Origin of the sequence: Nonomuraea sp. NPDC049028 (genome assembly GCF_043197735.1) — a bacterium.
GTDB lineage: Bacteria > Actinomycetota > Actinomycetes > Streptosporangiales > Streptosporangiaceae > Nonomuraea.
In genome coordinates this window covers 507881-564243 of the sequence record NZ_JBICTR010000006.1, presented here as the reverse complement: position 1 = coordinate 564243, position 56363 = coordinate 507881, and the positions used below count along the sequence as shown (strand labels likewise).

53 protein-coding genes and 1 tRNA gene (3 of these 54 only partly in view) are annotated in these 56363 nt (G+C 69.5%); 18 read left to right on the top strand and 36 right to left on the bottom strand.

Going from position 1 to position 56363, the window contains the following annotated elements; translation table 11 throughout:
* Window positions 1–66, bottom strand: partial view of a DNA polymerase I gene (polA, locus tag ACGFJ2_RS25965; protein WP_357945592.1) — the 5' end (the start) only. The gene continues 2625 nt to the left of window position 1, outside the view; the window shows 66 of its 2691 coding nt (coding positions 1–66); it begins with the start codon at window positions 64–66; its stop codon lies beyond the left edge, outside the window.
* A gap of 131 nt (window positions 67–197) precedes the next feature.
* Between polA and ACGFJ2_RS25960 the strand changes: the two genes are divergently transcribed.
* From ACGFJ2_RS25960 to ACGFJ2_RS25935, 6 genes are all read left to right on the top strand, one after another.
* Window positions 198–542 (top strand): PaaI family thioesterase, encoded by a 345-nt coding sequence (locus ACGFJ2_RS25960; protein WP_225291836.1) that lies wholly within the window; start codon window positions 198–200, stop codon window positions 540–542.
* A gap of 491 nt (window positions 543–1033) precedes the next feature.
* Window positions 1034–2323, top strand: a complete 1290-nt coding sequence (locus ACGFJ2_RS25955) for a branched-chain amino acid ABC transporter permease (RefSeq protein ID WP_358180975.1) — start codon at window positions 1034–1036, stop codon at window positions 2321–2323.
* A 13-nt stretch (window positions 2324–2336) separates the two neighbouring features.
* Entirely contained in the window at window positions 2337–3323 is a 987-nt protein-coding gene (locus ACGFJ2_RS25950; RefSeq protein ID WP_357945587.1) for a branched-chain amino acid ABC transporter permease, read from the top strand.
* The gene (locus ACGFJ2_RS25945; RefSeq protein WP_358180978.1) at window positions 3313–4275 is read left to right on the top strand and encodes an ABC transporter ATP-binding protein; all 963 of its coding nucleotides are present in this window, start codon (window positions 3313–3315) and stop codon (window positions 4273–4275) included. The genes ACGFJ2_RS25950 and ACGFJ2_RS25945 overlap by 11 nt, the downstream gene beginning before the upstream one ends.
* Window positions 4272–5081 (top strand): ABC transporter ATP-binding protein, encoded by an 810-nt coding sequence (locus ACGFJ2_RS25940; protein ID WP_357945581.1) that lies wholly within the window; start codon window positions 4272–4274, stop codon window positions 5079–5081. Before ACGFJ2_RS25945 ends, ACGFJ2_RS25940 begins: the two co-directional genes overlap by 4 nt.
* Window positions 5082–5141: 60 nt before the next feature.
* On the top strand, window positions 5142–5543 hold the full coding sequence (locus ACGFJ2_RS25935; RefSeq protein WP_357945579.1) for a hypothetical protein: 402 nt from the start codon (window positions 5142–5144) through the stop codon (window positions 5541–5543).
* A 120-nt stretch (window positions 5544–5663) separates the two neighbouring features.
* Here ACGFJ2_RS25935 and ACGFJ2_RS25930 read toward each other — a convergent pair whose 3' ends face one another.
* Window positions 5664–6959: an ABC transporter substrate-binding protein gene (locus ACGFJ2_RS25930; protein WP_393472283.1), complete on the bottom strand. Its 1296-nt coding sequence runs from the start codon at window positions 6957–6959 to the stop codon at window positions 5664–5666.
* 188 nt (window positions 6960–7147) lie between these two features.
* Here ACGFJ2_RS25930 and ACGFJ2_RS25925 point away from each other — a divergent pair, with 188 nt between their 5' ends.
* Window positions 7148–8008 carry a hypothetical protein gene (locus tag ACGFJ2_RS25925; RefSeq protein ID WP_393472280.1) on the top strand — a complete coding sequence of 287 codons (861 nt, stop codon included), beginning with the start codon at window positions 7148–7150 and terminating at the stop codon, window positions 8006–8008.
* A gap of 3 nt (window positions 8009–8011) precedes the next feature.
* Here the strand turns inward: ACGFJ2_RS25925 and ACGFJ2_RS25920 are convergent, their stop codons facing one another.
* The 3 genes from ACGFJ2_RS25920 to ACGFJ2_RS25910 form a co-directional block, all read right to left on the bottom strand.
* Window positions 8012–9295: an ABC transporter substrate-binding protein gene (locus ACGFJ2_RS25920; protein ID WP_357945572.1), complete on the bottom strand. Its 1284-nt coding sequence runs from the start codon at window positions 9293–9295 to the stop codon at window positions 8012–8014.
* Between the two features lie 298 nt (window positions 9296–9593).
* Window positions 9594–10898, bottom strand: a complete 1305-nt coding sequence (locus tag ACGFJ2_RS25915) for an ABC transporter substrate-binding protein (protein WP_393472276.1) — start codon at window positions 10896–10898, stop codon at window positions 9594–9596.
* A 149-nt stretch (window positions 10899–11047) separates the two neighbouring features.
* The gene (locus tag ACGFJ2_RS25910; RefSeq protein WP_357945566.1) at window positions 11048–11632 is read right to left on the bottom strand and encodes a response regulator; all 585 of its coding nucleotides are present in this window, start codon (window positions 11630–11632) and stop codon (window positions 11048–11050) included.
* Between the two features lie 116 nt (window positions 11633–11748).
* Here ACGFJ2_RS25910 and ACGFJ2_RS25905 point away from each other — a divergent pair.
* Window positions 11749–11822: transfer RNA gene (locus ACGFJ2_RS25905), tRNA-Leu, on the top strand.
* 466 nt (window positions 11823–12288) lie between these two features.
* Here ACGFJ2_RS25905 and ACGFJ2_RS25900 read toward each other — a convergent pair.
* Complete coding sequence (locus tag ACGFJ2_RS25900; protein WP_393472273.1) at window positions 12289–12885, bottom strand: TIGR03086 family metal-binding protein; 597 nt, start codon at window positions 12883–12885, stop codon at window positions 12289–12291.
* Complete coding sequence (locus ACGFJ2_RS25895) at window positions 12879–13766, bottom strand: SDR family NAD(P)-dependent oxidoreductase (protein WP_358180987.1); 888 nt, start codon at window positions 13764–13766, stop codon at window positions 12879–12881. Before ACGFJ2_RS25895 ends, ACGFJ2_RS25900 begins: the two co-directional genes overlap by 7 nt.
* Window positions 13767–13836: 70 nt before the next feature.
* Here ACGFJ2_RS25895 and ACGFJ2_RS25890 point away from each other — a divergent pair, with 70 nt between their 5' ends.
* From ACGFJ2_RS25890 to ACGFJ2_RS25875, 4 genes are all read left to right on the top strand, one after another.
* Window positions 13837–14913: a LysR family transcriptional regulator gene (locus ACGFJ2_RS25890; protein ID WP_393472269.1), complete on the top strand. Its 1077-nt coding sequence runs from the start codon at window positions 13837–13839 to the stop codon at window positions 14911–14913.
* A gap of 216 nt (window positions 14914–15129) precedes the next feature.
* Complete coding sequence (gene dapD, locus ACGFJ2_RS25885) at window positions 15130–16092, top strand: 2,3,4,5-tetrahydropyridine-2,6-dicarboxylate N-succinyltransferase (protein ID WP_393472266.1); 963 nt, start codon at window positions 15130–15132, stop codon at window positions 16090–16092.
* 546 nt (window positions 16093–16638) lie between these two features.
* Entirely contained in the window at window positions 16639–17217 is a 579-nt protein-coding gene (locus tag ACGFJ2_RS25880; RefSeq protein ID WP_393472262.1) for an RNA polymerase sigma factor, read from the top strand.
* Entirely contained in the window at window positions 17214–18317 is a 1104-nt protein-coding gene (locus ACGFJ2_RS25875) for a CU044_5270 family protein (protein ID WP_393472259.1), read from the top strand. The genes ACGFJ2_RS25880 and ACGFJ2_RS25875 overlap by 4 nt, the downstream gene beginning before the upstream one ends.
* A gap of 285 nt (window positions 18318–18602) precedes the next feature.
* Here ACGFJ2_RS25875 and pyk read toward each other — a convergent pair whose 3' ends face one another.
* The 5 genes from pyk to gltB all read right to left on the bottom strand — a co-directional run bounded on the left by pyk (window position 18603) and on the right by gltB (window position 28599).
* Window positions 18603–20030, bottom strand: a complete 1428-nt coding sequence (pyk, locus tag ACGFJ2_RS25870) for a pyruvate kinase (RefSeq protein WP_357945547.1) — start codon at window positions 20028–20030, stop codon at window positions 18603–18605.
* A 35-nt stretch (window positions 20031–20065) separates the two neighbouring features.
* On the bottom strand, window positions 20066–20416 hold the full coding sequence (locus ACGFJ2_RS25865; protein WP_393472256.1) for a DUF2784 domain-containing protein: 351 nt from the start codon (window positions 20414–20416) through the stop codon (window positions 20066–20068).
* Window positions 20417–20479: 63 nt separating this feature from the next.
* Window positions 20480–22204: a S8 family serine peptidase gene (locus tag ACGFJ2_RS25860; RefSeq protein WP_393472253.1), complete on the bottom strand. Its 1725-nt coding sequence runs from the start codon at window positions 22202–22204 to the stop codon at window positions 20480–20482.
* Between the two features lie 393 nt (window positions 22205–22597).
* Window positions 22598–24076, bottom strand: a complete 1479-nt coding sequence (locus ACGFJ2_RS25855) for a glutamate synthase subunit beta (RefSeq protein WP_357945540.1) — start codon at window positions 24074–24076, stop codon at window positions 22598–22600.
* 14 nt (window positions 24077–24090) lie between these two features.
* A complete protein-coding gene (gltB, locus tag ACGFJ2_RS25850; RefSeq protein WP_393472250.1) occupies window positions 24091–28599 on the bottom strand; it encodes a glutamate synthase large subunit in 4509 nt (1502 codons plus the stop codon).
* Window positions 28600–28810: 211 nt separating this feature from the next.
* Between gltB and ACGFJ2_RS25845 the strand changes: the two genes are divergently transcribed.
* Window positions 28811–30346 carry a bis-aminopropyl spermidine synthase family protein gene (locus ACGFJ2_RS25845; protein WP_393472247.1) on the top strand — a complete coding sequence of 512 codons (1536 nt, stop codon included), beginning with the start codon at window positions 28811–28813 and terminating at the stop codon, window positions 30344–30346.
* A gap of 21 nt (window positions 30347–30367) precedes the next feature.
* Here ACGFJ2_RS25845 and ACGFJ2_RS25840 read toward each other — a convergent pair whose 3' ends face one another.
* The 16 genes from ACGFJ2_RS25840 to ACGFJ2_RS25765 all read right to left on the bottom strand — a co-directional run bounded on the left by ACGFJ2_RS25840 (window position 30368) and on the right by ACGFJ2_RS25765 (window position 45961).
* Window positions 30368–30946 carry a hypothetical protein gene (locus ACGFJ2_RS25840; RefSeq protein WP_393472244.1) on the bottom strand — a complete coding sequence of 193 codons (579 nt, stop codon included), beginning with the start codon at window positions 30944–30946 and terminating at the stop codon, window positions 30368–30370.
* A gap of 14 nt (window positions 30947–30960) precedes the next feature.
* The gene (locus ACGFJ2_RS25835) at window positions 30961–31776 is read right to left on the bottom strand and encodes a hypothetical protein (protein ID WP_393472241.1); all 816 of its coding nucleotides are present in this window, start codon (window positions 31774–31776) and stop codon (window positions 30961–30963) included.
* Window positions 31776–32480, bottom strand: a complete 705-nt coding sequence (locus tag ACGFJ2_RS25830) for a VIT1/CCC1 transporter family protein (RefSeq protein WP_357945529.1) — start codon at window positions 32478–32480, stop codon at window positions 31776–31778. Before ACGFJ2_RS25830 ends, ACGFJ2_RS25835 begins: the two co-directional genes overlap by 1 nt.
* A complete protein-coding gene (lgt, locus tag ACGFJ2_RS25825) occupies window positions 32477–33655 on the bottom strand; it encodes a prolipoprotein diacylglyceryl transferase (protein ID WP_393472238.1) in 1179 nt (392 codons plus the stop codon). Before lgt ends, ACGFJ2_RS25830 begins: the two co-directional genes overlap by 4 nt.
* A gap of 26 nt (window positions 33656–33681) precedes the next feature.
* On the bottom strand, window positions 33682–34434 hold the full coding sequence (locus ACGFJ2_RS25820) for a thioredoxin domain-containing protein (RefSeq protein ID WP_357945525.1): 753 nt from the start codon (window positions 34432–34434) through the stop codon (window positions 33682–33684).
* The gene (locus ACGFJ2_RS25815; protein WP_357945522.1) at window positions 34431–34916 is read right to left on the bottom strand and encodes a DoxX family protein; all 486 of its coding nucleotides are present in this window, start codon (window positions 34914–34916) and stop codon (window positions 34431–34433) included. Before ACGFJ2_RS25815 ends, ACGFJ2_RS25820 begins: the two co-directional genes overlap by 4 nt.
* Window positions 34917–35236: 320 nt before the next feature.
* Window positions 35237–39124, bottom strand: coding sequence for an endo-alpha-N-acetylgalactosaminidase family protein (locus ACGFJ2_RS25810; RefSeq protein ID WP_393472233.1), 3888 nt, complete (start codon window positions 39122–39124; stop codon window positions 35237–35239).
* A 139-nt stretch (window positions 39125–39263) separates the two neighbouring features.
* Window positions 39264–40064, bottom strand: coding sequence for a tryptophan synthase subunit alpha (trpA, locus tag ACGFJ2_RS25805; RefSeq protein WP_357945518.1), 801 nt, complete (start codon window positions 40062–40064; stop codon window positions 39264–39266).
* Between the two features lie 112 nt (window positions 40065–40176).
* Complete coding sequence (trpB, locus tag ACGFJ2_RS25800; protein WP_357946351.1) at window positions 40177–41382, bottom strand: tryptophan synthase subunit beta; 1206 nt, start codon at window positions 41380–41382, stop codon at window positions 40177–40179.
* Between the two features lie 38 nt (window positions 41383–41420).
* The gene (gene trpC / locus ACGFJ2_RS25795; protein WP_225291735.1) at window positions 41421–42260 is read right to left on the bottom strand and encodes an indole-3-glycerol phosphate synthase TrpC; all 840 of its coding nucleotides are present in this window, start codon (window positions 42258–42260) and stop codon (window positions 41421–41423) included.
* Window positions 42261–42379: 119 nt separating this feature from the next.
* The gene (locus tag ACGFJ2_RS25790; protein ID WP_357945515.1) at window positions 42380–42811 is read right to left on the bottom strand and encodes a DUF2752 domain-containing protein; all 432 of its coding nucleotides are present in this window, start codon (window positions 42809–42811) and stop codon (window positions 42380–42382) included.
* Window positions 42811–43404, bottom strand: a complete 594-nt coding sequence (locus ACGFJ2_RS25785; RefSeq protein WP_357945512.1) for a CD225/dispanin family protein — start codon at window positions 43402–43404, stop codon at window positions 42811–42813. The genes ACGFJ2_RS25790 and ACGFJ2_RS25785 overlap by 1 nt, the downstream gene beginning before the upstream one ends.
* A gap of 117 nt (window positions 43405–43521) precedes the next feature.
* Complete coding sequence (locus tag ACGFJ2_RS25780; protein ID WP_358181016.1) at window positions 43522–44094, bottom strand: DUF4190 domain-containing protein; 573 nt, start codon at window positions 44092–44094, stop codon at window positions 43522–43524.
* Between the two features lie 130 nt (window positions 44095–44224).
* Window positions 44225–44839 (bottom strand): Trp biosynthesis-associated membrane protein, encoded by a 615-nt coding sequence (locus ACGFJ2_RS25775; RefSeq protein ID WP_393472227.1) that lies wholly within the window; start codon window positions 44837–44839, stop codon window positions 44225–44227.
* A 269-nt stretch (window positions 44840–45108) separates the two neighbouring features.
* A complete protein-coding gene (hisI, locus tag ACGFJ2_RS25770) occupies window positions 45109–45459 on the bottom strand; it encodes a phosphoribosyl-AMP cyclohydrolase (RefSeq protein ID WP_358181022.1) in 351 nt (116 codons plus the stop codon).
* A gap of 166 nt (window positions 45460–45625) precedes the next feature.
* Complete coding sequence (locus ACGFJ2_RS25765; RefSeq protein ID WP_225291741.1) at window positions 45626–45961, bottom strand: STAS domain-containing protein; 336 nt, start codon at window positions 45959–45961, stop codon at window positions 45626–45628.
* Between the two features lie 164 nt (window positions 45962–46125).
* Here ACGFJ2_RS25765 and ACGFJ2_RS25760 point away from each other — a divergent pair, with 164 nt between their 5' ends.
* The gene (locus ACGFJ2_RS25760; protein ID WP_393472223.1) at window positions 46126–46953 is read left to right on the top strand and encodes an MEDS domain-containing protein; all 828 of its coding nucleotides are present in this window, start codon (window positions 46126–46128) and stop codon (window positions 46951–46953) included.
* On the top strand, window positions 46946–47335 hold the full coding sequence (locus tag ACGFJ2_RS25755) for an ATP-binding protein (protein WP_357945497.1): 390 nt from the start codon (window positions 46946–46948) through the stop codon (window positions 47333–47335). Before ACGFJ2_RS25760 ends, ACGFJ2_RS25755 begins: the two co-directional genes overlap by 8 nt.
* A gap of 41 nt (window positions 47336–47376) precedes the next feature.
* Here ACGFJ2_RS25755 and ACGFJ2_RS25750 read toward each other — a convergent pair whose 3' ends face one another.
* On the bottom strand, window positions 47377–49161 hold the full coding sequence (locus tag ACGFJ2_RS25750; protein ID WP_358181027.1) for an ABC transporter ATP-binding protein: 1785 nt from the start codon (window positions 49159–49161) through the stop codon (window positions 47377–47379).
* A gap of 46 nt (window positions 49162–49207) precedes the next feature.
* Window positions 49208–50989 (bottom strand): ABC transporter ATP-binding protein, encoded by a 1782-nt coding sequence (locus ACGFJ2_RS25745; RefSeq protein WP_393472733.1) that lies wholly within the window; start codon window positions 50987–50989, stop codon window positions 49208–49210.
* A gap of 114 nt (window positions 50990–51103) precedes the next feature.
* Between ACGFJ2_RS25745 and ACGFJ2_RS25740 the strand changes: the two genes are divergently transcribed.
* The 3 genes from ACGFJ2_RS25740 to ACGFJ2_RS25730 all read left to right on the top strand — a co-directional run bounded on the left by ACGFJ2_RS25740 (window position 51104) and on the right by ACGFJ2_RS25730 (window position 53488).
* Window positions 51104–51733 carry a TIGR03085 family metal-binding protein gene (locus tag ACGFJ2_RS25740; RefSeq protein ID WP_357945491.1) on the top strand — a complete coding sequence of 210 codons (630 nt, stop codon included), beginning with the start codon at window positions 51104–51106 and terminating at the stop codon, window positions 51731–51733.
* Between the two features lie 170 nt (window positions 51734–51903).
* Complete coding sequence (locus ACGFJ2_RS25735; protein ID WP_214637633.1) at window positions 51904–52065, top strand: hypothetical protein; 162 nt, start codon at window positions 51904–51906, stop codon at window positions 52063–52065.
* Window positions 52066–52126: 61 nt separating this feature from the next.
* On the top strand, window positions 52127–53488 hold the full coding sequence (locus tag ACGFJ2_RS25730; RefSeq protein WP_358181033.1) for a glutamine synthetase family protein: 1362 nt from the start codon (window positions 52127–52129) through the stop codon (window positions 53486–53488).
* A 17-nt stretch (window positions 53489–53505) separates the two neighbouring features.
* On the opposite strand, the gene hisF is transcribed toward ACGFJ2_RS25730, so the two are convergent.
* On the bottom strand, window positions 53506–54267 hold the full coding sequence (gene hisF, locus ACGFJ2_RS25725) for an imidazole glycerol phosphate synthase subunit HisF (protein WP_357945485.1): 762 nt from the start codon (window positions 54265–54267) through the stop codon (window positions 53506–53508).
* Window positions 54264–54659, bottom strand: a complete 396-nt coding sequence (locus ACGFJ2_RS25720; protein WP_357639495.1) for a Rid family hydrolase — start codon at window positions 54657–54659, stop codon at window positions 54264–54266. Before ACGFJ2_RS25720 ends, hisF begins: the two co-directional genes overlap by 4 nt.
* Window positions 54660–54687: 28 nt before the next feature.
* Complete coding sequence (priA, locus tag ACGFJ2_RS25715) at window positions 54688–55410, bottom strand: bifunctional 1-(5-phosphoribosyl)-5-((5-phosphoribosylamino)methylideneamino)imidazole-4-carboxamide isomerase/phosphoribosylanthranilate isomerase PriA (RefSeq protein WP_357945483.1); 723 nt, start codon at window positions 55408–55410, stop codon at window positions 54688–54690.
* Entirely contained in the window at window positions 55410–55739 is a 330-nt protein-coding gene (locus ACGFJ2_RS25710; protein ID WP_357945481.1) for a hypothetical protein, read from the bottom strand. The genes priA and ACGFJ2_RS25710 overlap by 1 nt, the downstream gene beginning before the upstream one ends.
* Window positions 55732–56363, bottom strand: the 3' portion of a protein-coding gene (hisH, locus tag ACGFJ2_RS25705) for an imidazole glycerol phosphate synthase subunit HisH (RefSeq protein WP_357945479.1). 4 nt of this gene lie beyond the right edge of the window; 632 of the gene's 636 nt are visible here — the last part of the coding sequence; the start codon falls outside the window, past its right edge; it ends in the stop codon at window positions 55732–55734. Before hisH ends, ACGFJ2_RS25710 begins: the two co-directional genes overlap by 8 nt.
* Window positions 56361–56363, bottom strand: the 3' portion of a protein-coding gene (locus ACGFJ2_RS25700; protein ID WP_357945477.1) for a hypothetical protein. It continues 153 nt past the right edge of the window; only the last 3 of its 156 coding nucleotides appear in the window; its start codon lies off the right edge, out of view; the stop codon is at window positions 56361–56363. The genes hisH and ACGFJ2_RS25700 overlap by 7 nt, the downstream gene beginning before the upstream one ends.

Below are 56363 nucleotides of genomic sequence, written 5' to 3'. Positions count from 1 at the left end.
GGCCAGGGAATGCCCGTCGAGCAGCAACAGGCACGGGCGGCTGGGGGTCACTTCACTCTTCGGCACACAAGCAGCCTAGTCTCCATCTCCGACAGAAAACCTGAGCTCGGAAGACTGGAGGACTCCCCTTGACGCGGATCGACCCGGTGGATTTCCAGACGTTGAACGCCGTCCACGAAGGCACGCTCCCCGACCGGATGGGCATCGAGTTCGTCGAGGCCAGCGCGGAGCGGGTCGTGGGCCGGATGCCGGTCGCGGGCAACACCCAGCCGTACGGCCTGCTGCACGGCGGCGCGTCCGTCGTGCTCGCCGAGACGCTGGGCTCGACCGGCGCGGCCATCCACGCGGGCGCGGACCGCATCGCCGTCGGCATCGAGATCAACGCCACCCACCACCGCTCGGCCACCTCCGGCTTCGTCACCGGCGTGGCGACCCGGCTGCACGGCGGCCGCTCGCTGGCCACGTACGAGATCGAGATCACCGACGAGCAGGGGCGGCGCGTGTGCACCTCCCGGCTGACCTGCATGCTGCGCGATCGCTGACCCGCGTACCATGCGCGTGACACGCGTGCCGTGCGATCGCCGACGTACACGCGGCATGATCGGCGACCCGCGGGCTGCGTGATCACTGAACGCCACGCGACTTTCCGGCTCTCTTTGCACACGAGCCCCGTGGGTCGCTACGGTTGTCCGAGCGGAGCCCGCGGGGAGGCCGAGTAGATAACGTGTGAGGCCGGGGAAGCCCTACATGGTCCCAAAGGTCCTCTTCCGCGGGCTCGTTCACGTTCTGCAGCGATGGTTATGCATTAGCGCCCCTGAAGCGCCAGGCGTCTAGCGGCATTTAGCCCCTGACCTGCCGTCTTGGTTCCTCACGCGAGCGACACGCACGTGTCACTAATTGGTGACGAACGATACTGAACCGGGCGCGACCAGAATAAGCTCCCGCCACAGCATCCAGTTTTGTTGTGCCTGCGATGCCCACGTGTCGAGATGGAGGGGCACAACCCCGCCTTGACCTATTTGAGGGAGCACCATTGCGCAGAGCCGTGATCGCGTTCACGGCCTTCCTGGGTGGACTCATCTTCCTGCTCGCGGTCCCCGCCCAGGCGGCGGCCCCCGATCAGGGTTTGAAGGGAACACTCAAACTCCAAGGCCAACCAGTGAACGGCGTGAAAATCGTCGTGACCACCGAAGGCGGACAACCCGTCAAGGAGGTCACAAGCAACGCCCAGGGCGCGTGGGAGGTCCCGGTCGACAAACCGGGCAAGTACAAGGTCACGCTGGATGTCAAGACGCTTCCTGCCAACGCGGCGATCCGGGGCGGCAACGCCGTCCGCACCCCGACCGTCTTTTCCGGCAACATGTCCACCGTCTTGTTCGCCTTGCAGCCCAAGGGTGCGGCGGGTCAACCGGCCCCGGACGAGGGCGCCGAGACCAGCCCCTTCTTGGACCAGGCGGCACAGCTCACCTTCGAGGGCCTGAACCTCGGCCTGATCATCGCGCTGGCCGCGCTCGGCCTCTCGCTGATCTACGGCACCACGGGCCTGACCAACTTCGCCCACGGTGAGCTCGTCACGATGGGCGCGCTGCTCGCCTACCTGTTCAACGTGGGCTTCGGCCTGCATCTGATCCCCGCGGCCGTGATCGCGGTGATCGCGGGAGGCGCGCTCGGCTACCTTCAGGACCGCTTCTTCTGGGGGCAGCTGCGCAGGCGCGGCACCGGCACCATCGCCATGATGATCATCTCGATCGGCGTGGCGCTCTTCCTGCGCTATGTCTTCCTGATCCTGTTCGGCGGGCAGAACGAGTCGTTCGCCCAATACACCGCGCAGCCGGGCATCGAGATCGGCCCGATCTCCGCGGCTCCGAAGAACTTCGTCGCGATGGGCATCGAGCTGGTCGTCCTCATCATCGTCGGCATGGCGCTGCTGCGCACCCGCACCGGCAAGGCGGCCCGCGCGGTCGCCGACAACCCGGCGCTGGCCGCCTCCTCGGGCATCAACGTCGACCGGGTCATCCGCATCATCTGGACCACGGGCGGCGCCATCGCCGCGCTGGCCGGCATCATGCTCGGCCTGTCGCAAAACCTGAAATACACCATGGGCCAGGACATCCTGCTGCTCATCTTCGCCGGTGTGACGCTCGGCGGGCTCGGCACCGCGTTCGGCGCCCTGGTGGGCTCGCTCGTGGTCGGCCTGTTCATCCAGGTCTCCACGCTGTGGGTGCCGCCGGAGCTCAAGAGCGTCGGCGCGCTGGCCGTACTCATCATCGTGCTCCTCTTCCGGCCACAGGGCATCCTGGGCCGCCGAGAGCGGATCGGCTGACGGGGGGAGTCACATGGACTGGATCACGATCATCAGCACCACCGTCAAGTCCGCCATCGGCGTCGAGACGGTGCTCTACGCGCTCGCCGCGATCGGCATCAACATCCACTTCGGCTACACGGGCCTGCTCAACTTCGGGCAGGCGGCGTTCATGGGCGTCGCCGGTTACGGCCTGGCCGTCACGGTCACCGTCCTGGGTCTGCCCTTCTGGATCGGCATCGCGGTCGGCCTCATCGCCGCGGTGCTCCTGGCGCTGCTCCTGGGCGCGCCGACGCTGCGCCTGCGGGCCGACTACCTGGCCATCGTCACCATCGCGGCGGCCGAGATCGTCAGGCTCGTCTTCCGTTCGGTGGCGTTCAAGAGCGTGTTCGGCGGCTCCGACGGGCAGCGCGGCTTCTCCGACGGCTTCTACGCGCTCAACCCCTTCCCCGAGGGCGAGTACGGCATCGGCTGGTTCACCTTCAACCACCGGATCCTGTGGATCATGCTCGTCGGCTGGGTGCTGGTCGCCCTCTCCTGCGGCATCGTCTACCTGCTCATGCGCAGCCCGTGGGGCCGCGTGCTCAAGGCCATCCGCGAGGACGAGGACGCCGTACGCAGCCTCGGCAAGAACGTCTTCTCCTACAAGATGCAGTCGCTCATCCTCGGCGGCGTCATCGGCAGCCTGGGCGGCTTCGTGTACGGCCTGGCCTACGCCTCGGTGCAGCCCGACGTCTTCGGCACCGAGACCACCTTCTTCGCCTACACGATCGTGATCCTCGGTGGCGCGGCCCGCGTGCTCGGCCCCGTCGTCGGATCCATGATCTTCTGGGTGCTGCTGGTCCTGGTCAACGGTGTGCTCAGTGAAGCGGTTCAGGCGGGGTACATCCCCTTCATGACCTCGATCCAGGTCGGCCCGGTGCGCTACATCCTGGTTGGTCTCGGGTTGATCCTGTTGCTCATCTTCCGGCCACAGGGCATCTTCGGTGACAAGAGGGAGATAGCTTTCGATGTCCGCTAACCCGTCGTCCGCTGAAACAACAGCCACCACGATCTCCGAGCGCAAGGCCGCGGCTCTGGCCGCCTTCAAGGACCTGGCTCGCGATCCCGGTGTGCCCAAGCCCGACCCGATCCTCGTGGTCGACGGCGTCGTGCGCCGCTTCGGCGGTCTGACCGCCGTCGAGGTGGACCACGTCGAGATCCAGCGCGGCTCCATCACCGCCCTGATCGGCCCCAACGGCGCCGGCAAGACGACGTTCTTCAACCAGCTCACCGGCTTCGACGCCGCTGACGCCGGCAAGTGGACGTTCAACGGCAACAACATGAGCGGAGTGCCCGCCCACCGGGTGGCCCGCGCCGGCATGGTCCGTACCTTCCAGCTCACCAAGGCCCTGTCCAGGCTGACGGTGATGGAGAACATGCGGCTCGGCGCCCAGCAGCAGCGCGGCGAGAACTTCTGGCGGGCGCTGGTGCCCGGCTCCTGGCGGGCCCAGGAGGAGGCGATCACCGAGCAGGCCGAGGATCTGCTGACCAGGTTCAAGCTCGACGCCAAGCGCGAGGACTTCGCCGGATCGCTGTCCGGCGGCCAGCGCAAGTTGCTGGAGATGGCCCGCGCGCTCATGGTCAAGCCCGAGCTGGTCATGCTCGACGAGCCGATGGCGGGCGTCAACCCGGCGCTGACCCAGTCACTGCTCGGCCACGTCAAGGACCTGCGCGATCAGGGCATGACCGTGCTGTTCGTCGAACACGACATGGACATGGTCCGCGACATCAGCGACTGGGTGATCGTCATGGCCCAGGGCGCCATCATCGCCGAGGGGCCACCGGACACGATCATGTCCGACTCCCGCGTCATCGACGCCTACCTGGGCGCCCACCACGACGCGCCGCTGTCGGACAGCGAGCTCGAAGAGCAGCTGCACCAGGCGGAGGCGGCGCTGGAGGCCGAGATCGAAGAGGAGACGCAGAAGTGAACGCCGTCCCCGAGTCCGCACCGGGCTCCGAGCCCGAGTCGAAGGCGGCCGTCACCGACCGCGGCGCCCACCTGGCGGGTGCCGAGAACGCCGTGCTGCGGTGCGACGAGCTCATCGCCGGCTACCTGCCGGGCGTCAACATCCTCAACGGCTCCGACCTGTACGTCGGCGAGGGTGAGCTGATCGGCATCATCGGCCCCAACGGCGCCGGCAAGTCGACGCTGCTCAAGGCCATGTTCGGGCTGGTCAACATCCGCAGCGGCACGGTGGTGCTGAAGGGTGAGGACATCACGAACATGAAGGCGCACTCGCTGGTCTCCCGCGGGGTCGGCTACGTCCCGCAGACCAACAACGTCTTCCCCAGCCTCACCATCGAGGAGAACCTCGAGATGGGCGCCTTCCAGGTGCCCGGCAAGTTCAAGGAGCGCTTCGAGTTCGTCGCCGAGCTGTTCCCGGCGCTCAAGGAGCGGCGCAAGCAGCGGGCCGGCTCGCTGTCGGGCGGCGAGCGGCAGATGGTGGCGATGGCCAGGGCGCTCATGACCGAGCCGTCGGTGCTGCTGCTGGACGAGCCGTCGGCGGGCCTGTCGCCCATGCTGCAGGACCTGGTGTTCATCCAGGCCCAGCAGATCAACAAGGCGGGCGTGACGGTCATCATGGTCGAGCAGAACGCCCGGCGCTGCCTGCAGATCTGCCACCGCGGCTACGTGCTGGACCAGGGCCGCAACGCCTACACCGGCACCGGCCGCCAGCTGGCCAACGACCCCAAGGTGATCGAGCTGTACCTCGGCACCTTGGCCAAGGCCTAAAAGATCTCAAAACGGCGAAGGGGCTCCCCAGGGGCCCCTTCGCCGTTTTTAATGAGCGCTGTGAGACGAATTGCGACAATCGCGCTCCTACTGCCCATCCTCGTCGCCTGTCAGAACGGCGCCGCCTCGGCCGGCAAGTACAGCACCGGCGGCGACCCCACCGACGACCCCTGCGCGCGCGTGGTCTCCGCGATCGGCTACGTCGGCCTCATGCTGAAGCCGAAGGGCCAGGAGAACACCCAGAACTTCGAGGACGCGCTGCTCGGCCGCCTCGCTGAGGCGCGCGGCATCACACTGCAGTTCGGCCCGCGCCTGCCCGAGTCGCTGGGTACGGCCGTGCGCACGGTCGAGTCCACGACGGCGGGCCTGTCCAGGGCCGACGTTCCGCGTGAGCGGCAGGTGGCGCTGCTCGCCCAGTACCGGATCGCCGCCGACGAGATCGTGGCGGGCTGCGGCCAATAGGCCAATAGGCCAATAGGCCAATAGGCCGATAGCCGGGGAACGGCTCGCGGCGAACGGCCCTGGAACAGCCGAAAGGCCCGATCCAGCGGACCGGGCCTTTCAGGGTGTGCGGCGTACGGACTAGCCGGCGATGTTGCCGGTGCGGTACTCGAGCGCCTTGGTCGGGTACTTGTTGTCGGCGCCGTATTCGTAGATGCCGATCGTGGCGACCGCCGGGTCACCGGCCTCGTTGAACTCGACCGGACCGCTCACGCCGTCGTAGTCGATGTCCTTGCCGGCCTTGAGCAGGTCGACGCACGACTTGAAGTTGTTGCACTTCTCGCCGCCCTTGCTGACCTCGGCCAGCTTGGCGCCGATGTCGACACCCGCGTCGCTCTTGGCGGCCTCGGCGGCCAGCGCGATCAGGTTCATGGCGTCGTAGGACTCAGGCGCGTAGCTGAAGTCCTCCAGCTTGGGGTTGACCGCCATGAGCTTGGCCTTGAAGTCATCCGGAGCGGCGGCACCGGGGATCGTGCCCTTGACGCCCTTGAGCGTGTTCTTGGGCATCTTGGCGTAGTTGGTGTTGGAGGTGTTGCCGTCCACCATGTACCACTTGTGCTTGCTGGCCGGCAGACCCTGCTTGACCAGCTCCTGGATGACCTTGGCGGTCTCCTCGAAGCCGATCAGCACGATGGCCTTCGGGTTCTTCGCCTTGATCTTCGCGACGTCGGCGGAGAAGTCGGCGGCCTTCGGGTCGTAGTCCACGCGCTCGACGACCTCGGCGCCACCGTCGCCGACGGTCTTGGCCACCTGGTCGGCCAGGCCGGTGCCGTAGGAGTCCTGCATGGCCAGGATGCCGACCGTGTCGCTGCCGTCGGCGATGATCAGGTCGCCCAGCACACGGCCCTGCAGCTTGTCCGGCGGAGCCGTACGGAAGTACAGGCCGTTGTCCTTGATCGTGGTGAACTTGTCAGAGGTGTTGGCGGGCGAGAAGTGAACCACGCCGGCACCCGTGATCTTGTCGATCACCGACTCCGACACCGAGGAGGACGCGGCGCCGATGATGGCGTCGGCCTTCTGCGTGATCAGCTTGTCCACCGACTGCGAAGCGATGTTCGTGGTGGTGTCACCGGAGTCGGTGTCATATTTGGTCACCGGCTTGCCAAGTACGCCACCGGCTTCGTTGATCTCCTTGATCGCGGCGTCCACACCGGCGAACTCGGGCGGGCCGAGGAAGGCAAGCGAACCGGTCTGCGGCAGCAGCGTGCCAACAGTCAAGGTCCCGTCGCCCTTGGCAGCCGGGGCAGCCGCACTGGATGGCGCGGCCGAGGACGAGGCCGGCGCAGCGGTGTTACCGCCACCACCGCAGGCTGTCAGGGCCAGGCTCGTGGCAGCCACGACAGCCAGCGCCCGTCCCGCGGGAGCAATGCGGATCATGAAGTGTCTCCTTCATCTCCAGGCCGGGTGAGGTCAGCACCGCCGACGTTCCCGAATCGAATGACGGAAAGCTATAGAACGTAAGGCCAGTTCAACAGATGAAAGGGAGAACTGTCGGTACTTGGATGCGGAGTCGTAATCACTCCTCAACTTACGGGAGCCTGAGGATCACGCCTAATGTTCGACTGGTGAAGCGCACAGCGGCCTTCCTCGCCATGGCGATCCTGCCCATTGCTCTTCTGGCGGGCTGTGGTGCCCCTGAGGCGCCCGCCGCGCCCCCTGCCGACCCTCCCAAAGGGGTGTCGGTCTCGCTGGCCCAGTGGCGCTCTGACGAGCCTGTACACGCCATCGAAGTGGCCGTGACCAATGCGACGGACACACCGGTCTATTTCTCCGACGTTCAGCTTGTCACACCGTCGTTCAAGACACTGCCTCCCGAACGCGCCGACGCGCTACTGAAGCGGACGCCTCGCACAGACCTGCGCATCCCGTACGGCGCGGCCAACTGCTCGCCCAAGGGCCTGCCGTCGCTGCAGCCGGCCACGGTCGTGGCCCACCTGCGCACCGGGTCCGAGCCGCTGCGCAGGGTGGTCTTCAAGGTGCCGCACCCGGACCCGCTGCTGACCCGGCTGCTGCGCGACGAGTGCTCCGCGTTCCTGATCACGGAGGCGGCCGACATCGAGTTCGGCGACGACTGGACGCAGGTCGGCAAGGTGATGCGCGGCAGTCTCGTCCTGACCCGCCGCAGCACCGGCGTGGTGGCCGTCCAGGACGTGGGCGGCACCACCCACTACATCGCCACCCCCGTCGAGAAGAGCAGGCCGCTGGCGACCCTGGACGCCGGGGCGCAGCGGGCGCGACTCGCCCTCGAGCTCACCCCCGGCCGCTGCGACCCGCACGCGTTCGCCGAGGGCAAGAAGGCGTTCCTGTTCCCCGTGCGGGCCACCATCGACGGCGGCGAGGAACGCGTGGTCATCGTGGTACCGCCCAAACCGCTCCAGGAACGGCTGACCGCCTACGCCCTCAAGACGTGCGGGCTGGGCGGCTGAGTCTCAGCCCGCGATCTTGCCGGTGCGGTATTCCAGCGCCTTCGTGGCGTCGTACTCGTTGTTCTCGCCGTACTGGTAGACGCCGATCGTCGCGACCGACGGGTCACCGGCGGCGTTGAACTCGACCGGGCCGCTCACGCCGTCGTAGTCGATGTCCTTGCCGGTCTTGAGCAGTTCGTCGCAGGACTTGAAGGTCTTGCACTTCTCGCCGCCCTCGCTCACCTCGGGCAGCTTGGCGGCGATCGACCGGCCGCTGTCGTCCTTGGCCGCCTCGGCGGCCAGCGCGATGAGGATCGTGGCGTCGTACGACTCCGCGGCGTAGGTGTAGCTGGTCAGCTTGGGATTGATCGCCAGCAGTTTCTTCCGGAAGTCGGTGGGCGCCGCGGCGCCGGGGATGGTGCCCTTGACGCCCGCCAGCGTGCCCTTGGGCATCTTCAGGTAGTTGCTGTTGGACATGTTGCCGTCGACCATGTACCACTTGACCTTGTCGGCCGTCAGGCCCTGCTTGACCAGCTCCGCCACCACCTTGGCGCTCTCCTCGAAGCCGATCAGCACGACCGCCTTCGGGTTCGCCGCCTTGATCTTGGCCACGTCGGCGGAGAAGTCGGCGGCCTTCGGGTCGTAGTCCACCCGCTGCACCACCGAGGCCCCGGCGTCCTGCGCGGTCTTCGTGACCTGGTCGGCCAGGCCCGAGCCGTAGGAGTCCTGCATGGCCAGGATGCCGATCGTGTCGTTGCCGTCGGCCACGATCAGATCGCCCAGTACCCGGCCCTGCAGCTTGTCCGGCGGCGCCGTACGGAAGTACAGGCCGTTGTCCTTGATCGTGGTGAACTTGTCGGAGGTGTTGGCCGGCGAGAACTGGACCACCCCGGCACCCGTGATCTTGTCGATCACCGACTCCGACACCGAGCTCGACGCGGCGCCGATGATGGCGTCGGCCTTCTGCGCGAGCAGCTTGTCCACCGACTGCGAGGCGATGTTCGTCGTTGTGTCGCCCGAGTCCGTATCGATCTTGACAACCGGCTTGCCGAGCACCCCGCCCGCGTCGTTGATCTCCTTCACGGCGGCGTCGACCCCCGCGAACTCGGGCGGCCCGAGGAAGGCCAGCGACCCCGTCTGCGGCAGCAGGGTGCCGATCGTCAACGTGCCGTCGCCCTTGGCCTCGGCTGCGGCCGAGGTCGGAGCGGCCGACGTCGCGCCCTTGGCTCCCGTGTCACCGCCACCGCCACAGGCCGTCAATGCCAGGCTCGAGACCGCCGCGGCCGCCAGCAGGCGTTTGCGCATCATGTGACTCCCCCTCTGTGTCAGCGAAGGGAACGATCTACCTCGCCGCGTTTCCCAAGCTCAGCATGCACGCCTGGGGAGGAGGCGTGGAGTTCTGACAGCCTTTTTATACCCATTTGTAATGTCTTAGTCAGTGGAGATGGTCCGTGATCCTCGATTCGGGGCCGTCCGCTGCGGAGGGCGTTCGTAATGTCTCTGTCAGTCGCCGCGGGACCGTCGTTGCGGGAGGCGTTCGCGACGTCCCCGTCAGTCGCGGACGGCCCCGATCCAAGGATCGGGGCCGTCGTCGCTGCGGGAGGCTTCAGCCGGAGATGTCGCCCTTGCGATATTCGAGCGCCTTGGCGGCGTTGTACTTGTTGTCGGCGCCGTACTGGTAGACCCCGATCGTCGCGACGGATGGATCGCCCGCGTCGTTGAAGTCGACCGGCCCGCTCACGCCGTCGTAGTCGATGTCCTTGCCCGCCTTGAGCAGCTCGTCGCAGGACTTGAAGTCCTTGCACTTCTCGCCGCCCTTGCTGACGTCCACGAGCTTGGCCGCGATGGCCGCGCCCGTGTCGCCCTTGGCCGCCTCGGCGGCCAGCGCGATGAGGTTCGCCGCATCGTACGACTCCGCGGCGTAGGTGTAGTTGGTCAGCTTCGGATCGGTGGTCAGGAGCCGCTTCTGGAACGCCTCGGGCGCCGCCGCGCCGGGAATGGTGCCCTTGACGCCCGCCAGCGTGCCCTTTGGCATCTTCAGGTAGTTGGTGTTCGACATGTTGCCGTCGACCATGTACCACTTGTGCTTGTCGGCCGTGAGGCCCTGTTTGACCAGCTCCGCGACGACCTTGGCGCTCTCCTCGAAGCCGATGAGCACGATGCCCTTCGGGTTCGCCGCCTTGATCTTCGCCACGTCGGCGGAGAAGTCGGCGGCTTTCGGGTCGTAGTCCACCCGCTCGACCACCTTGGCGCCCCCCGCCTCGGCGATCTGCGCGACCTGGTCGGCCAGGCCGGTGCCGTAGGCGTCCTGCATGGCCAGGATGCCGACCGTGTCGTTTCCGTCGGACACGATCAGATCGCCCAGCACCCGGCCCTGCAGCTTGTCCGGCGGCGCCGTACGGAAGTAGAACCCGTTGTCCTTGATCGTGGTGAACTCGTCGGAGGTGTTGGCCGGCGAGAACTGCACCACGCCCGCCCGAGTGATCTTGTCGATGATCATCTTCGACACCCCACTCGCCGCGGCGCCGATGATGGCGTCCGCCTTCTGCGCGAGCAGTTTGTCCACCGCCTGCGAGGCGATGTTCGTGGTGGTGTCGCCCGAGTCCGTGTGGATCTTCTTCACGGGCTTGCCGAGCACCCCGCCGGCGTCGTTGATCTCCTTGACGGCCAGGTCGACGCCGGCGTACTCGGGCGGGCCGAGATAGGCCAGCGAACCCGTCTGCGGCAGCACCGAGCCGATGGTCAAGGTGCCGTCGCCCTTGGCCCCACTCCCTGTCGCCTGCGCGGTGGCCGTGCCCGAGGAGGTCGGCGCGGTGGTGGTGCCCCCAGTGGTGGTGCCCCCGGTGGAACAGGCCGCCAGTGCCATGGCCGCTGCGGTGCCGACGGCCATGGCCCGGGAAATGCGGATCATCGAAGCGTCTCCGTCCAGGTGAGCGGATCTTCTGTCCGCCCATCAGCATGCGACCGGGACGCCTCAGGCGAAGGAAACCGAGGCCGGTTGGATGCCCACTCGTAATCGCGCCACAACCCGAGGGGACAAATCCGGTGATATACGGCCCCTCAGGCGCGCTCCGCCGTGTCATCTATAACGATCTGGGCAACCTCGCGCATGCTCAGCCGGCGATCCATCGACGCCTTCTGGATCCACCGGAACGCCTGCGGCTCGCTCCAGCCGTGCGCGGACATCAGCTGCCCCTTCGCCCGCTCCACCAGCTTCCTGGTCTCCAGCCTGTCGGACAGGCTCGACACCTCGGCGGCCAGCGCCACCATCTCCTCGTGCCTGCTGACCGCCATCTCGATCGCGGGCACCAGGTCGGCCTTGGTGAACGGCTTGACCAGATAGGCCATGGCCCCCGCGTCCCTGGCCCGCTCGACCAGGTCACGCTGGGAGAAGGCGGTCAAGATGAGGCACGGAGCGATCCGCTCCGCCACGATCCGCTCGGCCGCCGAGATGCCGTCGAGGACGGGCATCTTGACGTCGAGAATCACCAGGTCCGGCCTCAGCTCGGTGGCCAGCTGGATCGCCCGCTCGCCGTCACCGGCCTCGCCCGCGACGATGTAACCGTCTTCCTCGAGCATCTCCTTGAGATCGAGGCGGATCAGGGCCTCGTCTTCCGCGATCACCACTCGCCGCTGCGTACTCACGAGCAAGAGAGTACCGATGTCCGCTAGATTAGAGCGACGCCGGTGGTGGGTGGCTGCGAGTTTCGGCTACCCTTTCGCCGTGCGATAAGGACGGATCCGGATATTTCCGGATCCTCGCCTCGGTATCCCAATTGGCAGAGGAAGCGGATTCAAAACCCGCACAGTGTGGGTTCGAGTCCCACCCGGGGCACTTCGATCAGTCGCCCGGCCACTTCGGCCGGGCGCTGTTCCTTGTCTGGGCACCGTTTCCAGGACGGGTGCAATCTCCGGGACAGGTGCTGTCGCCGGAACAGGCGCCTGCTTTCGGGACGGGCACTGTCGCCGGGACAGGCGCTGTTTCGGGACGGGCCGTGGGGCCTCGTGTTCGAGTCCTCAGGACCGCGAGGACGTTGCCGCGAGGGCTGGGTCGGCCAGGGAGAGCCGAGCGACGAGCCGTTCCCCATGCCGGAGGCGTCCGCCGTGATGACCTTCGACGGGGCGCGGTCCTGACCTCGGCCGACATTTCAGACGCGCGGCCACCAACCCCGACGATGCGCTTTGGCATGCCCACCAGGCTGGCGGCGCACTTTGGTGTGCCCACCAGGCTGGCGGTGCGCTTCAGCCCGCCGACCAGCCTGACGAGCCGTCTTGGCCACCGGCCAACTCGACGAGCCGATTCAGCTCGCCGACCAGCCCGGCGAGCGGCCGAGTAGCGCCACCACCCGGTCCAGAGCCGGGGCGTCGTCCGCCACCGGCACCCCCGCCACGAACGCCCTGCCCTGCCCACGCGTCTCCGGTGTGTCGGGCACCTTGGCCGCCACCGGCAGCGCGGCCTCGGCCAGATCCTCGTCCACGTTCGCGGGGACGCCCAGCGCCTTGGCGAAATCCCAGTCGTGGACCACGCAGTCGACGAAGTGAAACCCGATCGCCATGTGCGCGGGGAAGGGACCTCCGTCGCGGATCTCCGGCAGATAGAACCCCCGATCAAGTACGCCGTCAGCGGCGAAGGCGTCCATCACCGCCCGCGCCGACGCCGCGTACTCCTCCACCGGGTCGTCACCCACCGGACTCGGCTCCCACCTCGCCAGATCGGACCGCGCACCGGAGGCGGCGAAGGCGAAGCCGTGGTTCTGCACGATCTGGTGGGCGAGCAGGTCGCGCACCGCCCAGCCGGCGCACGGGGTCGGCCGGTCCAGGTCGCCCGGCTTGATGGTCGCCACCAGGTCGACGGTCGCCTGCACAGACCGGCGGTTGAGCTCAATGATGTCTACCAAGGCACTGTCCCGTCATCGTCGAAGAATCCGCCCGTCGGCCCGTCGGGGCCGAGGGTGGCCAATCTGACGATAACGGCCGCTCCGTCGGCCGCTGTGCGGGTGATGGGCAGCCCGAGGTCCTTGGTGAAGTCCGTGGCACAGGCTCCGGGCGCTGCGGCGTTGACCAAGATGCCGTCTGCACGCAGCTCCTTGGCGTACTGGATCGTCAACGCGTTGAGCGCCGTCTTGGACGGCGGATACACCGCCGACGCCGGAATTCCCGACATGTAGTGATCCGAGGTCGTGTGATGGCTCAAGGAGCCCACGCCGCTGGAGACGTTCACGATGCGGGCGGCGGGCGCGCGCCTGAGCAGGGGCAGGAACGCGTTCGTCACCATGAGCACGCCGACGACGTTCGTCTCGAACACCTGGCGCACCAGCTCGGGCCGGGTGGTGCTGGGTGCCTCGCCTGCGTGGTGGCCGGAGATGCCGGCGTTGTTCACGAGTACGTCCAGACGGCCATAGCGGTCGGCGACGTGGGCGGCGGCTGCCTGGATAGTGGCGGCGTCGGTGACGTCGAGCACGATCGGATGGATGTCGACGCCAACGGCCCTGTCCACTCCGCCGAACCCTGATCTGTCCGCTTCCCCGGATCCTGGCCCTTCCGCTCCCCCGGGGTCTAGCTGATCCATGGTGGCGAAGTCTGGCCGATCCATGGTGGCGGAGTCTGGCGTGGCCATGTCTGTGGCGGTCGCGCGGAGCTTGGCGGCTGCCGCCTCACCTCGGCGTGCGTCGCGGGCAGCCAGCAGCACCGTCATGCCCCTGGCGGCCAACTGGGCGGCGACCTCGAAACCTATGCCCTTGTTCGCCCCGGTCACCAGGGCGATCTTCGATGTGGTCATTCCCCGAGCACACCACCGTCGATCGTGGACCGGCCAACACCAGCTGGGTCAGGATCGATACCCTGCGGGTATGGAGACGCGTGAGCTTGTCTACTTCGCCGCCGTCGCCGATGAGCTGCACTTCGGCCGAGCGGCCGCGCGGCTGGGGATCGCGCAGCCGCCGCTGTCGAGGGCGATCCAGAAGCTCGAACGGCGGCTCGGGGTGACCCTCTTCGACCGCTCGGGCCGCAGGGTGGCGCTCACCCCGGCGGGCGAGGTACTGGCCAGGGAGGCCGCCAAGGCCCTGGACGCGGTGGCGGCGGCCGAACACCGTACTCGCAGGGCGGGGCGGACCGAGCCGCGGCTCGTGGTGGCCCTGAAGCCGGGCGGCGACGGCGCGCTGCTCCCGGACATTTTGGCCGCCTACCAGTCGTGCCCGGACGCCCTGCCGGTGGAGGTGGTGCTGTGCGGGGTGGCCGAGCGGGCCCGGTTGTTGCGTGACGGTACGGCGGACGTGGCGTTCCTGCACCACCCTTGGGAGGACATGACGGGGTTCGACACGGAGCCACTGCTGGTGGAGGGCGGTGTGGCTGTCCTACCTGCCCGGCACCCGTTGGCCGGACGGCCGTTCGTCCACCTCGCCGACCTGGACGCCGACCCGACCCCGCGCTGGCCCGATCCCCGCACTCCCAATCCTGGCGCCTCCGGACGGCATGCCTCCGGACGGCATGCCTCCGGGCCGCACGTCTCCGGGCCGCACGTCCCCGGGCCGCAGGTCTCTGGACGGCAGGTCGCGTCCAAGTCGCTGGGCGGGTCCGAGCCGCATGTCGCGGCCGGGCTGCGGGCGGGTGATGCCGCTCAGATCATGCAGTTGGTCGCCCTCGGCAGGCTGATCGCCGTCGTCCCCGAATCGGCCAAGGAGCAGGTACGGCGCGATCTGGTCTGCATACCGGTCGTGGACGCCGCCCCCACCACGGTCGTCCTGGCCTGGCCCGAGCAGACCCGCTCCCCCGCCCTGGCCGCCTTCGTCCGCACCGCCGCGGACATCGCGAACATCGGCGCGACTGCGGGTGTCGCAGCCGGGGACGTCGCCGGTATGGACGTGGCGGGTGTGGCCGGTGCCGGTGTGGCGGTGGGATTACTGCGGACGTCGCGGCCAGAGACGTAGCCGGTGCGGACGTGGCGGGTGTCGCAGGTGCACAGGTCGCGCCGTCGTGGCCGGAGAGTTGGCACGCTGGCCCGCGGCGGAGCCGGGTCGACGGGTGACCAGGTGATCGACCATAGGCTCGCGTGACCCGTGGAATGCCGTCCGGTGAACCGGCGAGGTGATGACACGGACGACTCCGGGCTCTGGGGTCGGACCGGATGACGATAGTTTGTGCCAGTGACAGCTATCGATCCCACCGTGACCGGCGCGTACGCCATCGGGCTCGCGACCATCGCCGCCGACGGCACCGTACTTGACACCTGGTTCCCCGCTCCTCAGCTGGGCGACCCGCCCGTTACGGGCACCGAGCGGCTCTCCGCCGAGGAGGCCGGCGAGCTGGCCTCGCTGGTGGGTCCCGACCCGGCCAGGGGCGTCGAGGTGGTGGCCGTGCGCACCGGCATCGCCAAGCTCTCCGAGCCGCCGGCGGACACCCACGACGCCTACCTCAGGCTGCACCTGCTCTCCAGCCGCCTGGTCCAGCCGCATGGGCTGAGTCTCGACAACCTGTTCTCCTTGCTGGCGAACGTCGTGTGGACCAACTTCGGGCCGTGTCCGGTGGAGGGGTTCGAGCAGACCCGGCTGCGGTTGCGGGCCCGGGGAGCGGTGTCGGTGTATGGGGTGGACAAGTTCCCGCGGATGGTCGACTACGTGCTGCCGGCGGGTGTCCGGATCGCCGACGCCGACCGAGTACGCCTCGGCGCGCACCTGGCCACCGGCACCACGGTGATGCACGAGGGCTTCGTGAACTTCAACGCGGGCACGCTGGGCGCCTCGATGGTCGAGGGCCGCATCTCGGCGGGCGTGATCGTCGGCGACGGCTCCGACGTGGGCGGCGGCTCCTCGATCATGGGTACGCTCTCGGGCGGCGGCAAGGAGGTCATCTCCGTCGGCGAACGCTGCCTGCTGGGCGCGAACGCGGGCATCGGCATCTCGCTGGGCGACGACTGCGTGGTGGAGGCGGGCCTCTACGTCACGGCCGGCACCAAGGTCGCCCTCCCGGACGGCCGCGTCGTCAAGGCCAAGTCACTGTCCGGCACGAACGGCCTCCTGTTCCGCCGCAACTCCCAAACCGGCGCCGTGGAAGCCGCCCCTCGCGCCGGCGGTCCCGTCGAGCTCAACGCCTCGCTCCACGCCAACTGACTCTGCGAGATCCACAAGCTCAAGATCTGTTACGGCCGGCCAGCCCGGTGGGGCACCACAACCCGCCACACGTGGCCGGCACCTGGCCTCGTGATTCCACAAGGGGCCCCCGCGAGAGGTTCCCGCGAGGGGCCTCCACGAGAGGTTTCCGCAGGGAGCCTCCGCGAGGGATTTCCGTGAAGGGCCTCCGTGAGGGGTTGCCGTGAAGGGCACCCACGATGGGCCTCCGCGACGACGCCCGAGCCGCCCTCGTCGAGCTCACCGACCACACGCCCTTCCCGACTGCTCCCGCCATCGACATGCCCGGCTGGCTCGGCCGGCTCGGCTTCCGCGCCTGCCGCGCGCACAGCTGCTCCCCACGCGTCGCGGGCAGCCCGCATCCTGAACGAGGACTTGTGCCGGCGCGGGGCGACCTTCGCCACGTCTGTGACATATACGGCCTGACCATAAATGGAGCGCTTCGTCACCCCACCACCCTCCGCCATCCAGCCGTGGGTCGGCAGGAGTCGTGCAATCGGGATGTAAGAAACCCTTCCATCGGACCACATGCTTCTGAACGACGTGCTCCCGACCGAAGGAACCGGCTTGCCCAACCCACACGAGCGCTTCACCGTGCTCTACAACACCTACCAAGCGCGGGTGTACGGCTATGCGGCCAGCCGAGCCGGACACCAGCTCGCCGAGGAAGTGGTCAGCGAGACCTTCCTGGTCGCCTGGCGGCGTCTCGACGACATCCCGGAGCAAGCACAGCTGCAATGGCTCTTCCGCGTCGCCCGCAACATCCTGCGCGACAACTTCCGGCAGGCCGCTCGAAGGGAATCTCTGGAGGCCGAGCTGAGAACGTGGATCAAAGAGGCCGTCGCCGACGTGGGCGAACACGCCACCGAGCGGCTTGCCGTGCTCCGCGCGCTGGCCACCCTGTCCGACGACGACAAAGAGATCCTGACCCTGACCACCTGGCATGGGCTGGCCACCAGCGAAGCGGCCGAGGTGCTGGGCTGCAGCAAGGCGGCCTTCTTCGTCCGATTACATCGAGCGCGCCGCCGGCTGCAATCGGCGATCGACGCCACAGACACCATCACCAACCAAAAGCCGGTGATCGTTCCAGGGGGAGAACTCCGATGAGCCGCAAGCCCGACGTGATGCACCTCCTCACCATGGCGCGCCCGGCTTCGCTGGACCGCGGATCGCGCATCTCCACCGATGACATCCTGATCAAGGCGCCCATCGAGACACCAGGAGAGCCCAATCGCAGGCCGCCGCACCCGAGACGGCACCTCTTGACCGCCCTTCGACTCACCGCCGTCGCGACGGCCTTCGCGGTCGCAGCCGTCGTCCTTGTGCGGAACGCGGATGTCGAGCGCACGGCGCCTTCCCCAGAGCCCGCCCGTACCGTGCTGCTGGCCGCTGCGGAACGGGTCGAGGCCGAGAACCCGGCAACCGGCCGATACTGGCACACAACCGGCCAGAGCATGGCCGTTGGGGAAGGAGGCGAAGCGCCTGTCGGCATGGAACCCAAATTGGTCCGTTACCAAGTCACATGCACCCATGAGGTCTGGATAGCGAAGTCAGATCGGGATCCCAGCTGGCTCGTGGTCACCGCCCAATCGGGCAAGCCGCTCACCAAGACTGACGAGGAGACCTGGCGCCAGCAGGGCGCGTACAGAATCGGCGGTTGCGAAGGGGTCGGCGTTCCGAGTGTGGGCGGCACACTGCCCGCACCGCCGTTCGCCATGCGACTCGACGACAAGCGCGCTCCTGAAGTTTCCTATCCCCAGGCGGGAGCCACACACGTCACCACCAAGGAGGTCATGAACCTACCCACCGATGTGATGAAGCTCAGGAAAGTGCTTCAGGAGTGGGCTCGGAGAGGCGGCTATCCAGCCGACGAGGAGTCCCTGTACGCGCAGACCACCAGCCTGCTCTCCCAGCTTCCGACCACTCCCGCCCAACGGGCCGCGCTCTACCGCCTGCTGGCGGGCCTTTCGAGGGTGAAGAACATCGGGGCGACCACCGACCCGATCGGGCGCGCCGGGACGGGGATCGAGCTGTCAGGCAGCGGACGACAGATCATCATCGACGAAACCTCAGGTCGGCTGCTGGCCGCGCAAGAACGATCCACCGACCGAGCGGGGGCACTGACCTCATGGACCGCACTGACCGCGTCCGGCTGGACAGAAGCAAGACCAGCACTTCCCAGCACGATCCTGTTCAACGGTGGATGAGGATGAAGCCGGCGACCGGCTGAGTGCCGTGATGTGCGCGCCGTCCGGTCGGCCATGGCTTTCGTGTGGCGTGGCGCGCCCACACTCAGCCCGTCCCCACCCGCCAGCCGTGACCCACACCCACCGGCCCCGCACTGCCCACGGAGACGACCAAGAATGCGCACGTCACGGCGGCGAGCCGGGGAAGCGGAGGAGCGTTCCCCTGGAGGGCCGTCAGCCGACCATCCAGGGTGGGTCCTCCCGTGCTTGCCGTAAAAAATTAGCCCTAAAAGGCTTTGCCATAAATCAGCTGTGGGAGACCGCCGAGCCGATGGTGTGGACGCGGAGGGCGTTGGTGGAGCCCGGCGTGCCGGGAGGGGAGCCGGCCACGATGACCACCTTGTCGCCCTTCTCCAGGCGGCCCAGCGTCAGCAGTGACGCCTCCACCTGGCGCACCATGTCGTCCGTGTGGTGGACGAACGGCACATGGAACGTCTCCACGCCCCACGTCAGCGACAGCTGCCCCCGCACGTGCGGGGCCGAGGTGAAGGCCAGCAGCGGGATCGGCGAGCGGTAGCGGGCCAGGCGGCGGGCCGTCTCGCCCGACATCGTGAACGCGATCAGCGCCTTCGCGCCGACGATCGCGCCAACCTCGGCGGCGGCGCGGGCGATGGCGCCGCCCGTCGTCTCCGGCAGGCGCTCCAGGGAGTGGGTGGCGTGCAGCGAGTGCTCCTCCGCCGCGCGTGCGATGCGGTCCATGGTGGAGACCGACTCGATGGGATAGTTGCCCACCGAGGTCTCGCCCGAGAGCATGACCGCGTCGGCGCCGTCCATGACCGCGTAGGCGACGTCGGACGCCTCGGCGCGGGTGGGGCGGGGCGCGCTCATCATCGAGTCGAGCATCTGGGTGGCGACGATGACCGGGCGGGCCTTCTCGCGGCAGAGCTCGATGATGCGCCGCTGGACGATCGGCACCTGCTCCAGGGGCAGCTCGACGCCGAGGTCGCCGCGGGCGACCATGATGCCGTCGAACGCCTCGACGATCTCGGGCAGGCGGTCGACCGCCTGCGGCTTCTCGATCTTGGCGAGCAGCGGGAGGCGGACGGCCTCCTGCTCCATGATGTTGCGCACCACGTCGGCGTCGGACGGGCGGCGGACGAAGGACAGGGCGATCATGTCGAAGCCGGTGCGCAGCGCCCAGCGCAGGTCGGCCTCGTCCTTGTCGGTGAGCGCGGGCGCGCTGACGTTGATGCCCGGCAGGTTGAGGCCCTTGTTGTCGGAGATCATGCCGCCGATGACGACGCGCGTGATGACGCGGTCGCCATCGACGCTGGTGGCCTCCAGGACGAGGCGGCCGTCGTCGACCAGGATGGTGTCACCGGGGCGTACGTCGCCCGGCAGGCCCTTGTAGGTCGTGGAGACCTGCTCGCGGTCTCCCGGCACGTCTTCGGTGGTGATCGTGAAGACGTCGCCGAAGCCGAGCCGGACCGGGCCTTCCTCGAACCTGCCGACACGGATCTTGGGGCCCTGCAGGTCGGCGAGCACGCCTACACCGCGGCCGAGGTCGGCCGCCACCTCTCTGACCCGGTCGTATACCTCACGGTGCATGTCATGGTCACCATGGCTGAGGTTGAACCTGGCCACGTCCATGCCGGCGGCGATCAGCTCGCGCAGGCGTTCAGGAGAGGACGTGGCGGGACCTAGAGTGCAGACTATTTTCGCGCGACGAGTCACGAGTCCTACCTTAATTGGTACAGACCACTTGGCTGTCATTGACGACGCAGAACGTACCCGGCGTAGGAGAACAACACGAGAATGGCGATCCCCAGACGGGCCAAGTTCGCGTATTCCTCGGGGTAGATTACGCCTTCGATGTAGTGGTCGATGAAGCCGGTGGGCGGGAGGCCCTGGAGTCCGGCGTTGCGGCGCCCCCAATCCTCCACCACCGTGAGCGGGCATTCGACGCCGGTGACCAGCGAGATCAGGCCCCAGGTCGTGACCGCGAGATGGACCCAGATCGTGCGCCGCCAGCGCCATGCGACATACCCGCCCACGGCCATGTAGGCCAGGAAGGCGAAGTGCACCACCATCGCGGTGTCCGCGATGAGGCGATACATCATGCTCTGACGGTAGCGCCATTCCAGGACATCATGGTGGCGTGGCGGTTGCGGCCTTCCGGGAGATCATCGTGCGACGGTCGCGGCCTTCCAGGCGTCGACGATGCCGCGGCCGTAGAAGCCGTTCTTGGATTTGCCGCCCTCGCAGGTCTGCTTGTCGCTCTCGTAGGTGTACGTACGCGGCGACGGGCACGCCTTGCGATCGGCGGTCTTGTACAGGAGCTTCTCGACGGTGGCTGGAGAGAGCGCCAGACCACCCTTGCCGGGCTTGCCGAAGCGGCTGATCAGGATCGCGGCGACGCCGGTCGCGTGCGGGGCCGCCATCGAGGTGCCGTCCAGATACTGGTAGTAGGAGCAAGGGCTGCTGCTGCAGTCACGGACGACCGCAGAGGTCTTCGGCTTGCCTGACTTGTCCAGCAGGCCGGTACGACGCAGCACAGCCTCGGGGGCGGCCGCCAGGATCGACCTGGTGGTCGAGGCGCCCTTGCCCTCCGTCACGTCGCCGCCGGGCGCGGACAGGTCTGCCTGCTCGATCCCGTAGTCGCTGTAGCTGGCCTTGCGGCCGGAGGGGCCCACCGCGGCGACTGAGATGACGCCCTTGGACTCGGCCGGCACGTTGATGCAGGAGTTGTCGACCTTGCGGGTCTTCTCGCTGCCGCGCGGGTAGCCGGGACTGGACGTGTCGACCTTGGGCCTGCCGAGGTCGGTGGAGCCGTTGCCGAGCGCGGAGATGAGCGTGACGCCCTTCTTGCGCGCGTAGTCGAGTGCCCGCTGCATGCCGGTGATGATCGCGCGCTGTTGCAGCTGCTGCTTCTTGCTGTCGGCCTTGTTGTGGGCGCAGTTGAACAGCCACGGGTCGACGTAGTAGCTCATGTTCACCACGTCCACGCCGATGTCGGCGGCGTAGGTGAGCGCGTCGAGGCTGGGCTTGAGGAAGAAGAACCCGGAGTCCTGCCCCGCCCTGATGTTGACGAGCTGCACGCCCGGCGCCACGCCCGCGATGCCGATGTGGTTCAGCGGCGAGCCGATCGTGCTGGCCACGTGGGTGCCGTGGCCCTCGTCGTCCTGGTCGACCGGGTCCTTGCAGCTGGGCACCTCGCAGGGGCCGTCGAGCGTGTCGCCGTTCTCGTCGTTCGGCTTGTCGGTGACGAAGTTGCGGCTGAGGGCGCGGTTGAAGTTCGGGGCGATGTCGGGGTGCTTGCCGTCGATGCCGGTGTCGATGACGCCGACGAGCACCTTCTTGCTGCCGGGCACCTTCTTGTTGGCGCGGTCGGCGCCGATCATCCTCATGTCCCACTGACGGGGAGCGAGGGGCTCGCCCGCCCTGGTCGTGAGAGCCGACGCGTCGGGGAACGCCCGCGGCTCCAGCGCACCCCGAGCACCGGATGCGAGCGTGCCCCCGGTCGTCGTGCTCAGGGCACCGGACGCGTCCGCCGTACTCGCGGCACCGGACGCGAGCGCGGCCGTCGAGCCTTGGGCGCGAGGGGTGAGCCCTGGCGCGAAGCCGATCTCGCGGTCGGTCGTGACGCCGACGACGGCCTGGTCCGCGCCGAGGGCGTCGACGAACGCGTCGCCGCCGCCCTTGGCCACGACGTAGCCGAGCTTGGTGTCGGTGCTGACGAGGCGGCCACCGGCGCGCTCGACGGCGGAGAGCGCCGCTCCCGCCCGGCCGTCGGCATAGAAGACGAGGTACTCCTGGTCCGGCCCCGCTTTGGGCGCCGCAGGGGTCGCGCAGGCCGCCAGCGAACCGGCCACAGCCAAGGCCATCAGGCCGGCGGCGAATCGCCTCATACTTCCCCCATCCACGGCGTCACACCAGAAACTGCATCTTCCCGACCCCAGTCCCGCGATGCAACTTTGTCGTAAAATTTCGGACTTTAGAGGGCAAAACGGGATCATGTGGCCAGCCCTGGTCAGGCAAAAGGGCGGCCCTGGTCAAGAGTACGCACGTCACGGCGGCCAGCCCGGGAACCGGAGGAGCGTTCCCCTGGATGGAGCCCAGCCCCGTGCAGAGGGTGGGGCTGGCCACTGCCGGCCGTAAAGAAAAACAAAGCGCCCGCCCGGGGGGACCGGGCGGGCGCCTCGAAACAGCAAGGCCGTCAGACGAGTGGACCGTCAGACGAGCAGACGGTCAGCGCGTCAAACCAGATCGCGGCCGTCGGACCAGCAGACACGTCACGGGCATCAAACCAGCGGACGAGCGGTGGGCAGGATCGGGTACGGCAGCGAGGTGTCGCCGGACAGGAACCGGTCCACGCCCGAGGCGGCCGCGCGGCCCTCGGCGATCGCCCAGACGATGAGCGACTGCCCGCGACCCATGTCGCCCGCCACGAAGACCCCGTCCACCTTGGACATGTACGACTTGTCGCGGGAGACGTTCCCACGCGCGTCGTAGAACCCGTCCCCACCGACGTCAGCGAGGTCCTGGAGCAGGGCACCCTTCTCCGGGCCGAGGAAGCCCATCGAGAGCGTGACCAGCTCGGCCGGGATCTCCCGCTCCGTGCCGGGGATCGGCTTGAAGCCGTTCTGCGGGCCCTCGACCTCGACCAGCCGCAACGCGCGGATGTTTCCGGCGTCGTCGCCGACGAACTCCGTCGTCGAGACCGCGTACACCCGCGCGCCCCCGCCCTCCGCGAGCTCCTCGTGCGCGCTCTCCATCTTGAACAGGATGGGGAACGTCGGCCACGGCTGGCTGCCGGGCCGCGCGGCGGGTGGCTGCGGCATGATCTCCAGCTGGGTGACCGACTTGGCCCCCTGCCTGATCGCCGTGCCGATGCAGTCGGCTCCGGTGTCGCCGCCGCCGATGACCACGACGTGCTTGTCCTTGGCCGAGATGGGGGGCTCGCTGAGGTCGCCCTCCTGCACCTTGTTCGACAGGGGCAGGTATTCCATCGCCTGGTGGACGCCACCGAGCTCGCGCCCGGTCACCGGCAGGTCGCGCCACAGGGTGGCACCGCCCGCCAGCACCACCGCGTCGAACTCCGCGCGCAGCTGGGCCGCCGTGACGTCGACGCCGACGTTCACGCCGGTGCGGAACTCGGTGCCCTCGGCCCGCATCTGGTCCAGACGCCGCTCGATGTGGCGCTTCTCCATCTTGAACTCGGGGATGCCGTAACGCAGCAGGCCGCCGATACGGTCCGCGCGCTCGAACACCACCACGTCGTGGCCCGCCCGGGTGAGCTGCTGGGCCGCGGCCAGCCCGGCGGGACCCGAGCCGACGACCGCGACCTTCTTGCCCGTCTTCACCGGCGGGGGCTGCGGGGTCACCCAGCCCTCGGCGAACGCGCGGTCGATGATCTCGACCTCGACCCGCTTGATCGCCACCGGGTCGGAGTTGATGCCGAGCACGCACGCCGCCTCGCACGGAGCCGGGCAGAGCCTGCCGGTGAACTCCGGGAAGTTGTTCGTGGCGTGCAGCCGCTCGATCGCCTCCCGCCAGTCGGTGCGGTGGACCAGGTCGTTCCACTCGGGGATGAGGTTCCCGAGCGGGCAGCCGTTGTGGCAGAACGGGATGCCGCAGTCCATGCAGCGTGATGCCTGCTTGATCAGCTTGTCCTGGGAGAAGTCCTGGTAGACCTCCCGCCAGTCGCCGATGCGGACGTCGATGGGGCGGCGCGCGGGCAGCTCCCGGTCGTGCGTGAGAAAACCCTTGGGGTCAGCCATCGGTTACGCCTCCCTTAACCCTTGACCGCGGCGGCCATGACCGCCTCGTCGATGTCCCTGCCTTCGATGCGAGCCGCCTCGGCCGCCTCCATGACCCGCTTGTAGTCGGTCGGCATGATCTTGCCGAACCGGGCGAGCGCCGCGTGCCAGTCGGCCAGCAGTTCCTTGGCGACCGGGGAGCCGGTCTCCGCGAAGTGCTTCTCGACCGTCTCGCGCAGGAACTCGCCGTCCTCCTCGGTGAGCTCCTCGATGGCGACCATCTCGCGGTTGACCCGCCCGAGATTGAGGTCGAGCAGGTAGGCGACGCCGCCGGACATGCCGGCCGCGAAGTTGCGCCCGGTCGGGCCGAGGACGACCGCCTTGCCGCCGGTCATGTACTCGCAGCCGTGGTCGCCGACGCCTTCGACGACCGCGGTGGCGCCGGAGTTGCGGACGCAGAAGCGCTCGCCGACGACGCCGCGGATGAACGCCTCCCCGGACGTGGCGCCGTAGAGGGCGACGTTGCCGGAGATGATGTGACCGTCGAGCGGGGCCTCCTCGTGCGGCCGCAGGGTGATGCGCCCGCCGGACAGGCCCTTGCCCAGGTAGTCGTTGGCGTCACCGGTCAGCCGCAGTGTGATGCCGCGCGGCAGGAACGCGCCGAACGAGTTGCCCGCCGAGCCGGTGAAACCGATGTCGATCGTGTTCTCCGGCAGGCCGGCGCCACCGTAACGCTTGGTGACCTGGTAGCCGAGCATGGTGCCGACGGTCCTGTTCACGTTGCGGATCGGCAGCTCCAGCGTGACCGGGGTGCCGTTGTTCAGGGCGCCCTCGGCCAGCTGGATCAGCGTGTTGTCGAGCGCGTGCTGCAGCCCGTGGTCCTGCTCGACCGTGCGGCGCAGCGGGGTCCCCGCGGGCAGCTCCGGCTGGTGCAGGATCGGCGACAGGTCGAGGCCGTTGGCCTTCCAGTGGTCCTCGGCGGCCGTCATGTCGAGCAGCTCGACGTGCCCGATCGCCTCTTCGAGCGAGCGGAAGCCCAGCTCGGCGAGGTATTCGCGGATCTCCTCGGCGATGAACTCGAAGAAGTTCACCACGAACTCGGGCTTGCCGGTGAAGCGCTTGCGCAGCTCGGGGTTCTGCGTGGCCACGCCCACCGGGCAGGTGTCGAGGTGGCAGACCCGCATCATCACGCAGCCGGACACGACCAGCGGAGCGGTGGCGAAGCCGTACTCCTCCGCGCCGAGCAGCGCGGCGATGACCACGTCGCGGCCGGTCTTGAGCTGGCCGTCCACCTGCACCACGATGCGGTCGCGCAGCCCGTTGAGCAGCAGTGTCTGCTGCGTCTCGGCCAGGCCGAGCTCCCACGGCGCGCCCGCGTGCTTGAGCGAGGTGAGCGGCGAGGCGCCGGTGCCGCCGTCGTGCCCGGAGATGAGCACCACGTCGGCGTGCGCCTTGGACACGCCCGCCGCGACCGTGCCGACCCCGACCTCGGCCACGAGCTTGACGTGCACGCGCGACTCGGGGTTGGAGTTCTTCAGGTCGTGGATGAGCTGGGCGAGGTCCTCGATCGAGTAGATGTCGTGGTGCGGCGGCGGCGAGATGAGGCCGACGCCGGGCGTGGAGTGCCGGGTCTTGGCGATCCACGGGTAGACCTTGTGGCCGGGCAGCTGGCCGCCCTCACCGGGCTTGGCGCCCTGGGCCATCTTGATCTGCAGGTCCGCCGCGTTGACCAGGTATTCGCTCGTCACGCCGAACCGGCCCGACGCCACCTGCTTGATGGCGCTGCGCCGCGTCGCGTCGTACAGGCGCTCCGGGTCCTCGCCGCCCTCGCCGGTGTTGGACTTGCCGCCCAGCTGGTTCATCGCGATGGCGAGCGTCTCGTGCGCCTCCATCGAGATCGAGCCGTACGACATCGCGCCGGTGGAGAACCGCTTGACGATCTCGGAAACCGGCTCGACCTCGTCGATCGGGACCGGGGTCCGGCCCTCCTTCAGCTTGAACAGCCCGCGCAGCGTCATGAGCCGCTCGGCCTGGGAGTCCACCATGCCGGTGTACTCCTTGAAGATCTCGTAGCGGCGCGTGCGGGTGGCATGCTGCAGCTTGAAGACCGTCTCGGGGTTGAACAGGTGCGGCTCGCCCTCGCGCCGCCACTGATATTCGCCGCCGATCTGGAGCCCGCGGTGCGCGTTCGCCACCCTCGGGTAGGCGTGCGCGTGCCTGCGGGCGGCCTCTTCGGCCAGCACGTCGAAGCCGACGCCGCCGAGCCGCGAGGTGGTGCCGGTGAAGCAGGCGTCGATGACCTCCTGGCTCAGGCCGAGCGCCTCGAAGATCTGCGCGCCGGTGTAGGAGGCCACGGTGGAGACGCCCATCTTCGACATCACCTTGATGACGCCCTTGCCGTAGGCCTTGATCAGGTTCCGTACGGCCTTGTGCTTGTCGATCTGGAGCGCACCGGTGTCGACCAGGTCCTCGACGGTCTCGATGGCCAGGTACGGGTTGACCGCGCCCGCGCCGTAGCCGATGAGCAGCGCCATGTGGTGGCACTCCCGCGCCTCACCGGTCTCGACGACGAGACCGATCTTGGTGCGGGTCTTCTCCTGGATCAGGTGGTGGTGGACCGCCCCGGTCAGCAGCAGCGCCGGGATCGGCGCCAGCGTGTCGGACGAGCCGCGGTCCGACAGCACGATGATGCGCGCGCCGTTGGCGATCGCCTGCGACGCCTCGGCGCGGATCTCCTCCAGGCGGTGCAGCAGCGCCGCGCCACCGCCCGACACCTCATAGAGGCCGGAGATCACGTGCGGGTGGAAGCCGGGCAGGTCGTGCTCGTCGTTGATATGGATGATCTTGGCGATCTCATCGTTGTCGATCACCGGGTACGGCAGGACCAGCTGACGGCAGGAGGAGGGCCCGGGGTCGAGCAGGTTGCCCTCCGGCCCGAGCACGCTGGCCAGCGAGGTCACCAGCTCCTCGCGGATGGCGTCCAGCGGCGGGTTCGTGACCTGCGCGAACAGCTGGGTGAAGTAGTCGAACAGCAGCCTGGGCTTCTCGCTGAGCACCGCGACAGGCGTGTCGGTGCCCATGGAGCCGATCGGCTCGGCGCCGGTCCTGGCCATCGGCGACAGGATGATCCGCAGCTCTTCCCCGGTGTAACCGAAGGTCTGCTGCCGCTTGACGAGCGCCTCGTGCGTGGGGATCTCCCGCTGCCGGGCCGGCAGCTCCTCGAAGCGGACCAGGCCGGCGTGCAGCCAGTCCTCGTACGGCAGCGCGGCCGCGAGCTCGGCCTTGATCTCGTCGTCCTCGATGATCTTGCCACGGGCGGTGTCGATGAGGAACATCCGGCCGGGCTGCAGGCGGCCCTTGCGCACCACGTCTTCGGGCTTGAAGTCGAGCACGCCCGCCTCGGAGGCCAGCACGACCAGCCCGTCGGCGGTCACCCAGAATCGGCCCGGGCGCAGGCCGTTGCGGTCGAGCACGGCTCCGGCCAGCGTGCCGTCGGTGAAGGTGATCGACGCGGGGCCGTCCCACGCCTCCATCATCGAGGAGTGGAACTCGTAGAAGGCCCGCCGCGCGGGGTCCATCTCGGTGTGGTTCTCCCACGCCTCGGGGATCATCATCAGGACGGCGTGGGGCAGGCTCCGGCCGCCGATGTGGAGCAGCTCCAGAGCCTCGTCGAAGGATGCGGTGTCGCTGCCGTCTGGATCGCAGATCGGGAAAAGTCGCGACATGTCGCCCGGGATCTGGGCGGATTCGAGCATCGCCTCGCGGGCCCGCATCCAGTTGCGGTTGCCCTTGACCGTGTTGATCTCGCCGTTGTGGGCGATGTAACGGTAGGGGTGGGCCAGCGGCCAGCTCGGGAAGGTGTTGGTGGAGAAGCGCGAGTGCACCAGCGCGATCGCGGTCTCGTAGCGCTCGTCCGACAGGTCGGGGAAGAACGGCTCGACCTGGTCGGGGGTGAGCATGCCCTTGTACACGATCGTACGGGCGCTCAGCGAGGGGAAGTAGACGTCCACCTCGTGCTCGGCCCGCTTGCGCAGGCAGAACGCCAGCCGGTCCAGCGCCAGCCCCGACTCTCCGTTGGGGCTCGCCACGAACAGCTGCGTGAAGTGCGGCATGACGGCTCTGGCGCTCGGTCCGGGCAGCGCCCGGTCGACCGGCACCTCGCGCCAGCCCAGGACGTTCAGGCCTTCCTCGGCGGCGATCTCCTCGATCATGCGGAAGGCGATGTCGCGCGCCTCACCGTCGAACGGCAGGAAGGCCATGCCGACGGCGTAGTGGCCGGGCTCGGGCAGCGCGAAACTCACGTTCGTACGGAAGAAAGTGTCCGGGATCTGGGTGAGGATCCCGGCTCCGTCGCCTGTGTCAGGCTCGCTACCCTTGGCCCCCCGGTGATCGAGATTGCACAGCGCCGTCAGCGCCTTCACCACGATCCCGTGCCCGCGGCGCCCGGCGACGTCGGCCACCATGGCGACTCCGCAGGCATCATGCTCGTTGGCGGGGTGGTAGAGGCCCTGGGGCTCGGGGAACCCGAGGTGGGCAGCAGGCATTGAATCCCTCCCGTCGTCATCGTCTGTCAAGAACTGCTCTACAGGCGGGGACGACGTTGGCCCTGCTGCGTGTGCGTAGAGGTTACAACACCCTGCCGGAATAGTTCCCGCCTGGTCCACATCGCGAACATTGGCGACAATCCCGACATACGAGCTGCTATGTCCCAAACACCGGACTGGAGGCCCGGAATTCCCTCGATAGGGTTGGACCATGGACCGTGACGGGGTGGAACGCCTGCTCGACGAGGCCGGAGTCGACGGCAGACGGCTCAGGCACGCCCTGACCCTCCTCTGCGACGGCCAGTGGTGGACCCTGTCCGACCTGGTCAGGGAGTCGGCAACGGCCCGGCGGACGATCGAGGCACTACTGCGCGAGGTCCCGCTGGAGCACTCCGGCGACAGGTTCCGGGTGCCGCTCACGCATTCGCCGGATTTCCAGGACCTGCTGGCTGTAGCCCCGCCCCCGGCCGACCCGGTCGCCTACCTGCTCCCCCACTACACGCACGTGCTCGACCGGCTGCGCCGCCTCATCGACGAGGCGCCGCGCTCCCGCCACGCGCTGGACCACGTGGCCGCCACCCCCGACACCGTGCTGCGCCGGGCGCTGCTGCTCGGCGCCCGCTTCTGGCTGCGGGGCGCGAAGCTGCTGTTCGTGGGCGACCACGACCTCACCTCGCTGGCCGTCAAACTGGTCCACCCCGAGGCCGAGGTCACCGTGGTCGACATAGACGAGCGCATCCTGGCCTATCTGGACGCCCAGGATCTCGGCGTACGGACCCGGTGGGCCGATCTGCGGCTGTCGCTGCCGCCGTCGGCCCGCGACCACGACCTGGCCGTCACCGACCCGCCGTACACACCGGAGGGCGTCGGGCTGTTCGTGGCGCGCGCGATCGAGGGGCTCAAGGACGATGGGCGGGTGCTGCTGGCGTACGGGGCGAGCGAGCGCACTCCGATGCTCGCCCTGAAGGTGCAGAACTCCCTCTCCGCCCTCAACCTCGCATATGACGCTATTTACCCAGATTTCAACAGATATTTCGGGGCGGAAGCCATCGGCTCCGCCGCCGACCTCTACGTCCTGCGTCCCACCACCAAGACCCGTCCCGCCGTCACCGCCCGCCTCGACCGCCTGACCACCGCCATCTACACCCAGGGCCCCCAGTCGATCGAGTCCACCGGCTCCTCGGCGGCCGACAGCTCCTCGGCGGCCGACGCCGACCTGCTGGTGGGTGACTGGCCGAAGGAGCTGCCGCAGCCCCGGGTGAAGCTGTCCACGTGGCTGGCCAAGCCCTACGCCGCCGCCGTGGAGCGGGTGGCGATCGCGCTGCCCGTCGGTCTGGAGGCCGCGCTCCCGCGCCTCCTGCTGGCCACGCGAGCCGCCCACGTGCGGGTCCTGCTGTCCGCGCCGGCCCCTCTCCCGGATGTCCTGGGGTCCGTCTACGAGCTGACGTCCGACGGCGGCGTCCTGGAGGCCGTACGACTCCCGCAGCCGATCGGCGACGAGGCCGGGGTGCTGCGGCGGATCCTCGACAACGGGCACGGCAAACTGGCCAACACCTGGCGCGAGGGGCTCATCGCGGTGGCCCGCTCACAGGGCACCACCCTCACCAAGAACGACGCCCGCGCCCTCATCCGGCAGGCGGCGCCCTGGGCCGAGGCCGTCACGCCGCTGGAGACGCCCCTCCACCGCCTCGCCGACCTCCCCACCACGGTCTCCGCCACGGTCACGGCCCTGTCCAAGACCACCTGACCGGCCGGAACGGTGGGCGCGTCAGGTCGCGTCGACCACGCGCTTCTGGATGATGTGCCCGAGCCCGTCGAGGGCGACCAGCTGCGACACCAGGTCCCCCGTTTCCCCTGGCCGCACCGGCCCCACCCACGCGACGGTGACGTAATGGCCGAGCGCCCTGGCCTGCGCGCGGCTGCGTACGGCGTCGAAGGGGACCGCCTGCCGGACGAACCCGTCCTTGGACAGCGCCTTCACCAGCGCGTCGGCGGCCCGCCCGTCGGTGAGGTTGAAGATGACGAACTGCCCCGCCCCCGAGTCGCCCGTGTACGTGGCCCGCAGCGCCTGCGTGCAGCCCGCCGCCGAGGCGCCCCAGAGGGCGTCGTCGCAGTCCGCGAGCTGCTCGGCCGAGACGCGGCGCAATCCGCCGAGCGTCGCCGTGTCGGGGGTGAACACCTCGTCCACGGTCAGCGGAGCCGCGTCGCGCTGCCGGGAGTCGATGAGGGAGTAGAGCGCCGAGGTCGGCTCGCCCCGGAAGGTGGACGGCCGGGCCTCGGGCCGCAGGAACAACAGCCAGCCCGCGACGGCGAGCACCGCCACCAGGGCCACGCCCAGCGGGATCATGACGCGGGCGCGCATCATGACGTCGGCCCGGTGACCGAGACGACCCGGCGGTAGACGGCCTTCTCGGCCCCCCGAAGCGTCAGCGAGAGCGAGACGAAGTCGTCCTTGGGCGTCGGGGCGGCGCCGTCGGCCCGGCCGATCCAGACCAGCCCGACGTAGTGGCCCAAGGCGTAGCCCCCTCCCTCGGTGTGGGCTCCCGGCGGGAAGGCGGTCTTGCCGGAGCCGACCGGGCTCGTCCAGCCGCCCCGGTAGAGCGTCTTGAGCGATTCGACCAGCTCGCCAGCGGCCTTGCCGTCGCGCAGGTTGAGCAGGGTGTACTGGCCCACGTAGCGGCCGTCCGGGGTGGTGTAGACACCGCGGGCCGCCTGGCTGCACTCGGCGCCGGCGACCAGGTCGAGGAGTTCGGGGCCCCAGACGGCGGCCGAGCAGTCGGTGTCGAGCTTGCTGCCGGCCAGCTTGAGAGTGAGTTTCTTCTCACCGGTGAGCGTCTTCTGCCCGAAGACCTCCTTCTCGGTGAGCGGTGTGCGGTCCTTGGCCCGGTCGGCGATCGGATCGAACAGCTTGGGCGAGGCCCAGCTGTGATAGGTCTCCGGCAGCGCCGCGTCGGCCTGCACGATGGCGGCGCCGCGGCGTTGTTCGGGGGTGTACTGGCCCAGCGAGTTGACGAAGGCGACCAGGGCGAACGCCGCGGCCAGCACCCCCACCGCCGACACGATGATCACCAGGAGCTTCTGTTTCTTGGGGTCCATCCCCAAGTCGGTGAGCAGGGGGAACTGCCAGTCGGAGCGCGCGGGGCGCCGGCGCTTGCGGGTCGCCGTTCTGGAGGCCATCACAGCCCACCCGCCCCGATCAGGTTGCCCAGCCCGAACGTGAGCCCGGCCGCCACCACGCCGACGATCAGCTGCCGCAGCCCGGAGTACAGCCAGGAACGCGCGGTCACCGTGGAGACCAGCGCCCCCGCCCCGAACAGCGCCAGGCACGAGATGACCGCCGACACCCACAGGCTCGTCACGCCGATCAGGTACGGCACGAGCGGCAGGAGCGCGCCCACGCTGAAGGACAGGAACGACGAGCCCGCGGCCACCTTGGGCGAGGGCAGGTCGTGCAGGTCGACGCCGAGCTCGCTCTGGGCGTGGACCTCCAGGGCCTCGGCGGGGTTCTCGGAGATCTGCCTGGCCACCTCGGCGGCCAGGTCCGGCGCCACGCCTCTGGCGATGAATACCTGGGCGAGCTCTTCCTGCTCGGCCTCGGGGTGGCGTTCGAGCTCGCGGCGCTCGACGGCGATCTCGGCCAGGGCCAGCTCGCGCTGGCTGGCCACGGAGACGTATTCGCCACCGGCCATCGAGAAGGCACCCGCCGCCAGGCCCGCGATGCCCGCCAGGGCGATGACCTTGGTGTCACCGGTGCCGCCCGCGACACCGGCGATGAGCGCGAAGTTGGACACCAGGCCGTCCATCGCGCCGAACACCGACGGCCGCAGCCAGCCGCCGGTGACGTCACGGTGCTGGTGGTGCTGCTCCGCGCCCCCGCTCATCTGGAGTTCTTCTCCTGCTGAACGACCTCGGGGGTCTCCCCCTGCTCCGCGGTCGCGTCACCCTCGCGGGCGTCGTCCTCGCGGGCCTCGTCCTCGCTGGCGGACTCCTCAGGTACGGACTCCTCGCGTACGGACTCCTCCTTCGGCGCGACGTCCTCAGCGACCACCGCGGGGTCCGGAGCATCCGCACGTACGACCTCAGGATCCGGGGCGTCTTCCGGCGCCTTGTCCGCTTGCCCGGCCTCCGCAGCGGCGTCTGAATCAGCAGCGGTGTCGCCCGCCGAGTCGGCCTGGTCGACCCCGTGGGCCGGATCCGGGCCGCTCGCAGCGGCCTCCCGCACCTCGGCCGGGAGGATGAACTCCTCGCTGTCCTTGTTGCGGGTCAGCCAGAAGTAGGCCAGCGCCCCGATGAACACCACGATCGACGTCCACTGGTTCAGCCGAAGCCCCAGGAGCGTCACCGCGTGGTCCACCCCACCGACGGGGTCGATCCGCAGCCCCTCGATCCAGAACCGTCCGAGCGTGTAGCCGGCGACATAGAGGGCGAACAGCCGCCCATGATGCAGCGCGAACCGCTTTCCCGCCCAGAGCAGGACGAAGCCCAGCAGGACATCCCAGATCGACTCGTACAGGAACGTCGGGTGGTAAAGCACCCCCGGCTCGCCCCCGTGCAGCTGGTCGATCTCGAGCCCCCACGGCAGCGTCGTCGGCCCGCCGTACAGCTCCTGGTTGAACCAGTTGCCCCAGCGGCCGATCGCCTGCGCGAAGATGATGCCGGGCGCCACCGTGTCGGCCACCGCGCTGAGGGACAGGCCGCGCCTCCGGCAGGCCAGCCAGACGCCGACGCCGCCGAGCGCGACCGCGCCCCAGATGCCCAGCCCGCCTTCCCAGATGAACAGGGCCTGGTAGGGCTTCTTGATCGCGCGGTCGCCGAAGTAGGTCTGCCAGTCGGTGATGACGTGGTAGAGGCGTCCGCCGATGAGGCCGAAGATCACCGCGGGCACGGAGATATCGATGATCGTGCCCGCCTGGCCGCCGCGGGCGCGCCAGCGGCGCTCGCTCAGCCAGACGGCGAAGATGACGCCGAGCACGATGCACAGGGCATAGGCCCGGATCGGCACGAATCCGAGATACCAGACCCCTTGAGAAGGGCTGGGAATCGAGGCAAGGGGCATGTCAGGTGAGGGTAGCGGAAGCGGGACTACTTGGCCGCCTTCGTGACCGCATCGCGAAGATCCTTTGGTGCGAAGACGACCTTGTTGTCCAGGGCCGTACCGTTGAGCTTGACGGTCGGCGTGCCGCTCAGCTTCTGCTCCTTCATGACCTTGGCGCTGTAGTCGAGCTGGGCCTGCACGTTCTTCTGGCCGGTGATGCAGGTGTCGATGCCCGCCCCCGTGGCCCCGGCCTGCTTAGCCCAGTCCACCATCTGGTCGGTCTTGAAGCCCTCGACCGTCTCACTGGGCTGGTTCTTGTAGAGCAGGTCGTGGAAGGCGATCCATTGCTTGCCGTCGGACAGGCAGCGGGCGGCGGCGCCGGCGCGCAGGGAGTTGGATTTCGTCGGATCGGTACTGAAGATCGTGATGGGGTGGTAGACGACCTTGGCCTTGCCCTCGGCCGCGAGGTTCCTGAACGTGCTGCCGCTCACCTCCTCCATCTGCTTGCAGGCGGGACACTGGAAGTCTTCGAAGATGTCGACGACGGGCTTGGTGACGCCGCTCTGGGCCATGGTGACCGATCCGTCGGGGTTCACCGTGGTCGGCGGAAGCTGGCCGCCGGCCTGCTCCGCCTGCGACGTGCTGGCGGCGTACCAGACGCCGAGCCCGACCGCCGCCACCGCGACCGCGCTCACGGTCGCGTAGGTGACGGCCTTTCTGCGCCGCTCCCGCACGCGGTCGGCGGCCTGCTGCGCCTTGATCTTCTCCCGCGCGGACTTCGCACGGTCCCCCTTGCTCATTGGTCGATCCCCTCTTGTTCATCATGTCCGCGCTCGCCGCCCGCCAACCCGAGCGCCGAGTCGAGCGCGAAACGTCCCGGTGGGAAGCGCACGATCCAGGCGCCGAGCACCACGAGACCGAAGTCGCGCAGAATGTCGAGCAGGTAGGCCGGCTGCTCCCCCGCCCCGAGCTGTCCGCCTCCCCCGAAGCAGCCGCAGTCGATCCGCAGGCCGTGCGCCCACGCCCAGGCGATGCCGAAGACGAAGGCGAACATGAGCAGCCCACCGATCACTCCGGCCACCCTGGTCAGCAGCCCGACGACCAGCAGCACACCGATCACGATCTCCAGGATCGGCAGGCCGTAGCCCACGGTCGTGGCGAGCGAGTCGGGCAGCAGCTCGTAAGCCTTGACCGCCACGACGGAGTCGGACGGATTGCCGATCTTCAGCCACCCGGCCACGATCAGCACCCCGCCCAGGACAAGCCGGGCAACGGTCGTCACCCAGAGTACCGCCGTCCGAGCGTTAAGTGACTGTTTCGACGCGACCACGGCTAGGGCTCCTCTTTCTCTGCGCTGGAAAGCGCACAGTATCGGGAACCCATCTGACCACGCCCGGGATAAGACTCGGTTAAGAGGGTTTTCCCGCGCACGGGCCGTACGCGCTGCTCACGGCGTCGCGGCGAGCAGCCGCGACGCACCGAGCGCCCATGGCGAACGAACCCGACCGACCGCTAACGGCAAAAGCCGCAGAGGCCGCAGAGGCCGCAGACGAGCCTGACCGACCGCTAACCGCAGAGACCGGCGACGAACCCGTGAGACCGCTAGCCGCAGGCGAACTTGGCGGCGCCCCAGTCCGCGTGGTCGTTGCCGTTGCCGTCGCCGCCGTCGCCCGCCACGAGGTCCACGTACCGGGCGCCGGTGAGGTCGGCGGTCAGCTCGTAGGCCGGATCGGCGGCTCGCAGCACCGGGCTGTGTGCCTTGACCACCCCGTCGGCGACCACGCTGTACTCCACGGACCCCCTGGTGGCCTGGACGTCGTCCACGCCGACGGAGGCTGTGAAGGCCGTACACCGGCCGCCGAGGTAGAAACGGACGTCGGCGGGCGCGTGCGTGCCCAGCCCCTTGGCGAACGTCTGGCCGCCGATCACGATCGGCGTGCCGTCGGCCGCGCCGAGGTCGCCGTTGGACCGGTCGCGCTCGACCGGCCCCCAGCCGTTGACCGCGCTGACCCACTCCAGGTCGCTCGCCCAGGCCTCCGCGGTGGGTGGCGGCGGCAGCGTCCGTACGGTCGTCACCGCGCCGATCGACTTGGCGGCTCCCGCCGCCGTGTAGGCGGCGTCGGCCTTCAGCTCGTAGGTGTCATAGGGCGCGTTCGCGGGCGGCGTCACCTTCCAGATGGTCACCAGCTTGCCGCCAGGCTCTACGGTGCCGGTCCCGTCCCCGGTGACGGTCCAGCCCTCGGGTACGGTCAGCGTCACCTTGACGTCCTGGGCCGCCACGTCCTCCAGGTTGACGAACGTGGTGGTGACCTCGGAGGCCGCGCCCTGCTCGAACGCGGGCGTCGCGGGCACCACGTCCAGCGACGCGCACGCCTGGGCCTCGGGGTCCTTCCCCAGGTCCTTGACGGCGAAGTCGTCGAGGACGAAATCGGCCCCGGCCTGCTCGGGCAGCAGCGAGCGGAGCCCGACCCAGACGTCGCCGCAGCCCGCGACCACCCGCTCGGCGAACCTGCCGGTGGTCCGCCGCTCCGGCACCGGCGTCCGCCGGGTCTCCACGCTGGAGGTGCCCTTGTCGTAGCCGGTCACCCAGGCGTAGGCGTCCGCCAGGGCACTCTGGTAGCCGAACGACACCTCGTAGGCGTGTCCCGGCTCGAACCGTACGGTCTGCGGCACGGTCCGGTAGACCAGTCCCTGCCGCTCCTCGTGCGCCTTGAGCGACCAGTCGCCGTTGATCACGTCGTCTACGGTCTTGCCGTTCCACCCAGCCTGTGTGTACGGCTCGTGCCGCTCCGACAGATGCGTACGCGCGTCGAACGCGCCACCGGCGTCACCCTTGACGAACGGGCCCCATCCCGGCTCGGCGGACTCGAACGTCTCGGTCCGACCCGCCGGATCGCTCCTGATGAGCCGTACGTCGTCCACCCGCACCTTCGCCGCACCGGCGGCGGCCGTGATCCGCAGCGTGACGGAGTCGCGCGGCGCGGTGAAGGCGACCTTGACGCGCTGGAAGTAGGTGTCGTGCTTCTCGTCGGAGGCGATGTAGTTCTTGGCGGTCGAGCGCTGGATCGTCGCCTTCCGGCCATCGGCCTCCAGCGTGGTCTGTCTTGCCTGCCCGGGTTCGACCTCGACGAACGCCGAGGCGGTGTAGGTGCGGCCGGGCTGGAGGCCGGTCAGCCGCTGCTCCAGCCGGGCCTGCGGACCGCCGCCGAGCAGCGCCATGCGCTGGCCGCGCTCGTTCTTCTGGACGCTCACCGGGCCGGTGACCTGCCAGTCGCGCAGTCCGTCGCCGTTGAAGCCGGGATCGCGGACGCCGCTCCCCTCGCCCCAGCGGGGGTCGGCCTGGGCGGGCGCCTTGCCGGGGTAGAGCACGTACGGCACGCCCGCCTCGGCCCGCAGGGTGATCTTGCCGTCGGCCGGAGTGGCGACGCCCACCCGGACCCGGCCCTGGTCGGTGAGCTTGTAGACGGTCATCGGCCGGGCGGCGTCCCAGGTGGTGGTGCCGCCGGCCGGGTTGTAGTGGTAGTACTTGCCCGCCCACGGCAGCAGGTACGTGGTGCCGTCGAGCACCTTGTGACCGCCCGCGAACAGCTGGCGCCGGCCGTCTGCCACCTTGCCGCGCACGCCTCCGGTGAAGACGATCTCGTCGGGGTTCCAGTCGGTGATCTGGTAGTGCTGCAGGAACTTGGCCGGCAGGTTGTGTTCCCAGATGTTGCGGTAGAAGGCGGTGAAGTCGTTCTGCGCGGTCCAGCCCTCGAACTCGACGATGCGGGCGTTGCCCAGGATGGGGTGGGCGTTCCAGACGTCCTTCTCGCCGTTGCGGATGAACCGGATGATCTGCGAGTTCAGTCCCTTGTTGGTGGCTCCGCCGTAGTTGAGGTCGTTGGCCCAGTGCGACCACAGCGACGAGCGCTCCAGCTTGTCGGCCCATTCGGTGGCCACCTGCCAGCCCTGTCCGCGCAGCTCGGTGAGCAGGCGGTCGGCCACCCAGCCGTGCGGGCGGTACACGTCCACGTACAGGAGGGCCAGGTTCCTGTCGGTCTGGGCGCGCAGCCGCTGCAGCCGTTTGGCGAGGGTTCCTCTGGTCAGGTCGCCGCGCTGGTCGATCAGGTACGACTGGTCGAGCCAGTTCCAGCCCTTGGTGTCCTTGTTGACGAGCTGCTCGCTGAAGCTCTTCGCCTCGGGGTAGGACTCGGTGGCGTTGACGTGCACGCCGAACGTCGCGTTCCAGTCCTTGCCGGTCTTGAGCAGCGTGTTGAGGTCGGCCAGGCCGCCGGCGCGCTTGTTGTAGTTGCCGCCGTAGTCGGGGTGGGCCGAGTCGTGGCCCTCCGACTGGTACCCCTTGAGCAGGGCCAGCTGGCCCAGGCCGTCGGTGGCCAGCGAGATCCGCTTGACGTCGTCGAGGGTGCGCAGGAACGGGTGGGTGGCCTGGCTGGAGAAGTTGAACGGGATGTGCGCGATCACCCGGTCCTTGGTCTCGTCCGCGCCGGGTGCCTTGACGCCGATGCTCCTGAACGCGACGGCGCCGTCCTGCCAGTCGAGGCCGCCGTCGCCGTTGGCGTCGGGGGTGACCACGACCTTGGCCCACGGCAGGTCCTCGGTGAAGGGCGCGCCGGTGCCCCGGTAGGTCCACTGACCGCTCCACACGCCGACCCTGATCCGGCCGCCGTCCTCCTGCCTGGCCTGGTGCCAGAAGCGGGCCGCGTCCTTGTCGGTGACGCCTGAGGGGCGGTCGTAGGTGGAGTTCGACTCGACCGCGGCGGCCAGGGCGCCGGTGTTGACGATGGCGTACGAGGCGCCGATCGGGGCGGCGTCGGGCGCCGTCCCCGGGGTGACGGCGGCGAAGACGTCGGCCGTACGGGTGGAGTTGGGGTCGAGCCTGGTGAACGCGGTCGCGGCGCCCGGCTGGTCGCTGCTCACCGACACCAGATCGTGTCCTGGCAGGTCGATGGTGTTGACCCGGAACGCCTCGGTGTCGGAGACCGCGTCGATCGCGAAGGTCGTCACCCGGTCCTTGACGCGGATGCTGGCGTCCAGCGTGACGCCCGCCTCGAAGGTCAGCCGGTAGCGGGCGGACGCGCCGTCGGTGCCGCGCAGCGCGACCGTGGCCTCGTACGGCGTGCCGTTCAGCACCACGCCGGGCACGGCGGTGCTGCCGTCGAGTACGGCGCCGCTCGCCTTGTCGGTGTAGCGCAGGATCCTCGGGAAGGCCGGGTCGAGGTCGACGGCCAGTTGCCCGGAGGAGATCCTGACGGGCTCGGCCACGGTGGTGGGCTCGGGGGCCAGGTTCTGCTGCGTGGGAGGCGGGGGCGTGGGACCGGTGGTCGGCTGGTCGGGCGAGGACAGCTCGTAGGTGGGCGTCGGCTCCGGGGTGGGCCCCGCGCCTGGCACGGACGTCGCCGGCACTCGCGTGGCTTGTGCGGGGGCGGCCAGGGCGACGACCGATAAGGCGAGGACGGCGGCGGCTACGAAGGTACCGGGACTCCGACGCATATATGTCCTTTCACAGGTATGCGTCGTACTGCGTGGGGCCCCGATACCACCAACCCGCCACCGCAACACGCGCTATGGACCGACGCCAGAAATACTGACACTTGTCCAGTTGCGAGTCGCGGTATTTGACAGAAAACGGTTAGGCGCGCGAGCGGACGCCCGCCGCCATCTCCCGGGCCAGCACGCCGATCGACTCACGGCCGGCCGCCTCGTCGGGCGCGTCGAGCATCCGGCGGATGAACGCCGAGCCCACGATGACGCCGTCGGCGTAGCCGGCCACCTCGGCCGCCTGCTTGCCGGTGCCGACGCCCAGTCCCACGCACACGGGCAGCGCGGTGTGCGCGCGGGTGCGCTTGACCAGGTCCTCGGCCGCCACGTTGACGGTCTCCCTGGCGCCCGTGACGCCCATCAGCGAGGCCGCGTAGACGAAGCCGGTGCAGCAGTCGACGACGGCCTTGATGCGCGCCTCGGTGGAACTGGGCGCCACCAGGAACACGGTGTCGATGCCCGCCGCGGCCGAGGCCGCCCGCCACGGCTCCGACTCCTCCGGTGTCAGGTCGGGCGTGATCGTGCCGACGCCGCCCGCGGCGGCCAGGTCACGTGCGAACCGTTCGGCGCCGTAGCGGTCGATCGGGTTCCAGTACGTCATGACCAGCGTGGCCGCGCCGGTGGCGGCGACTCCCTCGACCGTGCGCAGGACGTCGGCGATCCGGGTGCCGTTGACCAGCGACCGGTGCACGGCGTCCTGGATGGTCGGCCCGTCCATCAGCGGGTCGGAGTAGGGCAGCCCGATCTCGATCACGTCGCAGCCGGCCTCGACCAGGGCGGCGGCCGCGGTGATGGCGCCTTCCTTGGACGGGAAGCCCGCGGGCAGGTAGCCGACCAGCGCGGCCCGGTTCTCCGCCTTCGCCGTGGCGAAAACCGTCTGAAGAGTAGTCATGATCGTCCGTTCTCAGTGGTCAGGGGCCGCATCGCCGCCGTCCTTGCCATGGTGCCATCGGCCGCCGGGCTCGGGCATCTTCCAGAGCCGGTGCGGCGCGAACCCCGGGCCGTCAGAGGTTGAAGTACTTCATCGCCGTGCCCATGTCCTTGTCGCCGCGCCCCGAGAGGTTGACCAGGATGGTCGCCTCGGGACCCAGCTCACGGCCGAGCTCAAGCGCGCCCGCCAGGGCGTGTGACGACTCGATGGCCGGGATGATGCCCTCGGTCCTGGCCAGCAGCGAGAACGCGGCCATCGCCGCGTCGTCGGTCACACCGTGGTAGACCGCCCGCCCGCTGTCCTTGAGCCAGGCGTGCTCGGGCCCGACGCCCGGGTAGTCGAGACCGGCCGAGATCGAGTGCGACTCGATCGTCTGGCCCTCCTCGTCCTGAAGCACGTAGGTCCGTGAGCCGTGCAGCACGCCGACCGAGCCGGCGGTGAGCGTGAGCGCGTGCTCGCCGCTCTCCAAGCCGTGGCCGGCGGCCTCGTAGCCGTGCAGCTGGACGCCCTCGTCGCCGATGAAGGCGTGGAAGATGCCGATCGCGTTGCTGCCGCCACCGACGCAGGCGGCGACCGCGTCGGGCAGCCGGCCGGTCAGTTCCAGCATCTGGCGGCGGGCCTCGACGCCGATGATGCGCGCGAAGTCGCGCACGATCTCGGGGAACGGGTGCGGGCCGGCGATGGTGCCGAACAGGTAGTGGGTCGTGTCGACGTTGGTGACCCAGTCGCGGAACGCCTCGTTGATGGCGTCCTTCAGCGTCTGGGAGCCGTTGGTCACCGGCACCACCGTGGCGCCGAGCAGCTTCATCCTGGCCACGTTGAGCGCCTGGCGCTCACAGTCGACCTGGCCCATGTAGATGACGCACTCCAGGCCGAGCAGGGCCGCCGCGGTGGCGGTGGCCACGCCGTGCTGGCCCGCGCCGGTCTCGGCGATCACTCGCTTCTTGCCGAGCCGCTTGGTCAGCAGCGCCTGGCCGAGCACGTTGTTGATCTTGTGGGCGCCGGTGTGCGTGAGGTCCTCGCGCTTGAGGATGATCCGCGCGCCGCCGGCGTGCTCGGCGAAGCGCGGCACCTCGGTCAGCGTGGTCGGCCTGCCCGCGTACGTACGCAGCAGGTGATCGAACTCGCGCAGGAACTCGGCGTCGTTCTTGGCCTTCTCGTAGACCGCGGCGACCTCGTCGAGGGCCGGGATGAGCGCCTCGGGAACGTAGCGCCCGCCGAAGATGCCGAACTTGCCGTGCACGTCGGGGTCGTTGCCGTAGGCGCCGTTACCTGCCAGGTCGGCGGCGGTGAGAATGGTGCCGTCGTTTGCCACTGCTATCCCTCTGCTCCGTGGTCGGGGCGCGTCGCGGGGTGGGCGCCGGCGGTCACCAGCGCCTCCACGGCCTTGCGTGGATCCTTGCCGGTGACCAGGCTCTCGCCCACCAGGACGGCGTCGGCGCCGACCCGTGCGTAGGCGAGCAGGTCATGCGGACCCCGCACACCCGACTCCGCGATCTTGATCACATTATCGGGGACCTTCGGCGCCAGCTTGGCGAACACGTCGCGGTCGACCTCGAGTGTCTTCAGATTACGGGCGTTGATCCCGATGATCCGGGCGCCCGCCGCGACCGCCCGCTCCAGCTCCTCCTCGGTGTGCACCTCGACCAACGGGGTGAGCCCAATGGACTCGGCCCGCTCGATCAGCGACACCAGGGCCTCCTGCTCCAGGCAGACCACCATCAGCAGCGCCAGGTCGGCGCCGTGGGCCCTGGCCTCCCACAGCTGGTAGGAGGTGAGGATGAAGTCCTTGCGCAGGATCGGGATGTCGACGCGGGCGCGGACCGCGGCCAGGTCTTCGAGGCTGCCGCCGAACTTGCGCCGTTCGGTCAGCACGCTGATGACGTGGGCGCCGCCCGCCTCGTAGTCGGCGGCCAGCGCGGCCGGGTCGGCGATGGCGGCCAGCGCGCCCTTGGACGGGCTGGATCGCTTGACCTCGGCGATCACCGAGATCCGGTCGCCGCCGAGCGCGGCGAGCGCGTCTTTGGGCCCCGAAGCCCGCTCGGCCCGCTGCTTGAGCTCGTCAAGCGACACGGCCTGCTGACGGGTGGCGAGGTCGGCGCGCACCCCGTCGAGGATGTCGTCGAGGACGCTCGGCCCTTCGGTCCGCTCACTCACGCGCTTGGGGTCCCTCCGGTCGGCAGTTGGGGGCGGCAGAGAGTTCGCATCGCGTCCGCTCCCGGCCTGTCTTGCGATGGTATCGGCCCCGACGTGGTCACCTCACCACAGGCCCCCGACTACGGCGCGAGAAACGCCCCGAATGGCAGGTTTCGGACCACCCAGTACACCAGCACTATGCCGAGAAACGCCCAAAGCCAAGCTGGATGCGCGAGTGTCGTCCGCCGGGGCTTGCCCTGCCAGGCGCGGACCAGCCAGCGACCCCACCAGAACAGCAGAAACGGGATCATCGCCATGGCGAGCGGGTTGAGGCCGAGCGCGGTCACCGGGTCGAGGTGGGCCAGCGCGTGGATGGTGCGCAACGTACCGCAGCCCGGACAGTAGAGGCCGGTGGCCCACAGGAACGGGCAGGTCGGATAGTGGCCCGGCTGGTTGGGGTCGATCGTGCCGACGACCGCGAACACCGCCCCCGCCGCGGCGGCGACGCCGAGCGGCGCGAGCACGGACCGGAGCCGGTCGGTGCCGCGCCGCTCGAAGTTCGCGATGTCCATCAGTATCCGGAGGTCGACGTGTTCGCGGCGACGATCACGAAGAGCAGGATGTAGCCGATGACGATGAGGATGTTGATGATCGCGCCGAAGATCAGCGCGCGCTTCCACCACGTCTTGGCTTCTTCCGAGGACTGCATCGCGCCCTGGTAGTCACCGGCCTGCCACTTCGAGTTCACCTGCGACGACTTGACAATCGACACGATACCGAAGGGAAGGCAGCAGAACAGCGTCGTGAGGATGGCCGCGACCAGGTGGTTGTCCGGCGGGCTCTGCGGCGCGCCGTAGCCGCCGGGCTGACCGTAACCGCCACCGGGGGGCGGGCCGTAACCGGGAGGCTGGGCGCCGTAGCCGCCACCGCTCGGGGGCTGCTGGCCATAGCCACCGCCACTGGGCGGCTGCTGACCGTAACCGCCACCGCCACTCGGGGGCTGCTGACCGTAACCACCGCCACCGCTGGGCGGCTGCTGGCCATAGCCACCGCCACTGGGCGGCTGCTGACCGTAACCGCCACCACCGCTCGGGGGCTGCTGACCGTAACCGCCGCCGGGCGGCTGGGCGCCGTAACCGCCGTCGCCCTGGTTTCCGTAGCTCATGCTGATGACTCCTCAATCTGTGGCGCGTTGCGCGCGGCAGCCTAGCGACAAACCACTATCGACGTGGAATAACGTCCACGTTGCGGACAATTTGTAACCGACTGGATGCCCTGCGGGTCAGTAGTTTCCGGTCGTGGTGGCGGTCGCGAGCCCCACGAAGGTCAGCCAAATACCGCCGAACACGAGCCAGAGAATCGCCCAGAGCACAATCGTGATGTACGAGGTGATCAGGCCGCCCATGGCCATGCCCTGGCCCTCTTCGCCGGTGCGCTTGATGCGGTTGAGGGCGATGTGACCCACGACGGCACCGGGGATGCTGGTCAGGCCGCAGAACAGCAACCCGACGATGCCCAGGACGAGCGAGGCGACGGCCAGGCCGCTGGTGTTCCTCTGCGGGGCCCCGTACGCGCCGTAGCCGGGTGGCCCGTAGGCGCCCGGCGGCTGCTGGCCGTACCCATATTCGCCGGACGGCTGCTGACCGTAGCCGTAGTCGCCGGACGACTGCTGGCCGTAATAACCGCTCGGGGGCTGCTGACCGTAACCCGGAGACTGACCGTAGCCCGGAGACTGGCCATAGCCGGGAGACTGGCCGTAGGCCGGAGGCTGGCTCTGGCCCGGAGGCTGTCCGTAGCCTCCGCCGGGCGGCTGCGCGCCGTAACCCCCGCTGTTGCCCTGATCCCCGTAGCTCATGCCACTGGCACCTCATCCCCTCTTGGCCCGTTGCAGAGGCAGCTTATTGACGAAACGCGCGCCGGTCTGGCAACGGTTCAGACCGTGGACTTTTTGTGATGAGCCCGCGACGGGGAGGGGTCGCGCGCGGCTAGGTCGGGTCGTCGCCGCGGTCCAGGGCGTCCCACATGGAGCGGTCGCCGGTGGTCTCGGGACGCTCGCGGGTGTACTTGGCGGACATTCCGCCCCAAGCGCCACCTCGTACGACGGCCGCAACGCCGCCCGCGACCATCAACACCGCCCCGAGGCCGCACACCACGGGCCAGAGCGGCACCACGTCCCACTGGATCGCGCCGGTCGCGCGCATGACGTTCCGCTCGCGCAGCCAGCTCAGCACGCCGCTCCCGCCGGCCGCCTGCCACGCGCCGAGCCCGGCGCCCACACCGCACAAGGCCAGCAGCACTCCGATGACCCGGCGACCGGCTCCCTTGGTGGCCAGCACGGCCACCACCCCGGCCAGCCCGGCCAGCGCCAGGGGCGTCAGAACCGGACTGAGGTCACCACCGCTCGGCACGGCCAAAGCCCCTGTGCCGGCGCCGCGCACGTTCGTCACCCACGCCCGACCCGCGGCGACCAGCACCAGCACACAGCCGACCGCCGTCACCACCAGCCAAGCGGTCAACTCCCGCCGCCCCCGCCGAGCCGCGACCTCAGCCGGAGACTCGCCCTGCTCCCCCGCCCTGCTCTGCCCCCCGGCTTCGGACACGTCACCCGTCTGAGACCCCGCCGCCGCCCCGCCTGTCCCAGACGCGACCTCCGACCGAGTCTCGGGCTCCCGGCCATCCGACCGGGACATGGCGCCCGCCCGAGACCCGGATTCCGGACCGCCTGATCGAGGCGCGGCGTCTGACTCGGGCCGGGCGTCCGACTCGGGGCGAGTGACCGGCCCGGGTCCAACGCCCGGTTCAGGTCCGGTGACCGACCCGGATCCGGTTACCGACTCGGATCCAGTGTCCGGGTCAGGTCCGGTGGCCGTCATGGTGTGATCGTCACCTCGAGCGTGTCGGCGTCGAAGCAGGTGTGGTCGCCCGTGTGGCAGGCCGCTCCCACCTGGTTCACCTTGAGCAGCACCGTGTCACCGTCGCAGTCGAGCGACACCGCCTTGACGTGCTGCACGTGCCCCGACGTATCCCCCTTCACCCAGTAGGCCCCCCGGCTGCGCGACCAGTAGGTGGCCCGGCCGGTGGTGAGGGTGCGATGCAGCGCCTCGTCGTCCATCCAGGCGAGCATCAGCACTTCGCCCGAGTCGTACTGCTGGACGATCGCGGGCACCAGCCCGTCGCCGTTGCGCTTGAGTCGCGCGGCGATCTTGGGGTCAAGGGACATGTCGTCATTCAACCAGCCGGAGCGGCCGCTCCCCGAATCGACGGTGGCACAGCCGCAGTTCCGGCACTCTGGCCAGGCCGCCGATCACTGGTGCGGCGACCCGGGCGGTTCGTCACACGACCGCCCTGAAATCCCTGTGACGGTCCGGGGCACCGCCCCCGAGGATCTAGTCGAGTGCCTGTGACAGCGTCTCGTAGATCGGGAACAGTGGTGCGATGTTGGTCCGGCGCAGGCGCCTCAGGACCTGGCCGTCCGTGGCGATCAGCGCCATGGTGCCGTCGCGATCCCGCAGAGCGGCAAGCTGGCGAACCAGCACCCCCAAGCCCGATGTGTCGATGAAGGTCAGGTTGCTCAGGTCGACGACCAGGCGCGGCCCGTGTGTCGCGACCGCCTCGTCGAAACATTTGCGGACCTTTGACACGTTGTCCGCGTCGACCTCGCCCGCGAGGCTGACGACCACGAGCTCGCCATGTCGGCGCCGCGTCATCTCCAGCACATCCACGCCCATGCTCCTCATGACTCCGCCACTAGCGGCCCCCGCGGAAAAGGTACACCGGGACGCGCCACGTTACCGAGGGTTTTGCGAAGAACGCATTACGTAATGATGCGCGGCGGAGTATTTTCTGTGCGACGCCCGGCAGACGCACGGCAGGGGGAGGGACGCTCGTGGTGGACGTCGCGGGTTCCGTCCTCGATCCCGACCTGGGCGATCACGTCTGCCTGCCGTTCCAGGGTGATCGGGAGCGGATGGCCGCGACCAGGGCGTTCACGGCGAACGGGCTGCGCCGCCGGACCAAAGTGATGATCATCACCCACACCGACACGCCGGAGCGGACGCGGGAGTGGCTGGCGCCGCTCGTGCCGGGGCTGGCCGCGGCGGAGGCGGCGGGGCGGGTCGAGATCACGGCGTGCGCGGGCGCGGACGGGCCCGCGTGGCTGCTGGGCGTGCTGGTCGCGGCCGGCGAGCAGGCCAGGGAGCAGGGGCATCGCGGAGTCTACGCGCTGGTCGACGCGGCGTGGGGGGTGCGGGACGCGGCGGGGCGGGAGGGGTTCGAGGCGGCGGTCAACGCGCTGTTCGGTGAGCGGTGGCTGGCGGCCGTGTGCCAGTACGATCGCGGACTCTACTCGGCCGCGGCCGTCAACCGGGCGGCGGCAATCCATCCGATCGCGCCGGGGCAGGCGCTGCTGCGGTTCGTCAACATGCGCCCGCAGCCGGGGCTGCTGCTGTCGGGTGACATCGACATCACCAACCGGCTGGCGTTCGCCTCGGTACTGACCCAGTTGGAGGCGGTGGCGGCCGAGGTGGTCATCGACGCGACGGGGCTCGACTTCATCGACGCCGGGTCGGCCCAGTTGCTCGCTCTGACAGCGCTGGCACGCGCCGCCGCCCACCACCATCGCACGGTGGTGGTGTGCCGCGGGACGGTCGCGCGCGTGCTGCGGCTGATCAGGGCCGACGAGGTCATCGCCGTCCGCCGGGCCGTCGATGGGTAGACAGGTCCTCTGTACGGGGTTCGCGCAAGGGCGGATCACTGCCCTGCGCAGATTGGTCACCGAGCGCGCGGCCGGGGAGGGTCTGGCGGGCAAGAGGCTGGAGGACTTCGTGCTGGCGGTCAACGAGATCACCACGAACGCCGTGCTGCACGGCGGCGGCAGCGGACGGCTACGGCTGTGGTGGCACGACGACCGGCTCTGGTGCGAGGTGACCGATGAGGGGCCGGGCCTGCCGCCCGGCTGGACGGGCGCCTCTCACACTCCGCCGGGGTACGAGCCGCGCGGGCGCGGGTTGTGGCTGACCAGGCTGCTGTGCGACCAGGTCACGGTCGTCTCCGGCCCGGGCGGCACCAGCGTACGCTTCGCCGCCGCCCGGGAATGAGCCCGATCGCACCAAAAGAATCGCACCAAAAGAACAACACGCTACGAGTGGGCGGCCGACACCCAGGAGGCGTGCAGGTCGGCGTAGACGCCCGGCTCGGTCACCAGCTCGGCGTGCGGCCCCCGCTGCACCAGCCGCCCCACGTCGAAGACGAGCACCTCGTTCGCGTTCTCGGCCGTCGACAGCCGGTGCGCGATCGAGATGGCCGTCCGCCCCCTGGTGACGCCTTCGAGCGCCCGCGCCAGTCGTACCTCCGTCGCCGGGTCGACCGCCGAAGTGGCCTCGTCGAGCAGCAGCAGGTCGGGGTCGGCCAGGTAGGCGCGGGCGAGCGCGACGAGCTGGCGTTCGCCCGCCGAGAGCGACTCGCCGCGCTGGCCCACCGGGGTGTCGAGGCCGGCGGGCAGGCCCTCCAGCCAGTCGGCCAGGCCGAGCTCGGTCAAGGCCAGCAGGATCTCCTCGCGCGTGGCGGCGGGCTTGCCGTAGCGGACGTTCTGCTCCAGGGTGCCGTCGAACAGGAAGCCGTCCTGCGGCACCATCACGATGCGCTCGCGCAGCGAGGAGAAGCGCACGTCGCGCAGGTCGTGGCCGTCGACGGTGACGCGGCCCGCGACCGGGTCCATGAGCCGGGTGAGCAGTTTGGCGAACGTGGTCTTGCCGGAGCCGGTCTCGCCCACGATCGCGATGCGCGAGCGCGGCGGGATGGACAGCGTGACCTCGCGCAGTACGGGGACGCCGCCGGGGTAGTTGAAGTGCACGTCCTCGAAGGCGACGGAGATCGGGCCGCGCGGCAGGTCCACGCCGGAGTCGCCGGGGTCGGCCACGTCCGGCGGGGTGTCGAGGACGCCGAGGATGCGCCGCCAGCCGGCGACCGCGTTCTGGGCCTCGTTCAGCACCTCGGTGGCCGTCTGCAGGGGCGAGACGAACAACGTGACCAGGAACAGGAACGCCACCAGTCGCCCGGCCGTGATCTCGCCCGACAGCCCGAGCCGCACCCCGAGCAGGACGATCCCGGAGATGGCCACCGCGGCCACGATCTCGGTCAGCGGGAAGACGAACCCGACGATCGTCTGCGCCTTGATCTGCGCGGACCTGTTGGCGTCGACGGCGGTGTCGATGCGGTCGGCGGTGCGCCGCTCGGAGGCGTACGCCCTGATGACCGCGGCGCCGACGACGGACTCGCTGACGGCGGCGAGCATGTCGCCGGTCCGCTCGCGGACGGTGGTGTAGGCGCCGGACAGCCAGCGCTGGAAGCGCGGCAGCGCGATCACCAGCGGGATGAAGCAGGCCCAGACCAGCAGTGTGAGCTGCCAGGAGTAGATGAACATCAGCACGCTGGCCACGAGCACCTGGCCGAACGCCACGATGATCATCAGCCCGCCCCATTGCATGAACGTGCTGATCTGGTCGATGTCGTTGGTGACGCGGGAGACGAGGGCGCCGCGGCGCTCGGTGTTCTGGGTGAGGACGGACAGGTCGTGCACGTGGCGGAAGCCGCGGACCCGCAGGGTGGCCAGTGAGGACTCGGTCGCCTTGTAGAGGCGAACGTTCATGACATATCCGGCGAGGGCGGTCAGGATCACGGCGGCGGCGCACAGGGCGACGGCCCGCCAGATGTACGGCAGGTCGGGGGTGCCGCCCTTGAGGCCGGTGTCGATGGTCTGCTGCACCGCGATCGGCACGATGATCTTGCCGCCGGTGGCGATGACGGCCAGCGCCAGCGTCCCGGCCAGGCCGCTGCGGAACTCCGGCGTGAGCGAGAACCCCTGGCGGATCGTGGCCAGCGCCGACCGCTCGGCGTTGCCGCGGATGCCCTGTTCCACGCTCATGCGCTGACTTCCCGCCCGGTGTTGCCGGGGATCCCCTGCCCGACGCTCATGCGCTGACCTCTTCTTCCTCGATGGGCTCAATCTCGATGGCCGCCCGTTCGGCCTCCTCCCGCTCGTAGGCGGTCACCAGGTTCCGGTAGCCCTCGCAGCGCTCCAGCAGCTCCTCGTGGCCGCCCCGGTCGACGACCCGCCCCCGGTCCAGGTAGACGATCTCGTCGGCCAGCGCGATCGTGGCCATCCGGTAGGCCACGACCACGACGCTCGACGCCGCGTCGCGCAGGCCGTACAGGATCTTGGCCTCGACCTGCGGATCGACGCTGGAGGTGGCGTCGTCGAGGATGAGCAGGCGCGGGCGGCGGACGACCGCGCGGGCCAGCGCGAGGCGCTGGCGCTGGCCGCCGGACAGCGACGTGCCGCGTTCGCCGACGCGGGTGTCGAGTCCCGAAGCGAGCTTGGCGACGAACCCGTCGGCCTGGGCCAGGCGCAGCGCCGCCCACACGTCCGCGTCGTCGGTGTCCAGCCCGAGCGCGATGTTGCCGCGCACGGTGTCGTCGAACAGGAACGTCTGCTGCGGCACCAGCGCGACGGATTCGGCCAGCCCGCCGTAGGCGAGCCGGCGCACGTCGACGCCGTCGAGCAGCACCTGTCCGGAAGCCGGGTCGACCAGCCGCACGAGCAGTTGCACCAGCGTCGACTTGCCGGACCCGGTCGGCCCCACCAGCGCGACGGTGCCGCCGGCCGGCACGTCGAAGGTGACGTCGTGCAGCACCTCGTCGGCGCCGTAGGCGTAGGAGACGTCCGAGACCTCCAGCTTGGCGGGCCGGGCCTCGCTGAGCGCGACCTCGCCGTACTCCATGGACCCCTCGGCCTCCAGTACGGCCTGCACCCTCTCCCAGCCGACGACGCTGCGCGGCAGCTCGGCCAGCACCCAGCCGAGCGCCCGGATGGGGAAGGACAGCAGCGTGAACAGGTAGGCGACCTGCACCAGCTCGCCGGAGTCGATCGAGTTGGTGGACAGCCGCAGCGCGCCGACGCCGAGCACCGCGAGCACGCCGAGCGTGGGCAGGGCCTCCAGCAGGGGGTCGAACAGTCCGCGCACCCGCCCGACGGCGATGTTCGCGTCACGCAGCTCGTGCGCGCGCCGCCGGAAGCGCTCGGTCTCCATCGCCTCCCTGCCGAGCGTCTTGACGACCAGCGCGCCGTCGAAGCTCTCGTGCGCGATCTCGCTGACCTCCGCGCGCAACTGCTGCGCGCGGGTGGCCAGCGGACTCAGGCGGCGCTGGTAGATCAGGTTCAGTACGGCGATGGCCGGGAAGATCAGGAAGCCCACCAGCGCGAGCACGGGGTCGGTGAGCAGCATCCCGATCGCCGCGGTGAACAGCATGACGATCACGCCGACGGCCATGGGCAGCGGCGCGAGCGGCGCCCAGGCCGCCTCGGCGTCGGCGCTGGCGTTGGACAGCAGCTGCCCGGTCGGGTGCTGGTGGTGCCACGACAGGGGCAGCCGCAGGTACTGCCTGGTGACCGCGCGCCGCGAACGGGCCTGCATGCGGTACTGCATCAGCCCGGCCAGGATGCGGCGGCCCGCCACGCCGATGGATTTGAGCAGCGCCGCGCCCATGATGAGCAGCACGCCGGTCCAGAGCGCGCCCGCGGCGGTGTCGCCCTTGTCGAAGGCGGGGAGTACGACGTTCTGGGTGGCCCAGCCGAGCGCCCAGGCGGACGCCACGGTCATGCCACCGTAGAGCGCGCTGGCCAGGACGGCCGCGGCGAACACCGCCTTCTCCGTACGGACGGCCACCCCAAGGACGCGCAGCCCTTGACGCATGACAGCCGAGGTGACCTTGGTCGCCACTCGCAAATTTTCCTTTCCCCGCCCATTTCTACATATGTCACTATCACTGGCGATCAACACGTTATTCCCGCGGGTAGGGTTGGCCGGGTGACTCACGCTCGTAGCGAACGCGCCGCGCTGTGCGACCTGCTCGACCGGCTCGGCCCGGACGCGCCGACGCTCTGCACGGGCTGGAACACCTATGACATGGCCGCCCACCTGGTCCTGCGCGAGCGCCGGCCCGACGCCATGGGCGGCATCGCCCTCAAACCGCTGGCCGGCTACACGGCCTCGGTGCAGGAGGGGCTGAAGGCCAAGCACTCCTACCCCGAGCTGGTCGACCTGGTCCGCAAGCCGGGCGGCGTGTACGGCGTGCTCCCCTTCCTCGACAACGCCGTCAACACCCTGGAGTTCTTCGTCCACCACGAGGACGTGCGCCGCGCGCAGCCGGAGTGGGAGCCGCGCGAGCTGCCCGCCGATCTGGAACAGATCATGTGGAAGCGGGTGGCCGGCGGCGGACGGCTGATGCTGCGCCGATCACCCGTGGGCGTGGTGCTGCACCGCCTGGGCGGCGGCGTGACGCTGGGCGGCGCGCAGCAGGGCCCGAAGGTGGAGGTGACGGGCCGGGCGGGCGAGCTGCTGCTGTTCTGCTTCGGGCGTCAGGAGCACGCCAGGGTCGAACTGGCGGGCGATGCCGACGCCGTCGCCCGGCTCAAGAACGCCAAGCTGGGCATGTGATGGCGCACCAACTTCCGGGGTTCCGTAGGGGCCTCGGCGATACCTCTTGGCCTTACCATGGCGTGAGAAACAAGCCCCCCGGTTAGGATCAAGGAACGTCTTCACAGAAGATGCCAAGGATCGCCCAGATCCGGGTATATACGGCTGGGAATGGACTGCAGGAGGCCCCCATGCAGGTCAAGAAGGTGGTCACGTACGTTCTAGTGGCGTTCGTGATTTTCTACCTGTTCACCCGGCCGGCCCAGGCCGCATCCGCGGTTAACGGCGTGTTCGACGGGATCGTTCATGGCGCCAACCAGTTGGCTGTCTTCTTTACCAATGTGCTGACCTGAGGTGTGGTTCTGTCTGCGCTAGACGCTTCCCCACGATGCCAGATCGTGTTACGCAGGCAGAATGAGAGATCGTCCGAGCGTCACCAAACTCAATCAGCCTGATCCCCACGCCCGGCGCGTCCTCGAACGCGCCGAGATCGAGGGGATCGAGCTGGTCCGCTTCCTGTACGCCGACCACGGAGGCGTCATCCGTGGGAAAGCGGCATCCCGGTCGCGACTCGCCGAGCGGCTCAACACCGGGATCGGGCACACGGTGGCGATGATGGCGATGAACATGCTCGACCAGTTGCAGGAGGTCGAGCACCTGGGTCCGGTGGGCGAGGTGCGCATCGTCCCCGATCCCTCTACCTTCGTCCCGCTCCCCCACGCCCCCGGCGCCGCGGCGATGCTCTCAGATCTCCGCGAGCCGGACGGCTCACCTTGGGCGGCCTGCGCACGCACCTTCCTCAAGGACGCGGTCGGCGCGCTGGCGGACGAGGGCTACACCCTGCTGGCCGCCTTCGAGCCGGAGTTCACGCTCGGCCGGCGGTTGCCCGACCCTACGGGCGGCTTCGACCGGCTGGTGCCGCTCGACGACACGCTCTGCTACGCCGCCACCGGCTTCGACACCGCCCACGACTACACGATCAAGCTGATCCGCGCCCTGGAGACGCAGGGCCTGCACGTCGAGCACTACCACCCGGAGCTCGGGCCGGGCCAGCAGGAGCTGTCCGTACGCCACGCGCCCGCGCTACGGGCCGCCGACAACCACGTCCTCTACCGCGAGACCGTGCGCGGGGTCGCGATGCGCATGTCGATGTGGGCGTCACTGGCCCCCAAGCCGCTGGCCGACCAGGCGGGCAACGGGGCCCACCTGCACCTGTCCCTGTGGAACGACACCCAGAACGTCTTCGCCGACGACGGCGAGCTGCGGGCGGGCTTCATCGGCGGCCTGATCGCCCACCTGCCCGCTCTGACCGCGCTGACCTGCGGCAGCGTCAACGGCTTCCGGCGGCTGGCGCCGCGCACGTGGGCCAGCGCCTACGCCGTCTACGGCCCCGACAACCGGGAGGCCGCGATCCGGGTCTGCTCGCCGCTCGGCGAGAGCGGCGAGCCGAACCTGGAGCTCAAGCCGTCCGACTCCTCGGCCAACCCGTACCTGTCGCTCGGCGCGGTCATCCACGCCGGGCTCGACGGGATCCGGCGCAAGCTGGACCCCGGCGAGGCGGTCGACGTCGACCCCGACACGCGGCCCGGCCGCTACCCGCGCCTGCCCGCCTCACTGGAGGAGGCGCTCGACGCCCTGGAGGCGGACGAGGTGCTCATGGAGGCGCTCGGCCCGCTACGGCGTAGCGCGTATCTGGCCGTGAAGCGGTCCGAGGCCGCCGCGTTCGCGGCCAAGGACGCCTCCTATGAGCTGTTCCACCACATGCGGGTGTTCTAGCCGACCGTCCGCAGGTTCTAGCGGACCGGGTGGCCGGCCATCCGGAGCGTGTCCTTGACCTCGGAGATCTTCAACGTCCCGAAGTGGAACACGCTCGCCGCCAGCACCGCGTCGGCGCCGGCCGCGACCGCCGGAGGGAAGTCCTCCAGCCGCCCGGCGCCGCCGCTGGCGATCACCGGCACCCGGACCGCGGCCCTGACCGCGTGCAGCAGCTCGAGGTCGTAACCGTCGAGCGTGCCGTCGCCGTCCATCGAGTTGAGCAGGATCTCGCCGACGCCGAGCTCTTCACCGCGCGCGGCCCACTCGACCGCGTCGATGCCGGTGCCGCGGCGCCCGCCGTGCGTGGTCACCTCGAAGCCGCTCTCGGTGCCCGGCGCCCGCCGCGCGTCGACCGACAGCACCACGCACTGCGCGCCGAAGCGCCGCGACGCCTCGGTGAGCAGCTCGGGCCGGGCGATGGCGGCGGTGTTGAACGACACCTTGTCGGCTCCCGCGCGCAGCAGCGTGTTGACGTCGTCGACCGAGCGGATGCCGCCGCCCACGGTCAGCGGGATGAACACCTGCTCGGCGGTCCTGCGCACCACGTCGAGCATGGTGTCGCGCTCGCCCGACGAGGCGGTGATGTCGAGGAAGGTCAGCTCGTCGGCCCCCTCGGCGTCGTAGCGCCTGGCCAGTTCGACCGGGTCGCCCGCGTCGCGCAGGTTGGCGAAGTTGACGCCCTTGACCACGCGCCCCGCGTCCACGTCCAGGCACGGGATCACCCGTACGGCTACCGTCATGCCCGAAGCGCCTCTATCTCGATCTCGACCAGCATGTGGGGATCGACCAGCCCGGCGACGCGGACGCCGGTGCAGGCGGGACGCACCCGCCCGAACACCTCGCCGATCGCCCGCCCGACCTGGTCGAAGTGGCCGTGCTCGACCACATAGTAGCGGACCATGACGACGTCCTCCCTGCTCAGGCCGCCCATCGCGACCGCTTCGAGGGCGATGTCCATGGCCGTTCTGCTCTGCAGGTAGGCGTCACCGTGGTGACGTACCTCGCCGTCGACGGTGGCGGTGCACCCGGACACGATCACCCGGTCACCGACGACCACCGCCCTCGCGTAGCCGTATCTCTCTTCCCAGATGCCTCCGGAGAACACCCTTGGTCCGGTGCTTTCCATACTCATGCTGCCCATCACGCCCCCTCCCGAGGAACTAAGCGCGTACCGCGATCAGCGCGCTCTCCAGCGTGAAAGCTTGAGCGTAAAGGGCCTTGCCCACGATGGCACCCTCCACGCCGTCGGGCACCAGCGAAGCCAGCGCGACCAGGTCGTCAAGAGAGGAGACGCCGCCGCTGGCCACCACCGGCTTGTCGGTGCGCTCGCAGACCGCGCGAAGCAGGTCCAGGTTGGGTCCGCGCAGGGTGCCGTCCTTGGTGACGTCGGTGACCACGTAGCGGGGGCAGCCGTCGGCCTCCAGGCGTTCGAGCACCTCCCACAGGTCCCCGGCCTCCTCGGTCCAGCCGCGGGCGGCCAGCGTCGTGCCGCGTACGTCCAGCCCGACGGCGATCTTGTCACCGTGCTCGGCGATGACACGGCGGCACCATTCGGGGTTCTCCAGCGCGGCTGTGCCGATGTTGACCCGGCGGCAACCGGTGGCCAGCGCCGCGGCCAGCGAGGCGTCGTCACGGATGCCGCCCGACAGCTCCACGTTCACGTCCAGCCGGCCGATCAGGTCGGTGAGCAGCTCCCGGTTGGAACCCCGGCCGAAGGCGGCGTCGAGGTCGACCAGGTGGATCCACTCCGCGCCCGCCTCCTGCCAGGCCAGCGCCGCGGCGAGCGGCTCGCCGTAGCCGGTCTCGGTCCCGGCCGCACCCTGGACGAGGCGTACGGCCTGACCGTCCGCGACGTCCACGGCAGGGAGCAATACGAGCGACATCAGGTCCTCCGGTCGAAAGCGAGAGTCATGACAACAGGTGCCAGCAGCAGGGAAAACACCAACACGGCCAGGCTCAGGAGCGGCGCGCCCCACACCAGCCACGCCACCACCTGGACCAGCACGAACAGCAGGGCCACCACGGCGTTCTGGCCTCGGCGGCGGCGGGCGAGCAGGCCGCCCTGGCGGGCGATCCGGACCGGGCGCGGGACCAGCCGACCGAGTAAGGCGCGGCGGCGCGCGGACCGCGCCTGCCGTGCCTCGTTGAGCCGGATCGCGCGCGCCCGCTCCGCCTCACGCTCGGCCCGGCGGCGCGCCCGCTCCTTACTCAAGGGTGCCGAGCCAGTTGGACAGCAGCGCGGCTCCGGCGTCGCCGGACTTCTCCGGGTGGAACTGGGTGGCCATCAGCGGGCCGTTCTCCACGGCCGCCACGAACGGCACGCCGTGCTCCGCCCAGGTGACCAGCGGCTCGGCGAAGCCGTCACCCGGGTGCAGCTCCCACTCGCGCACGCCGTAGGAGTGCACGAAGTAGAAGCGCGTCGCCTCGTCGATCCCGTCGAACAGCACACTGCCCGCGGGCGCCTTGACGGTGTTCCAGCCCATGTGCGGCAGGACGGGAGCGTCGAGCCGCTCGACCGTGCCCGGCCACTCGCCGCAGCCCTCGGTCTCGACCCCGTGCTCCACTCCCCTGGCGAACAGGATCTGCATGCCGACGCAGATGCCGAGCACCGGGCGGCCACCGGCCAGGCGCCGGCCGATGATCCGCTCGCCGTACACACTCTTGAGGCCGGTCATGCACGCCTCGAACGCGCCGACGCCCGGCACGACCAGGCCGTCGCACTCGAGCGCGGCGGTGAAGTCGGAGGTGACGGTCACGTTGGCGCCCACCCGGGCCAGGGCCCGCTCGGCCGAACGCAGGTTGCCCGACCCGTAGTCGAGCACGACGATGTTCTTCA

Excerpts from the sequence above, each read along its gene's own strand:
- ACGFJ2_RS25960 (WP_225291836.1), top strand. The coding sequence starts at position 198 with ATGGGCATCGAGTTCGTCGAGGCCAGCGCGGAGCGGGTCGTGGGCCGG.
- ACGFJ2_RS25950 (WP_357945587.1), top strand. The coding sequence starts at position 2,337 with ATGGACTGGATCACGATCATCAGCACCACCGTCAAGTCCGCCATCGGC.
- ACGFJ2_RS25945 (WP_358180978.1), top strand. The coding sequence starts at position 3,313 with ATGTCCGCTAACCCGTCGTCCGCTGAAACAACAGCCACCACGATCTCC.
- ACGFJ2_RS25930 (WP_393472283.1), bottom strand. The coding sequence starts at position 6,959 with ATGATCCGCATTGCTCCCGCGGGACGGGCGCTGGCTGTCGTGGCTGCC.
- ACGFJ2_RS25920 (WP_357945572.1), bottom strand. The coding sequence starts at position 9,295 with ATGATGCGCAAACGCCTGCTGGCGGCCGCGGCGGTCTCGAGCCTGGCA.
- ACGFJ2_RS25915 (WP_393472276.1), bottom strand. The coding sequence starts at position 10,898 with ATGATCCGCATTTCCCGGGCCATGGCCGTCGGCACCGCAGCGGCCATG.
- ACGFJ2_RS25895 (WP_358180987.1), bottom strand. The coding sequence starts at position 13,766 with ATGACCACATCGAAGATCGCCCTGGTGACCGGGGCGAACAAGGGCATA.
- ACGFJ2_RS25890 (WP_393472269.1), top strand. The coding sequence starts at position 13,837 with ATGGAGACGCGTGAGCTTGTCTACTTCGCCGCCGTCGCCGATGAGCTG.
- ACGFJ2_RS25880 (WP_393472262.1), top strand. The coding sequence starts at position 16,639 with ATGCTTCTGAACGACGTGCTCCCGACCGAAGGAACCGGCTTGCCCAAC.
- ACGFJ2_RS25875 (WP_393472259.1), top strand. The coding sequence starts at position 17,214 with ATGAGCCGCAAGCCCGACGTGATGCACCTCCTCACCATGGCGCGCCCG.
- ACGFJ2_RS25865 (WP_393472256.1), bottom strand. The coding sequence starts at position 20,416 with ATGATGTATCGCCTCATCGCGGACACCGCGATGGTGGTGCACTTCGCC.
- ACGFJ2_RS25860 (WP_393472253.1), bottom strand. The coding sequence starts at position 22,204 with ATGAGGCGATTCGCCGCCGGCCTGATGGCCTTGGCTGTGGCCGGTTCG.
- ACGFJ2_RS25855 (WP_357945540.1), bottom strand. The coding sequence starts at position 24,076 with ATGGCTGACCCCAAGGGTTTTCTCACGCACGACCGGGAGCTGCCCGCG.
- gltB (WP_393472250.1), bottom strand. The coding sequence starts at position 28,599 with ATGCCTGCTGCCCACCTCGGGTTCCCCGAGCCCCAGGGCCTCTACCAC.
- ACGFJ2_RS25845 (WP_393472247.1), top strand. The coding sequence starts at position 28,811 with ATGGACCGTGACGGGGTGGAACGCCTGCTCGACGAGGCCGGAGTCGAC.
- ACGFJ2_RS25840 (WP_393472244.1), bottom strand. The coding sequence starts at position 30,946 with ATGATCCCGCTGGGCGTGGCCCTGGTGGCGGTGCTCGCCGTCGCGGGC.
- ACGFJ2_RS25835 (WP_393472241.1), bottom strand. The coding sequence starts at position 31,776 with ATGGCCTCCAGAACGGCGACCCGCAAGCGCCGGCGCCCCGCGCGCTCC.
- ACGFJ2_RS25830 (WP_357945529.1), bottom strand. The coding sequence starts at position 32,480 with ATGAGCGGGGGCGCGGAGCAGCACCACCAGCACCGTGACGTCACCGGC.
- lgt (WP_393472238.1), bottom strand. The coding sequence starts at position 33,655 with ATGCCCCTTGCCTCGATTCCCAGCCCTTCTCAAGGGGTCTGGTATCTC.
- ACGFJ2_RS25820 (WP_357945525.1), bottom strand. The coding sequence starts at position 34,434 with ATGAGCAAGGGGGACCGTGCGAAGTCCGCGCGGGAGAAGATCAAGGCG.
- ACGFJ2_RS25810 (WP_393472233.1), bottom strand. The coding sequence starts at position 39,124 with ATGCGTCGGAGTCCCGGTACCTTCGTAGCCGCCGCCGTCCTCGCCTTA.
- trpA (WP_357945518.1), bottom strand. The coding sequence starts at position 40,064 with ATGACTACTCTTCAGACGGTTTTCGCCACGGCGAAGGCGGAGAACCGG.
- ACGFJ2_RS25790 (WP_357945515.1), bottom strand. The coding sequence starts at position 42,811 with ATGGACATCGCGAACTTCGAGCGGCGCGGCACCGACCGGCTCCGGTCC.
- ACGFJ2_RS25785 (WP_357945512.1), bottom strand. The coding sequence starts at position 43,404 with ATGAGCTACGGAAACCAGGGCGACGGCGGTTACGGCGCCCAGCCGCCC.
- ACGFJ2_RS25780 (WP_358181016.1), bottom strand. The coding sequence starts at position 44,094 with ATGAGCTACGGGGATCAGGGCAACAGCGGGGGTTACGGCGCGCAGCCG.
- hisI (WP_358181022.1), bottom strand. The coding sequence starts at position 45,459 with ATGTCCCTTGACCCCAAGATCGCCGCGCGACTCAAGCGCAACGGCGAC.
- ACGFJ2_RS25755 (WP_357945497.1), top strand. The coding sequence starts at position 46,946 with ATGGGTAGACAGGTCCTCTGTACGGGGTTCGCGCAAGGGCGGATCACT.
- ACGFJ2_RS25750 (WP_358181027.1), bottom strand. The coding sequence starts at position 49,161 with ATGAGCGTGGAACAGGGCATCCGCGGCAACGCCGAGCGGTCGGCGCTG.
- ACGFJ2_RS25745 (WP_393472733.1), bottom strand. The coding sequence starts at position 50,989 with ATGCGTCAAGGGCTGCGCGTCCTTGGGGTGGCCGTCCGTACGGAGAAG.
- ACGFJ2_RS25735 (WP_214637633.1), top strand. The coding sequence starts at position 51,904 with ATGCAGGTCAAGAAGGTGGTCACGTACGTTCTAGTGGCGTTCGTGATT.
- ACGFJ2_RS25730 (WP_358181033.1), top strand. The coding sequence starts at position 52,127 with ATGAGAGATCGTCCGAGCGTCACCAAACTCAATCAGCCTGATCCCCAC.
- hisF (WP_357945485.1), bottom strand. The coding sequence starts at position 54,267 with ATGACGGTAGCCGTACGGGTGATCCCGTGCCTGGACGTGGACGCGGGG.
- ACGFJ2_RS25720 (WP_357639495.1), bottom strand. The coding sequence starts at position 54,659 with ATGAGTATGGAAAGCACCGGACCAAGGGTGTTCTCCGGAGGCATCTGG.
- priA (WP_357945483.1), bottom strand. The coding sequence starts at position 55,410 with ATGTCGCTCGTATTGCTCCCTGCCGTGGACGTCGCGGACGGTCAGGCC.